We start from the raw sequence: 57,671 nt of genomic DNA on the forward strand, positions 1-57,671 counted from the left end.
AAGACCCCATGGAGCTTTACTGCAGCTTGATATTGGATTTGGGTACGATCTGTACAGGATAGGTGGGAGCCTTTGAAGCATGAGCGCCAGCTTGTGTGGAGGCGACGTTGGGATACCACCCTGATCGTATCTAGGTTCTAACCTGGTACCGTGATCCGGTACGGGGACAGTGTCAGGCGGGCAGTTTGACTGGGGCGGTCGCCTCCTAAAGAGTAACGGAGGCGCCCCAAGGTTCCCTCAGAATGGTTGGAAATCATTCGAAGAGTGCAAAGGCATAAGGGAGCTTGACTGCGAGACCTACAAGTCGAGCAGGGACGAAAGTCGGGCTTAGTGATCCGGTGGTACCGCATGGAAGGGCCATCGCTCAACGGATAAAAGCTACCCTGGGGATAACAGGCTTATCTCCCCCAAGAGTCCACATCGACGGGGAGGTTTGGCACCTCGATGTCGGCTCATCGCATCCTGGGGCTGAAGTAGGTCCCAAGGGTTGGGCTGTTCGCCCATTAAAGCGGTACGCGAGCTGGGTTCAGAACGTCGTGAGACAGTTCGGTCCCTATCTGTCGTGGGCGTAGGAAATTTGAGAGGAGCTGTCCTTAGTACGAGAGGACCGGGATGGACGTACCGCTGGTGCACCAGTTGTTCCGCCAGGAGCATGGCTGGGTAGCTACGTACGGACGGGATAAGCGCTGAAAGCATCTAAGCGTGAAGCCCCCCTCAAGATGAGATTTCCCAACTAGTAAGACCCCTTGAAGACGACGAGGTAGATAGGTTGGAGGTGGAAGTGCAGCAATGCATGGAGCTGACCAATACTAATCGGTCGAGGGCTTATCCAAAAAATATTTCAATGTGCTGCAAATTTCGTTTCGTATCTAGTTTTCAGGTGATCAAGCATCTGAGCCGTTTGGTGGCGATGGCGGAAGGGTTCCACGCGTTCCCATACCGAACACGACCGTTAAGCCTTCCAGCGCCGATGGTACTTGGACCGAAGGGTCCCGGGAGAGTAGGACGTCGCCAAGCGAACAACCATAAAGACCGTTATCGAGTCATCGATAACGGTCTTTTTTGTTTATACCCATAGGAAGAGAATCATGTAGCATCAGCAAGAAGGGCGCCCCAAGGTGCCCTTCTTTTCTTTACCTTAATAGCTTCCTTATCTAACATGTTTTCTTAGCTTAATATCTTTCCAATATCAGTTGTGTTTTCAAGCCGTCCATAGGAAGCAGCCAACCGTTAGACTCGAGGGTGTCCATAAGCTCTGATCGGAGCTGGGAAGCTACCGAGACATCGGGTGTTTTAAAAGAGATTTCGATCAAATTCTCGGTTCCTGTGCCATCTGCATTACGAATCGGCCAAACTTCGAGGCTCATTTTCTGGCCATGCCAAGATCCTTCATAGCGGTAGAACGTCAGCGGTCCATGGATTCGGGACTGTGAGAGCTCTTGTTCACCCCAATTCGGGGAGGACCATTTTTTGAGCTTTCCTGGCAGTTTGTCCAGCAGTAAAGCCAAGGCGTCTTGCTCGGATGGGAGCGTAGTGCCGGTTGTATTCGTGCTTATTTTCTTGGTGTTGGAGAAGCTAAGCGTTTGTTTGCCGTAGCCCCAATCAATCTCGGCCTCGTAATTGTCATCCGAAGCATCAAAGCCTTCCTGGTTTGCCAAGCTGAGTGCGGCGTTAATATCTCCATTCACGATGGGATACCGTTTCTTATAGGTAAGCTCGTAGTTATCTTTATCCTCTTTTTTGCGAAAACGGACGTCCCAGCCTTCGGCATTCAGCCCCAAATTGTCCGTGTCATAGTAAGCTACACCGATTGCCTGGGGTGCAGAAGCTATTCCGAATGCTTGAATGACTTCGCTCCGCAGGTTTCCACCGGATTCCAGCACGGTTTCTGGTTTGGCAAGAAGCTTCACTTCATAGGAAGGAACGGCATTGGCGGCGGCCGAAACCTCCGCTGTCTGCAGTCCGGTTAATCCACTTCCTAGAGCCGCGAAACCTACCATGAAAGACAACGTCAGCTGTTTCCACTTTCTCAATACAATCACTCCCATAAGCTGGATTTAGGTACACAGCTTACTTTAAACGCTGAATAATTGTGAGCTGTTAACGGGGGAGGGCGACTGTATCAAATATGTATAGAATTAATGAATAGCGGCATACATTTTTTGTTAATCCATCCAGATGGCTTACAGAGTCCCTAATATTACAGGACCTGCTCCAATTGTTTGCCCACTTCGCGCAAGACCTCTTGAAAACGCTGAATTTGTACGGAAGGAAGACGGTCTCGATTACGGACGCTGTATATATGGCGAGATGCCTGATGGCCGGGAATCGGCAGAACGTGCAGTAAGCCTTCTTGCTGTTCCCGTTGTACCGCCATCCGCGACATAAAGGAAATATGGTCCCCTAACAATACAAGTTGCTTGATCGCTTCCAGCGAGTCCAGCTCTACCGGACTCCTCATATGCAAACCATGCTGCGCAAGCCACAGGTCCGTCAGCTGTCTCGTGCTGGATTCGGTTCCATGCAAGGCAAAGGGAGTTCGAATGATCTGCTCGGGCTGCAGCGAATCCGTTTTGGCCAGCGGATGGTCGGGCGAACATATTAGCGTCAGATCATCCCTGCACAAGGACTCGGCGTGGAGACTGGGACCCGTAAAGGGCTCAGAAGAAATAATGCCCAGATCAATCTGGTGCCGGGCCAGCATGTCGCGGATAACCGGTGAAGGCTTGACGGATAAGGAGATCCGTATACCGGGAAACTCACGGGCAAAGGTATTCAATATCGCGGGCAGCAGATAGGTGGCAGGGACATAACTGGCTCCAATGTGCAGCGTTCCCCGATATAAGCTGTCGTATTCGCGGACGACTCGTTCCGACTCCTTGGCAAGCGCGTTTATTTTTACCGCATAATGCAGCAGAGCTTGTCCAGCCTCGGTGAGAAATGTTTTTCCGCTTCGGGACTCGAATAGCCGGACTTGTAGTTCCTCTTCTAGTGACTTCATATGAAAAGTAACCGTGGGCTGCTTAATGCCAAGTATTTCTGCCACGCTGGTCATATGATGATGGCGGTCGATCAGCTCCACAATTTGCAGCTTCATCAGATTCATTCGTATATCTCTCCCTTGATTATTCCTTATTTATGCTCTCTATATAGATTTAATCTATGAGTATCAACAGAATTCAAACAAAAAGTTAATTCCAAGTTTACATTAGTCTAATACAACGCTTAAACGTAGCCCTTACACTGGAAATAGCTTAAGAAGACAGGTTGGGATCGAAAGTGGATATTGAAATCAGGGGCATTCAAAAATCATTTCAGGGCACACTCGCGTTACTTCCTACCGATTTAAAACTGCGTCACGGTCAATTCACCACATTGCTCGGGCCGTCAGGCTGCGGCAAAACGACACTGCTCAGGATGATCGCCGGGCTGGAACAGCCGGACGGAGGAGAAATCTATGCGGAAGACCGGTGTATCTACTCCATGAACAAAAGGATTGACGTGCCGGCGCACAAACGCAACTTCGGGATGGTATTTCAGGATTTTGCCCTCTGGCCGCATATGACGGTATACGAGAATGTTGCCTTCGGATTAAAAGCGGCCAAGCTTAAGGCGGATCTCAGACAAAAAGTAACCGAAGCGCTGGCCATGGTCCGCTTAGAGGGGATGGAGGAACGTTATCCGCATCAGCTGTCCGGTGGACAACAGCAGCGGGTTGCATTTGCCAGAGCAGTAGCCATTCGTCCGGCACTGGTATTGTTCGATGAGCCTCTAAGTGCGCTGGATGCGGTGCTTAGGGAGGAAATGCGGATCGAAATGATGTCGCTTGTGAAGGATATGGGGCTGACTGCCCTTTATGTCACACACGATCAGGTGGAAGCCATGTCGATGTCGGATGAAATTGTGGTCATGCGGAAGGGAGAAGTCCTGCAACGTGGAACCCCGGAGATGATATATGAAACACCTAGCCATCCCTTTGTGGCTTCGTTTATCGGCAAGTCCAATTGGCTGACGGTGGATCATTCCATGGTGAGACCGGAGCATGTGACCTGGAGCAGGACAAGCACGGAGGATGTATGCTATCAGGCAACCGTGCTAAGCGTGAGCTATGTAGGCGAGCGATACGAAATTCGCTTGCAGGTGGAGGGCTTGGACAAGTGGACCGCTTACCTGGACAAGAGGGTGTCTGTCGGAGAACGCGTAAATCTGTACGTGTCTCCACATAAGGTCTGTCGGATGGGTGAAGGAACAAGTCCTGATAAGAATACAGACATGCATCAAAATACAGCAAAACGCACGCCTGCTGCAGCAGGCTAAGATGAAGGGGAGTTGGGGAGAAATGAGTCAATTGAAGTTACGGAGAAAAAGCGCGATGCTGTTGCTGGCATCTGTCATGAGCCTAAGTCTGTTTGGATGCGGCAGTGCCCCAAATGGGGATTCCGTTACTATGCCGGCACAGGATACAGGCAAATCATCTGCATCGGAGAGTACGCAAGTCGGAGGCAAGCTCGTTCTATACAGCGCAGGTCCTCAAAAGCTTGCCGACAATATTGTGAGCGGTTTTGAAGCCAAGACCGGCGTGAAGGTAGAGATGTTCCAAGGCACAACGGGCAAAATTTTGGCACGGATGGAAGCGGAAAAATCGAATCCGGTTGCGGATGTTGTCATTCTTGCATCTCTCCCCTCCGCACAGGCGCTGAAGGCGGATGGTCTGACATTGCCTTATCCTGAAGCCGCGAATGCGGACAAGCTGAATAAGGATTGGTCCGACGCCGAAGGAAACTATTTCAGCACTAGCGCATCGGCGCTGGGGATTGTATACAACACCAATCTGGTCACTGCGCCGCCTCAAAGCTGGGCTGATTTGGGCTTGCCAGAGTGGAAGGATGCGGTCAATATTCCGGATCCGACGCTGTCGGGATCGGCGCTGGATTTTATCACGGGTTATTTGAGTGTGAAGGGCGACGCAGGCTGGAAACTGTTCGAGGACTATAAAGCCAATGGGACGGCTATGGCAGGAGCGAATCAGGAAGCGCTGGACCCGGTGATCACCGGTGCCAAAAGCTTGGTTGCCGCAGGCGTGGATTATATGGCATATTCGGCCAAAGCCAAAGGCGAGCCGCTTGATATTGTATACCCGGAGGAAGGAACCGTCGTGAGCCCGAGACCGGCTGCGATTTTGAAAACCAGTCCGAACGTGGATAATGCCAAGGCTTTCATCGACTACTTGCTGTCGGACGAAGCACAGAAACTGGTGGCGGACGCCTATCTGATTCCGGGCCGTGAGGATGTGGAGGCTGAAGGCCGGACCAATCTGAAGGATATTCCGGTGTTTAAAGTGGATTGGGCTTGGATGAACGAACATGGGGATGAGACGGCGGCACGTTTTTCCGAAGTATTTAAGTAAGTGCATAAGAGCGAACCACAGGAAGGCAATGTGAGGTGAACCGGGAGTGAGACCTGTCATCATGGACAGTCAGCGTTTTTTACGAAAAATGGGCGTTATTCTCGCCCTTTTTCTTCTTCTTATAGGCATCGGTGTGCCATTGCTGCTTATTTTCTGGCAAAGTGTATACCCGGATCAACACTTCGAGTGGCTGGCGCCGATACGAACGATAGCCGGTCATGAGCTGTCCGGTATTTTGCTGCAATCCATCTGGCTGGGGGTATGCGTGGTGGCAGGATCGACACTGCTCGCGCTGCCGCTCGCCTGGATGATGGCCAAAACACGGCTAGGACAGCATCGGTGGGTGGACGTGATATTGATGATTCCGTTCATGACCCCGCCGTATATCGGTTCGATGGGCTGGATTCTGTTTATGCAAAAGGGCGGATATTTGCAGCAGTGGCTGCCGGGAACCGCGAGATGGAGTGATTCCTTCTTCAGCTTCGGAGGTATGGTGCTGATCATGAGTCTGCATTTGTTCCCGTTTCTCTATCTGCTGCTGCGGGACGCTCTGATTCGGATCGGCGGTAATCTGGAGGAGGCCGGAGCGGTTCACGGCGCAAGCGCTGGATACCGGTTTAGAAGAATCATACTGCCGCTGCTGTTATCCTCTTACGGCATGGGCGCGATGCTGGTGTTCGTCAAAACCATTGCGGAATTCGGCACCCCGGCAACGTTCGGTCGTCGCATCGGCTATTATGTAATGACCTCAGAAATCCACAAATATATTTCAAGCTGGCCCATCGATTTCGGTAAAGCGACCTCGCTGGCATCGGTCCTGCTGTCGGTTTGTCTGGTGATGTGGTACATGCAGTCTACGATCAGCCGGAGATTTACCTACCGTCTAGTCGGCGGCAAAGGTCAGCGCTCCAAGAGATATTCGCTGCGCGGAAGCAAAGGTGCCATCTGCGCTCTTTACATCGGTTTGCTGCTCGTATTGTCTGTTGGCATTCCTTATTTTTCCGTCATTGCGGCATCTCTGATGAAACTCCGGGGAGCGGGATTGTCCTTAGATAATCTGACGCTTGCTCATTACAAGGAACTGCTGTCCTGGGGATCGGTCAGCCAGAAAGCGCTCGGTAACAGTCTGGGCCTGTCGCTTGCAGCATCTACCGTTGCCGTTCTGCTAGGTACCGGTTTTGCCCTGACGATCGGCAAGTCCCAGGCACGGATGCAGCGGGTCATCGATCTGTTAAGTCTCTTGCCGAATACGGTTCCCGGCATTGTGATGGTGGTCGGTTTGATCCTGCTCTGGAATGCGCCATGGATGCCGGTTACGCTCTACAATACCTATGGGATGGTGGTGCTGACGTACGTCGTGCTGTTCCTCCCCTATACGGTGCAATATGTAAAGGCCAGTTTTACACAGATTGACGGCACTCTGTTTCAAGCGGGTCAAGTTTTTGGAGGCGGTCCGCTGCTTGTACTGCGGCGCATTCTGCTGCCGCTGATTATGCCCGGCATGCTGGCGGGATGGATCATGACCTTCACGATTGCTTCACGTGAGCTGGTCGGATCACTGCTCATTCTGCCGCCATCGATGCAGACATCGGCTACGTATATTTTTGCCCAGTTTGAGCAGGGACAGGTATCTCTCGGGATGGCGATGGCCGTTGTCTCCGTCGGTATGACGGTGCTGCTGTTACTGCTGGTCGAAGCTATGAATTCTAAAAGAAAGTGGAATGCATCATGATGAAACTGACGGTATGGGGCGGTGCAGGCGAGCATGGCCGCTCCGCGTATTTACTAAGCGGCAGGCAGGTCCATTTGCTCCTGGATTGCGGCGTCAAGAAGGAAGGATCAGGGGACTATCCCATGATCCAGCAAGAACATGTGCCGAAGCTGGATGCCGTGTTTCTGTCACATGCCCACGAGGACCACTCGGTGGCGATTCCGCTCCTGTACCGGCTTGGCTATCAAGGGGAGGTATGGACCACCAGGGAGACGGCAGCACAGTTAACGGCCTACTTTGCCTCCTGGAAAGAGTACACGGCAAGGGCAGGCGTAGAGCTTCCTTATATGGAGGAGGATCAGCTGGCGATCCGCTACCGGTATCTGGAGGAAGAGGCTGAGAAGTTGACATGGTTTGAGGCGCTTCCGGGCGTTGAGATCATGTGGGGACGAAGCGGCCATATGGTAGGGGCTGTCTGGTTCTTGGTACAGGCTGAAGGAAAACGGATCTTCTATTCTGGCGACTACACATCGGAATCGCTGCTGCTCGAGGATGACAGCCCAGCGCTGGTAGACAAGTCCTCTTCCATGCTGCTGGATCTGGCTATAGTGGATGCGGCTTACGGGACGGACGCTACTTCACAGGCCGATAAGCTAAAGCAGTTGGAATATAAGATTGAGAGCACACTGCAAACTGGCGGGAAGGTATTGATACCGGTGCCGGCCGCCGGCCGAGGGCAGGAAATGATCCTATGGGCATACAGGAATTGGGGAAATGTGCCGATCATGATCGAAGCGCCGCTGATCGAAGGAATGAAGCGACTGCTTGCTCGTTCGGAGTGGCTTCGCAGCCAGAAATCCGATCAGGGAATGAGGGATCAGCTGGAGTTATTGCTGAACCGGAACGATTGGATCGTACCCGCTAGCGAAACGGAACGTGTGTCCTTGCTCCATAAGCACGGGGCATCGCTATGGTTCGTAACGGATGGGATGATGCAGTCGAAGCTTGCGCAGTGGTACTACCGCCAGATGTCCGGCGATACCCGGAATCTGGTTCTCCTCACAGGCCATGTTTCCCAGGGGACCTTTGGACATCGCCTCCTTCAACATCCGGCCTCGTACGGTGCCTGCTCTGTCACGAAAATCAGGTATAAGGTACACCAGGGCCTGGCGGATGTGCGTCAGATGATAACCGGCGTTCCGGCACTGCATACCGTTCTCGTCCATGCAGACAAAGGAGAAACGGACCGGTTACGAGCCCGTCTGACAGAGGAAGCACCGAACCCCAACCTTCACATTTATTCCATGTCGGTTGGTGAGGAAGTCTATTTCTAGTCGTGCTTAGAGAACCTTTATTGCTTTCGCGATAAAGGTTTTTTTGTGGAATGGCTGTTATGTGTTTAGATGCAGGTGAAGTTGGTGAAGGCTGTAATGAACATATATAAAAATAAATTAGTACCAAGTACTAGTACTTGGTGATATAATAGTTATAAACTTGGAGGTGTGAACGATGAGCCAATCAAAGTCAAGAATTTCGGCAATCGGGACCTATGTTCCTGAACGGATATTAACCAATGCGGATTTAGAGAAGATGGTTGAAACGAGTGATGAGTGGATTGTGCAGCGAACAGGCATGAGGGAGCGCCGGATTGCTGCCCCGGATGAGTACGTGTCGGATCTCGCCATCAAGGCTGTAGAGGATATGGTTGATCGATACGGCGTTACCGTGCGGGATGCTGATATGATTCTTGTGGCCACAAGCACGCCGGAATATTCTTTTCCCAGTACAGCTTCACGGGTCCAATCGAAGCTGGGCATTGCAAGCACGGGTGCGCTGGATCTGAATGCTGCTTGTGCGGGATTTGTATATGCACTCCAGATGGCTGACGGATTAATATCCGGGGGAGCCTACCGTAAGATTCTGGTTATCGGCGCAGAAACCTTATCGAAGATTACGGATTACACCGACCGAACGACATGCGTATTGTTTGGGGACGGCGCCGGTGCCGTATTGTTGGAGAAAGATGAGGATTCGCCAAGTGTCATAGCATCTGTATCGGGAACTTTTGGCGAGGGCGGCATACATCTGTATAAAACAGCGCTCTCTGAGCAAATGGACGGCACGGAATTAAAGAGCGGCTGTCTTGTTCAAAATGGTCGTGAAATTTATAAGTGGGCCATTCGGAACATTCCGGACGGCGTCCGATCTCTTCTGTCCAAAGGAGGCATGACCGCGGAGGAAGTGGATTGGTTTGTCCCGCATAGCGCCAATCTTCGCATGATCGAGGCGATTAACGAGCGTGGGCCATTTACAATGGATCGCACTTTAACCAGCGTCGAGTACCGCGGGAATACGTCGGCAGCCTCCATTCCGCTTGCACTTCAGCTGGCGGTGGATGAGGGAAGGCTCAAAGCGGGAGACCACGTCTTACTCTACGGGTTTGGCGGGGGAATGACCTATGCCGGCTCCATCGTCAAATGGACGATATGATTCCCTTAATATCTATAAGACCGCTATCGACATACGATATGCGGTTTTTTTGTGCTGCGATTTTTGGATGATCGGACCTGAATCGTAATAAATTCAACTCAAATTCGAAAGTTTACCACCTCAAAATTTGGCGCCGCTTTCATTAGACTAAAGAAGAAAAATACGTTTCATGGAAGAGGGGTAGAACGATGAAAAGGTTTAAGTCATGGAGCTTGCTGCTCCTGAGTGTCATCATGGTGTTTACGCTGGCCGCATGTGGAGGCGGGGGCGGTAACGGAAGCAGTACGGCTGAATCTCCGGGGGGAGGAAGCAGCGAAGAGACAGGCAATACGAAAGAAGGAACCGAGTCCACAGAGAAAATCGAGCTCTCCTTCTGGTCGCTGGGAACAACCAACTATGAGGATCTGGCAAAGGAATATACGAAGGAGCATCCGAACATCACGTTCAAATTCCAGAATACGTCGGACCAAACCGCACATCACAACAACCTGACGACAGCATTGTCCGCTGGCTCGGGCGCGCCTGACATTTTCCAATTAGAAATCGCGTTTATGGAGCGTTTTATCAACAACCAGGATAAATTCTACAATCTGTACGATCTTGGCGCTAAAGACTTAGAAGGCAACTACCTGGAGTGGAAATGGAAGCAGGCTACTTCGGTTGACGGCACCTTCCAACTCGGTCTGCCAACAGACATCGGTCCTACGGTCGTATATTACCGTACGGATCTGGCAGAGCAAGCCGGACTGCCGACGGATCCGGACGGGTTTAGCGCAGCGATTGATTCATGGGACAAATTCGCCAGCGTAGCCAAGGACTTCACAAGTAAAACAGGAAAGCCGTTCGCCGACTTAACGGACCTGGTATATAACGGGGTGCGCGACCAATCCCCGGATCAAATCTACTTCAACAAAGAGGATGGCTCCTTTATCGGAGATACGAACCCGCAAGTGAGAAAAGCTTACGACTTTACGGTAAAAGGAATTCAGGAAGGCTGGATCGGCAACTGGATTCTGTGGTCTCCTGAATGGCAAAAAGCGATCAATGATGGAGACTTTGGCGTCATGCTCGGCCCGGCTTGGATTGCCGGTACGATCCGCAATGCGAAGGATACCGCAGGCAAATGGCAGATTGCCCAGCTTCCTGAAGGAGCAGGCAACTGGGGCGGTTCGTTCCTGACCCTGCCGAAGGAAGGCAAGCATTCGAAGGAAGCCTACGAATTCATCTCGTGGGTGCTTAACAAAGAGAATCAGCTGAAATCGTTCAAGGACAGCGGCTTGTTCCCATCCATCCCGGCGGTTTATAGCGAGCCTTCATTCACGGAGGAGAAGGATGAATTCTTCGGCGGTCAAGTTATTTCCGAAGCGTATGCCAAGTCGGCGGAACGCATCAAGCCGGTTTACTACGGACCTCTTCACGACCAGACCGACACGATTATCAAGAACGCACTCAAAAACGTGCTGGAGAAAAAAGCCGACCCGCAAAAAGAATGGGAAAGCGCAATGAAACAAATCAAGACGCTGGTTGATCGCAGCTAGGAAAAGGAGCATTCCTCGCCAGCTCATTCAGCCCGTCATCCGTCCGAATCTGAGTAGGGAGGAAGCTCTCTTCCTCGGATTCGGATTTATCCTTATCTACCTGGAGGTGCATTCATGGCAGACACAGTTACAGCAGAGTCACCGCAACCGGTGCCCCCGAGGCGGCGCTTGTTGACGGAGACCGTGCGCAGCCGGTTTACGGCTTATACGTTCATATCGCCATTCTTCATCTTGTTCGCAATTTTTGGACTGTATCCGATTCTTTTTACTATCTATTTGTCCTTCTTCAAATGGGATGCACTCGGACCGATGAAGTACGTCGGCTTCAAGAACTACGAGCTGATTACAAGCGACCCGACCTTCTGGATCGCTTTCAGCAACACACTCATTATGGCTTTGATGGGAACCGTGCCGCAGCTGATTGTGGCATTATTTGTTGCGGTTATGCTCAACTCGGCCTTGAACAGATTCAAGAATACGTTCCGTATTCTGTATTTTATGCCGAACATCACCTCCATCGTTGCCGTAACGCTGGTGTTCAGTACGATGTTTGGCAACAACGGGATGGTCAACTGGCTCCTGAACACCTTCGGCGCGGAAAGCGTACCGTTCAACTCCGGCTGGTGGGGAGTCAAAATCGCAATTTCGTCCATGGTCATGTGGCGGTGGATGGGCTATAACGCCATTATTTTTCTGTCGGGTCTGCAGAGCATTCCGACTGATATTTATGAGGCAGCCAAAATCGACGGTGCCACCCGAGGCCAGCAGCTGCTCTATATCACGCTGCCGCTTCTTCGGCCATTCATTCTGTTCGTTACCTTGGTATCGACGATCGGGGCGCTCCAATTGTTTACGGAGCCTTATGTATTCCTAGGTCAGTCCGGCACGGGCTCTACGCGGCAGGAAGGGGTCACGATGGTCACGTATCTGTATAATGAAGCATTTAAGAACGGATTTTTCGGTACGGCTGCGGCAACGGCGGTACTCTTGTTTATCGCCACCATTCTATTCTCGGTATTAAACATGATGGTGGGCCGCGAAGGTAAAGATACGGGAGGTAAAAAAGCATGAGCACAGTCGCCATAAGCCGGAAAAAACCGGATGAACCCGGTTTTATCGCCAAATTCTTCTTCTACCTCTTTATGATCCTTGGCGCACTGGTCTCGATCTTCCCGTTCTACTGGATGTTTGTCGTGGCTACGAATGACAAGGATGCGGCATTTCATATTCCGCCGCTCCTTACGCCCGGAACGGAATTCCTGGATAACTTCTCGCGCGTGCTGGAGCGGACGGATTTTTTCCGGGCGTTGATGAACTCGGTCGTTGTGTCTTCAGCCGTTACGTTGTCCGTTGTGTTCCTCTGTACGCTGGCGGGTTATGCTTTTGCCAAGTATGAATTTCCTTTGAAGAAGACGCTGTTTGTTTTTGTCATTGCCACGATGCTTGTACCTGCCCAGTTGGGCGTGCTTCCACAGTACGTCATCATGGCCAAGCTGCACTGGATCGACAGCTACAAAGCGCTGATCGTACCCGCCATGGTCAATGCCTTCGGCATCTTCTGGATGCGGCAGTACATCGCTTCCGCCGTTCATACCGAGCTGATCGAAGCGGGGCGGATTGATGGCGGCGGACACTTCCGGATTTTCTGGAACATCGCCATTCCTGTCGTAACACCGGCGATGGCTACACTGGGGATTCTGAATTTCATGAATGTATGGAATGATTTCTTCTGGCCGCTCGTCGTATTGAAAAACAGAGAAAATTACACTATTCAAATTGCACTGCAGCAATTGTTCACCAATAAGGACGGCCTTGATTTTGGAATGATCATGTCGGCCACCTTCACGGCGACGCTTCCGCTTCTCATTGTGTTTCTATTGTTCAGCCGCTACGTCATCGCGGGACTGACATCAGGCGCCATAAAAAGTTAACAAGCAAGGTGAAGTCGACAAGGAATGCGGCCTGTCATGAAGAATAATAGACATAGTAGAGTGGAGGGAGGAAGGATCCATGAAACTCCGCCGAAAGATATTGCTGGCTATTATTCTTCTGGTCTTCATTCCGGTCATCGCGCTGGGCGGGGTATCCTATTACAGCTTTTCGGAAGCGATGGAGAAGAAGTCGAATGATTTCTACTGGATTTCGCTTCTGGAAACGGATCGCAAACTGAAGTTTGCCTTGAACGAAATCACGACGATTTCGAACTCGGCGATTACCCAGCAATCGGTTCAGCAGATGCTGAAACAGCCGGAATACGCGGTTACCTATGAACGGCGGCAGGAGATCAACAATCTGATCAATCATCCGATGATTGCGTCGTTTGCTTTTTATTCGAATGACCGGTTGATGTATAACACGAATGGCGGAATGGAGCTTCAGGAACTGAGGCAGCAGGCATGGTATGAAGCGGTAGAGAAGGCGGAGGGGCGTCCTGTATGGGTCGGACCCGGCGAGAACGGCTCTGCGGCTGACGGCGCTCCCGTTTTGATTCAATCCAGGGTCATCAAGGACTATTACTCGCTGGAGGATATCGGAACCGTGGTCATCTACGTGAAGCCGGATCTCCTCGATCAGGTGTTCTGGGAGGCGGCAACGCTGAAGCAGGGAGACATTTTGCTGGTCAATCAGCAGGGGCACATCGTGTTTAGCAAGTCAGGCGGGCATATCGGGGAGCGGACGGAGTTCCCGTTTCTCTCGGATAGTTATAAGACGAATGGAAAAGGCTACTATATCGATCAATATGCAGGCGAAAAATCGCTGATCACATATTCACCTTCTCATAATAAAGATTGGTTTCTGGTCGCCATCACGCCAAGTAAACTGATTTCGGCCGAATCGGTCCCGATTCGCAACCTAGCCTTGATCCTGGGGTTGATCTCGCTCGTGTCGGCGTTCCTGTTCGACCGTTTTTTTGTGCGTAGAATGGTGCGCAGCATCATCAGCGCGGTGAACGGGATGAAGCGCGTTAAGCAGGGCATCTTCGTCCCGATCCCGTCGCATAACGTGGCGGAAGACGAGACGGATCTGTTAATCGACGGCTTTAACCGGATGAGCACCCAGATCCAGGAGCTGATTGGACAGGTCGAGACGGAACAAGCACGAAAAAAGGAGGCGGAGCTGCAGGCGCTGGTCGCTCAGATCAATCCGCATTTTATCTACAATTCATTGGAATCGATCAATTCGATGGCCGTGCTTCAGGGTAACAAGGATATCAGCAAGATGGTGGTTTCCCTTGGAAAGCTGCTGCGTATCAGCATCAGCGAGCATCATGAACTCATACCGCTCAGCATGGAGCTGGAGCATGTCCAGCATTACATGCGGATACAGAAATTCAGGTTTGAGGAAAAATTCGATTACGGCATTGAGCTTCCGAATGAACTGAGGCACTACGTTACGCAAAAGCTGATTATTCAGCCGATTGTTGAGAACGCTTTATATCACGGGATCGAGCCGATGGAGGAAAGCGGACTGATCTCCATTCGGGTGTCCGAGGATGGCGAAGATATCGTGATTGACGTGGAGGACAACGGTCCGGGCTTCGATCCGGAAACGCTGATGAAGCTGTGGAATTCGGATCCGGGACAGCTCAAGAAGTATCGCGAGAACGGAGTCGGATTGAAGAATGTCCATGAAAGGCTGCGGATCCGGTTTGGCAGCCGTTACGGCCTGATGATCTGTTCCTCCCCAGGTTACGGCTCCTTGATCCGAATCCGAATACCGAAAATACTGACATGACAGGGGGGATGCAGGGTGAGATGGTTTTGGAATTGGGGCTGGATCGTCGGATATGCCGCTCTGTTGGCGCTGTCTGTCGTGTGGGTGACGGTACAGAATCAGGGACCGGCCCAGGAGGAACAGCCGGAGAAAATTACGCTGACGTTCCGGCATTTCTGGAACAAGGAGCATGACAGGCCGGTGCTGGCCGTATTCGAGAGCATCGTCCGCACGTATGAGAAAGCGCATCCAAATGTTAAGGTGAACTTCGAGAGCATCGATCAGACGATTCACCGGGAACAAAAGCTGAAGAGCGAGATGGTGACCGGCACGCCGCCGGATATGTTTGTTTTGTTCGGAGGAGCCGAGATCGTGCCTTATGCCAGATCGAACCGGTTGATGGATTTAACGGATTTTTTGCAGGATACCGGATTGAAGGAGCAATTCAAGGATCTGCACCATTGGACCTTCGAGGACCGGATCTATGGCCTGCCTTTCGAGGGACACGCAGAGCCGATCTATTATAACCGGGCTTTATTCCGGCAGCTGAAGCTGGAGCCTCCGAAGATGCTGGGACAGATGGACGAAGCTATTCGTGTTCTGCGGGAGAACGATATCATCCCTTTTGCGGTCGGCAACGAAGACAGGTGGCCGGCGGGAATTTTTGCCCACTATTTCATGGATCGTTACGCCGGGCCGGAACTGATTGACCGGCTGGTCGAAGGCGATGATCAGGTCAGCTTTGTGCAAGAGTCCTACTTGGAGGCGTTTGAGCACTTGGAGCTGTGGATCAAAGAAGGGGCGTTCAGCCCGAACGCGAACGATCTTTCCACGGAAGAAGCGATTGCCCAGTTCACGGAAGGAAAAGCTGCGATGTATATGAACGGCAGCTGGGATATTACGCTGCTGCAGAATGAGGATTACCCGGATTTTCAGAACGAGATCGGCGTCATTCCCTTTCCGTCGCTTTTTCCTGGCGAAGAACGGTCCTTGGCAGGGGGATATACGATCGGCATCGGGCTGTCATCGGACTTGGATGAAACGAAAAAGCAATCGGCTCTGGAGCTGCTGGGCATGTTCTATACTCCAGAGGTGCAGACTCGGCTGGTGTATGAAGGACTGCGCGTCCCTTCGATGAAGATTGACTATGATTCGAAGAAAACCGGGCCGGTGTTTGCCCAAGTCACGGAATTGATGGAGGAGTCCACGAGCACCTTTCTGCCTTACGACAACACGTTATCACCCGAGGTAAACAGTTCGTTCCTTAAGGTGATCGAGGATATGATTGGAGGACGGATCGATGCTGCCGGCGCATTGGAGCAAATTCAGAAGTCCTCGGTGCGGTATTGGAAGCTTAGGCGGAATACGACAGCAGAGTAAACAGAAGACAGGGGGAACGTCATGGGCGGATCGGAAGGCAAATTCAGAGTTATGCTGGTCGATGATGAGCCGATCATTCTGCGCAGTCTAAGGGCAGCCATCCCCTGGGATGAGCTGGATCTCGAAGTCGTTGGGGAGGCCAAGACAGGGGACAGCGCTCTCAAGCTGGCGCGTGAAGTATCGCCGCATATGATCATCAGTGATATACGGATGCCGGGAATGGATGGCATTACGCTCATGAAGGAGCTGAAGGCGGATCAGGCACGGCGGATCATTATTTTCATTAGCGGGTATGGCGAATTCGAATACGCAAGGGAAGCGCTGCGCGAAGGGGCTTTCGATTACTTGCTCAAGCCGATCGATCACGATGAGCTGACGGAAACGATAGCCAAGGCGGCCAGAACCCTGGAGAAGCAAATTGCGGATGATCAAATGCTGCATTCGATCAAGGTTTTATCTCTGCTGGCCCGGGAGAGGATGCTTACGGAATTTATCGAGGGGAACCGAAGCCCCCTGCAGCATATGCAGTGGCTGGAAGACAGCGAGCTGGAGCATGGATACACGATGGCCGTCATTCAGTTGGATCATTACTTGCGGCTTAACGAGTTATGGAGCATGGACGAGAAGCGCTTGTGGCTGTTTGCCGTACGGAACGTCCTGGAGGAATGGTCCTTGCAGCATGGCGGACTGACGGTATTTCCTTTCCGCAGCGGGGAATGGGTGCTGCTGTTTCCGAACCTGACGAGGGAGCGGCAGGAGGAGATCGGCCGGGATTTGGTGCAATTGATCAAGCGGAATACGAAGCTGTCCTGCTCGGTCGGCTTCAGTCCCAGCATGGCCGGGATTGACCGCTTGGGAACGGCTTACGAGACCGCCGTCCGCGCCTTATACCAGCGGTTTTATTCAGGGGAAGAGGGGGTGTTTCTCGGAACGCCCGATTCCATGATGGAAACGGCCAGCGAAGCGAAGTATCCGAAGCATCTCGAGTCGCTCATGGTGGAAAGCATCCGCACGCTTCACAAGGAGCGGCTGCTGGAGCTTTTTGACGAGACCAAGGCTTATATCGAGGAGCATGCCTTCAGCCGGGAGATGACCGAGCGGGTGCTGCTGGAGATGAGTGTCGTGCTGTATCGGCAGTTTGAGCATATGAAGGTGCTGTTTGAGTGGTCGCTGGAGGAATTGCTGCAGGAGCTTCATGCGTCCGGCACCCTTCAGCAGCTGATGGACGTCGTGAAAAGCCATTTCAGCAAGTGGATTGCCGAGAGCCGGTCCGGGCAGGCCAAGGACAATGTTCAGGCCGTTATGGGCAAAGCCAAGGAGTACATCGCGGAAAATTACCAGAAGGATCTCAGCATTGAAGAGGTATCGGAGCTGGCGGATTTGAGCATCAGCCATTTCTGTACCCTGTTTAAGGGAACAACGGGATATACGTTTCTGGAGTACTTAACGGAATGCCGGATCGAGAAGGCCAAGAGCATACTGCTGAATACGGATGTGAAGGTATATCAGGTAGCGCCAATGGTAGGGTATCAGGACCCGCGCTATTTTACGCAGGTGTTCAAAAAAATAACAGGGAAAACGCCCTCCGAGTATCGGGAAGAGGCGATATCCAAGACTTAAAGAGGCGAAGCCCCGTTCGTGGTGTTAACGGGCCAATCATGCGAGGATAGGTTTCAGCATAGCAGGGAATGAATAACAGATCCATTTTTCCGGAGTTGATCAGGGAAAAAGAGTTCTGTTATTTTTATTTTAAATATCTTAATATTAAGACTTGACGATTCCTGAGTTAAATACTAAACTGAGATTAAGCACCAGATGCACAAGATAAGTTGAAGAAGTAAGGGTGAAGCAGCTTTTTGAATAAGGCGTTTATTTATAACAGGACAGGTGCCTTGGATGGTTCACATGGTTTCGTTAATGAAGAATAAATAAAAAAATAGATGGAGGTTGAAGTCATGAAGTTTAAAGGAATTCATCACGTATCCGCGTTAACGGCTGCGGCTTCGCGGAACTTCGAATTTTATACAAAGGTTCTTGGCATGCGCTTGGTTAAGAAGACGGTGAATCAGGACGATGTCTCGGTATACCATCTGTTTTACGGCGACGAAAAAGGAAACCCTGGGACGGAGCTTACCTTCTTCGAAATTCCGATGGCCGGTCGGACCCGTGAGGGAAACAACAGCATCTCGGCAACATCCCTTCGCGTGCCCAGTGACCGCGCTTTGGAATATTGGACCCGGCGGTTGGATGAGCACGGTGTAGAACGCGAGGAGATCAAGGAACGTGCCGGCCGATTGACGCTTCTCTTCAGGGATTTCGAGGGCCAGCGCATCATTCTGGTTTCGGATGAACATAATGAGGGCGTTCCTGGGGGCATCCCGTGGGAAAAGGGACCGGTTCCGACGGAATACGCCATTATCGGATTAGGTCCGGTGCAGCTTACCGTGCCTAATCCGGTGCAAACCGTGAAGGTATTGACGGAGCTGATGGGCTTCCGCTACAAAGGTCAGTATGCCTCGCCTGTAGACGGGCAGCCGGATATCCTTGTTTTTGAGACAGGGGAAGGCGGAACGGGAGCGGAAGTGCACGTCGAGGAACGAACGGACCTTCCGCAGGAGCGGCTTGGTCGGGGCGGCGTTCATCACGTTGCATTCCGCGTAGAGGACGAGGAGGAGCTCCGGGCATGGATCGACCGGATTGGCGATGTAGGTTTTTCGAATTCGGGGTTTGTCGATCGCTTCTACTTCCGTTCCTTGTATTTCAGAGAGCCTAACGGTATTTTGTTCGAGGTGGCTACCGACGGCCCGGGCTTTGACACGGATGAGCATATCGATCATCTCGGCGAATCGCTAGCGCTGCCGCCGTTCCTTGAGCCGAAGCGGGAACAGATTGAAGCGCACCTGAAGCCTCTTCATACCAATCAATCATAATGGCGTATATATGCGCAGCAACAAGCACCGGGCAAGCCTCCATTTTGAGGCATCTGCCGGGTGCTTTTTTATCTATTCATACAGCTGTGAAATGGCTTTTGCGGCCGTGCCGACATGCTCGCGCAGCTCCTGCGGAGCAATCACCTCGATTTCCGCTCCGCAGCTTAGAAGGAATGCGGAAGCCGATTCCAAGGTGTTGAATTCCAAATCGGCCGCTATCCACCCGTCGTTCTGGCTTTCCATGTCGCATCGGATTATTTTTACGTATCGCTCCCGCTCAAAGCGTTTGATCAGAGAGACGGTCATTCGAACCTGTGCCGGATACTTCGGGAGATTCTGCATGAACCGTGTCAGCGACTCCTCCCAATACTCGGCTAGATTAAAATCGGTCGGGCGCTCAAAGGTATCCTCGGACATGACGGCATCCACGATTCTCGATACACGGTAGGTTCGCCGTTCGCCTTCGGATTCCGCGACCACATACCAGGTGCTGCGTTTGGCAACCAGCCCGAGCGGATAAATGTTTCTTTCGACCCGCTCCTCCCCCTTCATATATTGGATTCGGGTGATGCGATCCAGCCACAGCGCCTCCTGAAGCACTGTAAGATACGGATGCGATTCGCGATAGGAGTGCCAGCCTGCGCCATCAATATGGATTTTTTCCCGAATGATTTCGGCGTCCTGCCTAACGGAGCTGGGGGAAGAGGCCAATAATTTCTGATAGGCCGCATCAAATTGCTTGCGGATTCCTAGATCTCCGATCAGCGGGCTGTGACTGGAGACCAGCAGGGAGATGAGCTCATCAGGCGTCATCCCGGTCAGGTTCGTTCGATAGCTCTCTTCCAGCACCCAACCGCCAAGGGAGCCTCTTTCCGCATAGACGGGAATACCAGCCGAGCTTAGACTTTCCATATCGCGTATGATCGTTCGTTCCGATACCTCGAGCTGCTCCGCTAAATAGCGGGTGTTTTTCTTACCCCCGTTCTGTAGCATCAGCATAATGGACAATAGACGATCCGCCCTCAAGTCATGTCACCTCTTTACTATCTGTAGAAGATAACTGTATTGTAGCACGGATATAAGACAAGGGATGTCATATATGACTGATAGGATAAGGATGTTGAGATTATTCAGTATACAGGTTGGAGGTTACGCTATGAATAAGAATGAGTATAAGCCATTACAAGGTAAAGTAGCCGTCGTTGCCGGAGCGACCCGGGGGGCTGGCCGCGCCATTGCGGTGATGCTGGGTGTTGCAGGGGCAACGGTGTATTGCACGGGACGGAGCGTACGTGGTCAGGTGTCGGATATCAAACGGTCTGAGACGATTGATGACACGGCGGATATGGTGACGGCGCGGGGCGGGATCGGCATCGCCGTGCAATGTGACCATACCGATGAGGAGCAAGTAAAGGCATTGTTTGAACGGATTCGCGAGGAGCAGCAAGGACGGCTGGACATCCTCGTTAATGATATATGGGGAGGCGAGAACCTCACGCACTGGAATATCCCGTTCTGGGAGCAGTTTCTGTCCGATGGATTGTTAATGCAGGAGCGGGCGGTTACCACGCACATGATCACAAGTTATTACGGTGTTCCGCTGATGGTGGACAGCGGCGGGGGATTGGTCATTGAAGTTACGGATGGATCTACGTATCGGTATCGCGGGAACTTGTACTACAGCCTGGCAAAAATTTCGGCGATCCACCTGGCTGCTGCCATGGCGGAAGAGCTGCGTCCCTATCAGGTAACTGCGCTGTCTGTTACGCCAGGATTTCTGCGTTCCGAGCAAATGCTGGATCACTTTGGCGTGACGGAAGACAATTGGCAGGATGCCGCAGCGCAAGAGCCGCATTTCATCGAGTCGGAGACCCCGTATTTCCTTGCGCAGGGCATTGCTGCGCTCGCAGCCGATCCGAATGTAGCCGACAAGAGCGGCAAGGCGCTCTCCAGCTGGGATTTGTCGGATGAATACGGATTTAGCGACATTGATGGACGCAGGCCGCATTGGGGGAATTATGCGAAGAAGCAAGGCCTTCCTCTTTTATAAAAGAAAGGGCATGTAAAACAGGGTGACCTACCGCCATGATGGCGAATAGGTCACCCTGTTTGGTTGTGGATTTATCCGCTGCGTAATCTGAATCGTGGCAGTTGCCGGTAAATCGCACCATGAAAGTCTTCATCCTATTCAATCAAGTTAGGAACGGCCGCGTCTCATCGAACCCATGATCAGGCTGACGATAAAGACAAGCACCACGGCACCGATCAGAGCAGGCAGGATGAAGAATCCTCCCATTTCCGGTCCCCAAGATCCGAGCAGAAGTCCACCAAGCCAAGCACCGACAAAACCAGCAATGATGTTACCGATGATACCGCCGGGAATGTCTCTGCCCATAATCAAGCCCGCAATCCAACCAATGATACCACCAACGATTAATGACCAAAGAAAACTCATTGTTTATCACCTCGTATAAGTTATAGTTGTTTGTGCCTTACTATTAACCAAAGACGTGACTTTTAAACCGGATGATGACAAAATCACTTTTTTCCAGCAGACCAAATATCGTGTCATTCTTTGATAAATGCGGGGCTTTTGATTATGCTTGAATTATCGTTAGGTTGAGAATAATAAAGGAGCTGGCATGGAACTCATGGTTGAGAAATGGACTGAAGAATATACGATTCAATCCGTTGATGCGGATTTTAGAGGGGATTGCCGTTGGTCTTCGCTGCTCAGTATTTTGCAAAGAGCGGCTGACCGGCATATTGAGGCGCTCGGGATCAGTCGCGAGGAGATGATCGAGCGGGGAATGGGCTGGATGCTGATAACGCTTGAGCTTGATATGCGGCAGATGCCAAGGGATATGGACACAGTATATGTTGACACCTGGAGCCGCGGGTCCAAAGGAGCGCTGTGGCACCGGGATTATCGGATAAAGAACGGCTCTGGAGAAATGCTGGGCGAAGCCCGCTCGGTATGGGCCCTGGTAGATATCCATAAACGGAAAATTTTGCGTCCGTCCATGTTTCCATATGAGGTGCCGATCGGTGAGGAAACGGTTGGAGAACTGCCAAACAAAGCCGTATTACCGGAAGGAGTACAGCTGGATGAGGCTTATACGTACATGGTCCGGTACAGCGGAATCGATACGAATGGTCATTTGAATAATGCCCGTTATGCAGATCTGTGCTTTGACGTGCTGAGTGAGCAGGAGCTTCGGGAAGGGCAAGTGACCGGCTTCAAGATTACATATCATAACGAGGCCAGGCTGAAGGATACGATGCTGATCCGACGTTCGGTAGAAGAGAACAACAGGGTGTACGTACAAGGCACGTCGCCGGACGGAACCAACTTTTTTGAAGCGGCTATCGTTAGGGAATCATAAACCATCAGGCGAATTCTTTCGAAGGGAAAGAGCGGCCTGACGCTTCATGGAGGGTGAACGGATGTACAAAATCATGATTGTTGAGGATGACCCCAAGCTGGCGGGGCTGCTGCAATCGCATATCGAACGGTACGGAAATGATGGAACCATCATCGAGGATTTCGATCATGTGCTGGAGCGATTCCATGAGATAAAGCCGCATATTGTTCTGCTCGACGTGAATCTGCCAAGCTTTGACGGCTATTATTGGTGCCGCCAGATCAGGTCGGTCTCAACCTGTCCGATTATTTTCATATCCGCTCGGAACGGGACACCCGATCAGTTACGGGCGCTGGAGAACGGCGCGGATGATTATATCACCAAGCCGTTTGCTTATGATATCGTCATCGCCAAGATCCACAGCCAGCTTCGACGCGTATACGGTGATTATGCAGCAGCATCCGCCGAGCGTACGGTTGAGAAGGACGGGCTGGTCCTGTATCCCGAACGGATGGAGCTGATCCTTGAGGACCGGACATCCATACTCACCAAAAAAGAAACCATCCTCCTGGAAACGCTGCTAAGCCGGAGCCCGCGGCTGGTCACGCGCGAGACGATTCTGGAGAAGCTGTGGGATGATACATTCGTTGACGATAATACGCTCAGCGTGAATATTAACCGGGTGCGCAAACGGCTTGCGGAATTAGGGATTGAGAATGCGCTGGAAACGATCCGCGGCTCCGGATACCGACTGCACACGGTTTGGAAGAGGTAAGGGCAGGCTATGAAAAAGCTGTTTTGGCGTGAGCAACTACCCTTGATACTATTTACGGTCGCCGAGTTGTTTGTGGTGCTGCTCGTATTCTGGTATGACGGTTATGATCATCCGGTGACAGCGGCCTATGCCGTTTTCCTCGGTCTGACCATTCTGGGCGGATACTTGGCATTCCGGTACTTCACGCACCGGGATTTCTATGAGCGGCTGTCACAGCCTATCAGGTCGCTGGAGGAATCGATCAAGCATAATGAATCCGCCCCGCTGCCCACGGCTCTTAGCGAGCTTATGGAAGAGCAATACCGTCAATACCGAACGGTCATGGAAGAGTGGGAGCGCCGGCGGAAAGAGCATATGATCTTCATGAATCAATGGGTACATCAGATGAAAACGCCGCTGTCTGTCATTGAGGTGATCACGCAAGAAGATGATAACGATTCCTTCAAGAGTATATCCGAAGAGTCCGACCGGATTCGGCGCGGGCTTGAGATGGTGCTTTACATGTCCAGGCTTGAAACATTTGAACAGGATTTCAGCGTGGAGCCTGTGAAGCTCTACCAGATTGCAGTCGATGCAGTTCACGAGAACAAGCGCTACTTTATTCACAGCCATGTGTATCCGGAAGTCCGGATCAACCCGGACCTCACCGTCCAGACGGATGCCAAGTGGCTTCGTTTCATCATGCTGCAGCTGCTGTCCAACGCCGTCAAATATTCCGCCGGTACCGGCCTTAAAGTGACGATCCAAGCCCACCGGAGCGAGGATCACCGTCATGTTGTGCTGGAGATTACGGATCGCGGGATAGGCATACCCAAATCCGACATGAAGCGGGTGTTCGACCCGTTCTATACCGGGGAAAACGGACGCAAGCTGAAGGAATCCACCGGCATGGGCTTATATCTCGTCAAGGAGGTTGTTCATAAAATGAACCACCAAATCGAGCTGGAATCCGAGCAGGGGAAAGGAACGACCGTGAGGTTGATTTTTTCAGGGTGAGACTGGCAATAGAGAGTCCTGTTGGCGTCTGACTGGCGCAGGCTAAGATGTCGAGTACGTTGTTGGTTGTTTAAGATCGAGATGACGGTATGGATTAAGCCGAGTAGGGTTTAGTCAGACCATATCTAAGTTATTCATAGATTATGAAGCATACGGTAAATTACCTAAATACTTTATGAGAGCACCTTATCTGGGGTAAAAGATGGTTGTTGAAACATCATGAAGCCCTGAGATAAGGTTCTTTCTTTTGTTTTAAATAATGAGTAGGCATCGTTACACACCAGCGAAAGAGGACGAAACGATTCCGAAGAAGCGAAGCGGTCGCCTTTGTACCCGAATTTTTACCACAGCGTAATCGTTCAGAAAATTTGGGGGCAACAGCGATCGTAGGAACGTTACGTACTTGGAGCAGTCTTTAGAATCGCAACAGTTACGCACTCGGAGCGGTCTGCCGAAGCGCAAAAATGATTTATTCGATGGGACGCTTTTAGTAAAACATGAATCTTACACCGATGTAAGATTGGTGAAAGAGTGATCGATAGGAGAAGCTCCGCCGGATGCTATACACTAACCTTACAAGATATGAATAACGAAGGTGAGGTTTACAAGATGGAAATACTAAACGTGCGCAATTTGGGCAAAGTCTACAAGGCCGCGGTGTCCCACGAGGCGCTTTCCAATATCAATCTGAGCATCAACGAAGGGGAATTCGTTGGCATCATGGGACCATCAGGGAGCGGAAAAACAACGCTGCTTAACATGATATCCACCATCGACCGTCCCACATCCGGGGAGATTCTTATTGGCGGGGAAGATCCGTTCCGTTTATCCCAGGATAAACTCGCGATGTTTCGCCGCCGTGAGCTCGGTTTTGTCTTTCAGTCCTTCAACCTGCTGAATACGCTGACGGTGAAGGAGAACATCCTGCTGCCCTTGGCGCTGGACGGGGTAGATCTGGATGAGATGAATCGCCGGGTAGGGATATTGGCCGAGAAGCTGGGCATAACATCGATCCTGGATAAGCGGACTTACGAAATATCCGGGGGACAGGCGCAGCGGACGGCCGTAGCACGTGCGATGATCCATGTACCGAAGCTGGTCCTGGCCGATGAACCGACGGGGAATCTGGACTCCAAATCGGCGCGCGACGTCATGGAGATTATGGACCGGAGAAACAAAGAGGACAAAGTGACGATGCTGCTGGTCACCCACGATCCGGTTGCCGCAAGCTACTGTAATCGGGTGGTGTTTATCAAGGACGGTCAGTTGTACAACGAAATCACATACGGCGAGAGCCAATCGGCCTTTTATCAAAAAATCATCAATGTGTTATCGCTGCTGGGAGGTTCGGGACATGAATTTTCGCCAGTTCGCCATTAACAATGTCCTGCGCAGCAAGCGCACGTATATCGCCCATTTCCTGAGCAGCGCCTTCTCGGTCATGATTTTCTTTACCTACGGGCTGCTGTCGTTTCATCCGCAGCTGAAGGATGGCCTGGTGTCCTCCAGCGATACCATGTCCATGCTGGGCACGATGGGCATGACGGTATCCCAGTACATTGTGTTTGTCTTTTCGTTCTTTTTCCTGCTCTATTCCGTGGGGGCCTTTATTAAAGTCCGGAAGAAGGAATTCGGCATACTGTTGATTCTCGGGATGTCCCGCAAGCAATTGAACCGAATGCTGTTCATCGAAAATATATTGATTGGCGTTGCGGCGATCGCAGCCGGGATCGGGACGGGCGTTCTGTTCTCGAAACTGATTCTGTTAATCAGCGCGAAGCTGCTGGCCGTGGATAATGGACTTCCGTTTTATTTTCCGCTCAAAGCGCTTCTTATCACAGCAGCGGCTTATGCCGTCCTGTTCCTGCTGATTGCACTGTGTTCTTCGTTCATGCTGAGGAAGGGCACGCTGCTTGCGCTCGTGAAAGCGGAGGAAAGTCCCAAACCGCAGCCCAAAGCCTCGCCTTGGCTGGCCGTGCTGGCTGTCCTGTTGATTGGTGCCGGATACGGTATGGTTTTGGCCTTTGCGATTCTCCAAATCTTTAATTTTATTCTGCTGTTTGGAGGCGTTGTTCTCGTTGTCATCGGCACGTATTTTCTCTTCACCCAGTTCAGCGTATATTTTATGCGGTATTTGCAGAAGAAGGAGCGATTTTTCTTCCGTCGAACCAATCTGCTGACAATCTCGGAGCTCCTGTACAGAATCAAGGACAATGCGGTGATGTTTTTCCTCGTTTCGGTTATCTCGGCATCTGCCTTTACCGGCATCGGGACCACGCTTGCAATCGGGGATCCCGGCCTATCAGCTATGGAAAATCCTTATACCTATACGTACACTATGTATGAGGAGAACGCTGATAAAGGGAATCGTCATCTTGATATGATCAGGGAGGAGCTCAAGAAAGGCGGATTTCAGTACAAGGAGGCGGAGGTTACTCCGATTTTCTCAGATAACGGGGTGCAGCTGGTTAAGCTTAGCCAATATAACCGTCTCATTCAGTCACTGGGTTACCCGGCAGAAACATTGGGCGATCTGGAAGGAATCTTGACTCCGGGAACGGTCTCGGAGAAGAACAGCTACCGAATCAACGGTCCTTTAAATCATCAGTTCGAGGTATTAAACGGCAAGAAATCGGAAATCGTCAAGGTGCTCAAAGCCGAAACGTTTATCGCCGTACCGGCAACCTATGGCGAGACGCTGGTCGTATCCGACCGCTTGTACGACGATGCGTTCAAGGCACAGCAGGATCAGGATGAGGAGTACGGTTATGCGGCATACCATACGTTTTACGTACAGGATTGGAAGAATACTGGGGATGTATCCAGAGCGATTCTGGATCGTCTCAACGAGAATGAGGACTACAGTTATTATGTAAAATCATTGTATATGGATTGGAAAAGTGCTCAGCAGCAGAACGGCATTCTGCTTATGGTAAGCGGCTTGGTCGGCATCGTGTTCTTCACCTTCGCGGCAAGCTTTGTTTATTTCCGGCTGTACGCGGATCTTGCCCGGGACGAACAGCAGTATCGCATGATTGCGAAGGTCGGACTCAGCAAAAAAGAGCTTGGCACTATCATTACCAAGCAGCTTGTCATTATGTTCTTTTTACCAATGCTGATCGCACTCATTCATAGCGGCGTTGCCTTCGTAGCCCTGCAGCAACTGGTAGACTTCTCGATTGTTGGGCACAGTTTGAAGATCTTTATCTTCTTCCTGAGCATCCAGGTCATATATTTCTTTATTACTCGCTGGCGTTATCTGGACCGTCTCAACAAAATCATTCAGTAAAAATTGCCATTTCTTCGTTGAAAAGTGCCAAAACGGGTATGTTATTACAAGAAGCATTTACAACGAGAAGTGGGGGGCGATTCCATAATGAATGATCACAGCATGTTAAAGACGGGTGCAGTCGAGACGGAAGAGATTACGCCGGATATTCTATCCTTGCGTACGGTTATGGTGAACGTCCAGATGATCGGTACGCCGGGGACGGGCGACTGGGTACTGATTGATACGGGACTCGGAAATTTTGAAGGGTCCATTGTAGAAGAAGCTGAGAAAAGATTCGGAAAGCCGCCGGTTTGCATTGTGCTCACCCATGGCCATTTCGACCATGTCGGGAATGTGAAGGAATTGGCGGACCGCTGGAGTGTACCTGTCTACGCTCATCGGGATGAACTCCCATTCCTTACGGGAAAAGAAGACTATCCACCAGGTGATCCAAGCGTGGGCGGCGGATTGATGGCCCGCGTTGCCCCGATGTATCCGAACAAAGCCATCGATTTGGGCTCCAGGATACAACCGCTGCCGGAGAACGGCAGCGTGCCGGGTCTTTCTGAATTTAAATGGCTGCCGACACCGGGCCATAGCCCCGGCCATATCTCCCTGTTCCGCGAACGGGATCGAGTCCTCGTTGCGGGAGACGCGGTGATTACGGTGAAGCAAGAGTCGGCGCTAGCCGTCATCGGGCAGGAGAAGGAGCTGCATGGTCCGCCGATGTATTTTACCCCGGATTGGGATCTTGCGCGGGAGTCGGTTCGCCGCCTGTCAAGCTTGAATCCCGGAGTTCTGATCACGGGACACGGAGTTTCGATGCGGGGTGAGGAGCTTACCGCTTCACTCGAACGGCTAGCTCGGAATTTTGATCGTTTGGCCGTTCCCGAGCAAGGTCGGTATGTGGATGAGGAACCTAATTGAATGAGGACGGATCAATCATCCGTTTCATGATATGAACGTTTTATAGGCTGAACGAGACACCGTAAGGGCGATGACCTTGCGGTGTTTTTTCATAGGCTGAATATTCAATATGGAAATGATTAACGGAATTGTGCGAAAATGAAGGTGATAGCAACACCAGATTTTAAAAAAAAGATGAACTGGCGTGAACCTAATCGCGCTCACAGGCATCTAACTTATGTAAGGCCAAAGGAAGTGTTGCAAAGGAGGTCTCCCAATGTGAACAAGAAATCCAATATAGAACGCGATGTCCAGCTTGCCAAGCATGGGGATCGGGAAGCCTTTAGCAGGCTGGTCCACGCTTGTGAGCGTAATTTGTATGGCTTGGCCCGCTTGTATCTGAGGCGGGAAGAGGATTGCGCGGATGCCGTACAGGAAGCGATTTATAAATCCTTCGCAGCGATGTCGACCTTAAAGCAGCCTGCTTATTTTAGAACATGGCTGTCCCGCATTCTTATTCATGAATGCCTGCAACTGCTGCGCTCCCAGCAGCGGCTGCGGACGGTTGAACTTGCCAATGGGGGTGCCGATGCACTGCCGTATGAAGCGATCGAACTCAACGAAGCCGTGACCCATCTGGAAGATGATTTACGCAGAGTTATTCAGCTTCACTATTATCGGGATATACCGATCAACCATATCGCCAAGATGGTAGGTATACCGGAAGGAACGGTGAAATCCCGGCTGTACCGGGCGCGTGCCATATTGGCGGAAAGATTGGATCCTTCCACGGAAAGGAACGTGAGCCACGACCCGATAGTATGTAAGGAGCCGAGTCTGAAGAACTTTGCTCCTATGCTCATGATGATCCGGACGGTTAGGCTTATCGGCGATTACGATATCATTCACAGATCATGGGGTGTAACGGCTTGATGGAAACGAAACAGAAAGTCAGATTGATGGACAAACCCGACCTTGGAGCATGTTCCGAGCTGATGCTCAAGGTCTTTAGCGGCGAACCCTGGTTTGATCAGTGGGACTCCGTGCAGCATGTACAGCAATACCTCGGAGAATTTATGGACAATCCGGTATTCCTGGGATTTGTTATAGAACAGGATGGTCAGATACTGGGAGCTTGTTTTGGTCATACGAAGAGTTGGTATAGCGGTAAGGAATACTATATCCAGGAGTATTATATCGATGCCGATCTGCAGGGCGGCGGACTAGGTTCGGCATTAATGCATGGCATAAAGGAGTATTTGAAATCGATTAACATTCATTGCATGGTGCTGCTTACGGAAAAGGATCTTCCGGCGGAAGATTTTTATCGGAAACACGGTTTTGAAGTGAAGAAGGATATCATTTTTATGGCCAACAGATTTTAGTCGGCGGGATTTATATTGAAAATAGGGGAGCTGTCTTGATGTCGGTGCGTGTTCTTAACTAACCAAATTGTATAGGACTCTCTGCTTGTCTTTTGGCAAAAACCCACTTTACGTGAGGTTTATTTGTCATGGCGCGAAGGCTCTGAGTCCACCTGGTTAAGAACACAACAGCCATCCCTTATATATTGACTGTACAGCCGTGCCCCGGGCACGGCTTCCCGCTGGGGGACAGAAGGTGGACGATGGTTCATGGACTTCTGTCCTTTTTTTATTACTGCAGCACGTATGGGGTTACGTGTGTTCTTTTCCAGGGGCAATAACCACCCCATATTCAGGAAAAGAGCGTGATTCACATGATGAATTATATAGAAGAAGTGAAAACCAAGGTTCGTTTGCAGGAAGGCGTTCAGGTGATTGAACAGCTGCTGGTAGCGAGTTATATGCGGCCCGGTATTTCAACCAAAGAGCTGGCACGACATACGTATCTACCCGTTCCAATCACTGCCGCAATCAAGAAGGAGCTCATCAAGGCAGGTGCTCTCATTCAAGAGCGGGGAGTTCGCTGCACCTCTGCCGGGAAGGTGTATGTTGAACATGAACTGGGATACGGAGGGATCGATCAGGATCTGTATCAGAAGCTTATGGCCGAGGAACACGATTGGCAGCCGGAGCTTTCTGATGTACTAGCGAGGCTCACGGAGATCCTGGAGCAGCGCCCCCAAGTCGATGTTCAGATCGACCAATCCCAATGCACGGTGGAGACGAGTCTTCGGAGAGCCGTTCTGTGTCTGAGGGAGCACAGCCTGATCGGCAAGAACATCCTGTGCGTTGGCGATGACGACCTTGTGAGCATCTCGCTGGGTCTGCTGCTTAAACGGCTGTTCCCGAACGCAAAGGACCAGAGAGCCGCCATTACCGTAATGGATATCGATGAGCGATTCCTGCGGTTTATCCAGCGTGCAGCTGCAAAAGAAGGCTTATCGGTTACATGCAGACACATCGATCTCAGGCAGCCGTTGCCTGAGGGCTGGAACGGGCAATATGATTGCTTTTTTACGGATCCGCCGTACACGCTTCAAGGGCTGACCCTGTTCTTATCCAGAGGGATTAGCGCGTTGAAACACGAGAAGGGATGCCCCATCTTTCTCTCCTTCGCCCACAAATCTCCCGATTTCACATGGTCCATGCAGCGTGAATTCGTACGTATGGGTTTGTCGGTAAAGCAGGTGCTGCTTCATTTCAATCAATATATCGGAGCGCAGATGATCGGCAATAGCGGTCAGATGATCGTGCTAACAACGACGGAATTTACGGAGCCGCATATTACGGATTCTTTCGAGGAGGAGCTCTACACAGGCGAGGTTAGGCGAACGGTCCGAACCTACAGATGCATTCAATGTCAGGGCGAGCTGCAGGTGGGCGTGCAGGGTGATTATTCCACGATCGAGGATTTGAAGAAGCAGGGCTGTCCCGTATGTGCCAATCTTACGTTCACATGGCTGGCTAAGAAAACGATCTGACTTATCTTTGTGGAAACAATCGGGGGGAGGTTATAATAGGAGGACAGAGGAAGGGGAGGGCTATGAAAGTATTAGTATTGGCTGAGAAGCCGTCCGTTGCCAAGGAAATTGCGAGAGTAATGGGCAGCCGCGAGAAGCAGAAGAATTATTTTGAAGGACCGAAATATATTGTGACCTGGGCGCTTGGACATTTGGTAGGACTTGCCGAACCCGAGGACTATGATAAGAAGTACCAGACTTGGGCGCTGGAGGATTTGCCGATCCTTCCGGATAACACGAGGCTTAAGGTGCTGAAGGAAACAAGCCACCAGTTCAAGACGGTTCAGCATCTGATGAAGCGCCCGGATGTCGGTGAAATGATTATTGCCACGGATGCGGCCCGTGAAGGGGAGCTGCTTGCACGCTGGATCCTCAAAATGGCGAAGTGGAACAAGCCGTTCAAGCGGCTGTGGATTTCTTCCCAGACGGATAAGGCGATCAAGGAAGGTTTTGCATCACTCAAGCCGGGGCAGCAGTTCGACCGGCTGTATGAGTCCGCACGCTGCCGGGCGGAAGCGGATTGGATGGTTGGACTGAATGTGACGCGTGCGCTGACGACCAAATTTAATGCACAGTTGTCGGCAGGCCGGGTTCAGACGCCAACGCTCGGGATGATCATGGACCGGGAGAAGGAAATCGTGAATTTCCGCTCTCAGGAATATGAGACGCTGCAGGCGGATCTTGGGAATTTTGAGGTTTCGTGGCGTCCGGCCGGCGGAGACGGTCGTCTATTCGAGAAGGATAAGGCGGCCAAGCTGAAGCAGAAGCTGGAGGGCAGCACCGGTAAAATCGTCAGCGTGAAAAAGAGCGAGAAAACCGAGCCGCATCCGCTGGCCTATGATTTGACCGAATTACAGCGGGATGCCAACCGCCGATTCGGGTTCTCTGCCAAGCAGACCTCGAACGTGCTGCAGCGCCTGTATGAGCAGCATAAGCTGGTCACCTATCCGCGTACGGACAGCCGTTACCTGACATCGGATATGGTCGGAACGTTGAAGGAGAGACTGTCGAGCATCGCGATCGGGCCCTATGCTTCCATTGCACGTCCGCTGCTGCGTAAAAATTTATCGCCGGGCAAACGGGTCGTGGATGACAGCAAGGTTACGGATCACCATGCCATCATTCCAACCGAACAGACCGTGCTGCTGAATCAGCTGTCAGTGGATGAACGCAAGCTGTACGATCTTATCGTACGCCGTTTCATCAGCTTGTTCTATCCTCCTGCCCGCTACGATAACGTATCGGTTACCGTTCAGATTGAGGGAGAACAGCTCTACGCAAAAGGAACTACGATCAAGGACAGCGGCTGGCGCGAGGTATACGGCGGCGATTATGACGATGACGCTGAAGACGAGCAGGACGATGTTCAGGGCCAGTCTTCAGGCAAGCTCCTGCCGGAGCTGCGAGAAGGAGAGTCGGTGAAGGTGGTCCGCTGCGTACTGAAACCGGGACGCACCCAGCCGCCGAAGCGTTATAACGAAGCGGCGCTGCTCTCCCAGATGGAGAAGCACGGCCTGGGAACCCCAGCGACTCGGGCTGATATCATCGAGAAGCTGGTTAGCTCGGATACGATCGAACGGCAGGGGCAAACCCTCCATCCGACAGGCAAAGGCAAGCAGCTGATCGAGCTTGTCGCTCCAGAGCTGAGAACACCGGAGCTCACGGCACGCTGGGAGGCCGAGCTCGAACGGATCGCGAAGGGGCAAGGCAAGCCGGAACCGTTCTTGCGTGGAATTCGGGACATGACCAAGAAGCTGGTCACGGATGTAAAGGGAAGCGAAGCGGAGTACAAACCGCATAATGTCTCGAACAGCCACTGTCCGGATTGTGGGACAAGACTGCTGGAGAAGAAGACTAAGCGCGGCAAGCTGCTTGTCTGCCCGAGTGACGATTGCGGATACAAGCGTTCAGGCGAGAAGCGTCTGTCCAATCGCCGATGTCCGCAGTGCCACAAGAAGATGGAGATGAAAGAAGGCAAGGCGGGGCTGTTCGTGCAGTGCCTGGGCTGCGGCATTACGGAAACGCTGAAGAAGGATGCCAAGCATGTGAACAAACGCGAGGAGCGGAAGCTCGTTCAGCAATATAGTAAGCAGGAGTCGATCGGTTCGAACCTGGGCGACCTGTTGAAGGCGGCTCTTGAGCAGAAGGGGAAGGAATAATCTGCATAAGGCTTCTCCCAATTGCTTGAAAAGCGATTTTCTTGCCATCGCTAGCATAACCTCGGGTAGAATGGCTCATTCTACGGACAGGGGGTGATTTGCATGCCGAATCATAAAGCAAGAAAAAGCGAAAACCAGCAGAACAAATCAAGCATTCTTGAGGAGAGCAAGACCCTCAAACCGAAAAAGGCTGCAGACTATGTTCCGAGCCTGAATGAAATATCCAAGAATGAATCATAAGTTTTGAGTAGTGGTTGAGCATGGCCTGGTTGTCATTATGCCGGACACGGGTTCGTTGGAATTATGACGTCGGCCGTGTCCTAATAATGGCATTCATAGATGGGCATGATCCAAGATTATTTAGCCGGCATTGTCTTCATTAGCCTGCAGTTTTATAATAGCCATAGAATGTATAGCAAATGGCTGATTGGGGAAGATCGATCAGTTGGAATGGGGGTGCGTGAACCAACGTGAGACCTGCACTGATCGTTTGGTTTATTTTTATCAATGCGGTAGCCTACCTGGTCATGTCGGAGGATAAACGGCGTGCCCGAATGGGACGGGATCGGGTTCCGGAGAGAACGCTGTTTCTGCTGGCTGCCATAGGCGGGGCCTTGGGTGTATGGATTGCCATGTACCGCAAGCGTCATAAAACGAGGCATTTATCATTTAAAATGGGCGTGCCGCTGTTGTTAGTCGTGAATGTCGCGCTCTACACGTACTTCTGGGGATAATCTGTTTAATCTGAACTACATAGGAATATCTCAGCGAGTGAGCAAGCTCGTTTCATAACGGTATGAAGTTGTTTAATAATAAGTAGTAGGTCTTTTAACTGTAGTAGGTCTCTTAACTATAGAAAGAGGTGGCCTGTATGCTTTTTACTAAAATTCTTCTAGCTTACGACGGCTCCAAAGCAGCGAATAAAGCGCTCGGACGTGCGGTTGAACTTGCCAAGGTAACACCGGGAGCCACGCTGGATGTCATTCATGCTTACGATTTTCCGCGATTCTTCGTTGGGGAAGGGCTTGCTCCAATTCCAGCTTCACTTAATAAAGATGTCTACGATCTTGCTGTGCAGACGACAGAGGAAATCCGCGAGCGGATTGAGAAGTCAGGCGTCACCGGCCAAGTGGAGATGATTCAGGGTCCTCCGGCTGAAGTCATTCTGGAGTATGCGAATCAGAACGGCAGTGACCTCATTGTCATCGGCAGCCGAGGTCTTGGCGGTATCCGCGAGTTCGTACTGGGCAGTGTCAGCCATAATGTAGTGCAGCATGCAAAGATTCCGGTGCTGGTTGTAAAATAATGTTGTTGGGACGCTTAGGCGTCCCTTTTTTATAGAGATTGGTTCTTCCGATGTTGCATCCGCAGCTGCGGCTTCATATTTATCGTACGCGATTTGGGCGTATCTTTCGAAGCGTCCGTTAAGAGGATAGGTGCTTTTTGTCAGAGGAGGTTCATATGGAAATTATTCTGCTTATGGTCTTGGTTGTTCTGGTCGGTCTTATGTTCTCCAGTCGAATGACGGCAATGGAGAAGCGAATGAGGCAGCAGCAGAACACGTTAAATCAAATGGCAAACCAATTAGGAATACCTGAACCGCCGGTTCATGAGGAAGTCAAACAGCTACTGGCGGATGGGCAGGACATTAAAGCGATTAAAATCGTAAGGGAAGAGTTAGGGTTGTCTTTGGTAGAAGCCAAGCAATATGTAGATGCCATCAAACATGGGGAGCGGTAGAACCGGTTGGTTGCGGGAAGAAATGCGGTTTCCCGATTACAAATGAGGTGCTGCATTCTCCAGGGTAAACTCCCAGCGCCCGCCCCGGAACTCCACCCTGTGCAGCCCGGTGTTCGCCGCCGGGAAGAACGGATTCTTATTGCTCCATGCCATATCCTTGATTAGATGATAAATGATGTTAATCACTCCCCCGTGAGTGACCACCAATACGTTCTCGTGATCATTTGTTTCAAGCTGATTCTGGCATAACCTCGTGAAGGTTTTCTTAATCCGCTGGAAATTTTCTTGCGGACTTTCACCGCCCGGGTATTTTTCGTCCATCCGTAAGCTGGAAAAATACAGCCCGGGGAACTTCTCTTCCGCTAAAGAGTTGGGTATTCCAGCGAGCAGACCGTTATTCATCTCCCTCCAATCCTCGGAACCATGAAACGGAAGGCTAAGCTTATCGGCCAATATGGAGGCAGTCTGATAGGCTCTCTGTAAATCGCTGCATACGATTCGGTGGATATTAAAATCATGCTTGTGTTCGTTTAAGTATTGCCCCAGCTTTTCCGCTTGCCTGATCCCTTCGTCTATGAGCCCGCGCTGGCTCCACCCTCCGCGGTACCCTTCTTCATCTTGACCATGCCTTACGAGATAGATAGCCATTGGTTCCTCCTTAGAAATAGATTCTGCTTAGTAATATTCAAATATAGATATCGGACAATAAGATTTCGACATCCGCCCTCATCTTCCTTGTAAGTAGCTACAATTAAAGAGCAGAATCCGGTCTTATTTTATTCTGCGATAATACTTTTCCCTTACCCTCTATGCAGCAGCAAAAAAAGGTTCTCGCTCCAGCGGAGCGGACGAATCGTGGATGGAGAAGCGAAGCGTTCGCCTTTAAACACGGGAAACATCCATTATAGTTCAATCCAGTTTCCCGTGTTTAACAGCGATCGGAATCACGATGCGTCAGCGCAGCGCTGCCACTGCCCCACCTATGTATTGCTTTTCGTGTCCGGCCGTTGCCCGTGCCTTCCATAAAGCCCGCAATTTCCAAGAAGTTTTTGCTGCAGCATTGCTCACTCCCTAGATACGAACATTATTTTTTATGTAAATCCGATTGTTCGTGTTTAGGTTGACATTTGGTGTCAGAAATTGATAAACTGAGGATGTTGAGGTTCAAAATAACTTATAAAGCGTGATTGATGAAATTTAATATTTCTCGTATAAAGCCGGGGATATGGCCCGGAAGTCTCTACCCGGAAACCGTAAATTTTCGGACTACGAGGGAATACAAACGGTGCGGCTACGACGGGGCTTGGTTTCATGTTTGCCTCATTGGCGGCGGATGCGCAAGATTCTTCTGCTTGACGCAGGCAGCAGCGTTCGTAATCCTTGTATGTCCGAGACCTGCACAGATTTTGTGTTTACGGGATCGGACTTTTTTTTCAGCAGCAGCCATTATATTGTCGAATTTCGAAGAAAGCGGGGGTAACTCATGACAGCACAAGTAGGAGTCATTATGGGAAGCCAATCAGATTGGGATACGATGTCCCATGCATGCCAGGTGCTAGACGAGCTTGAAATTCCTTATGAGAAAAAAGTCGTATCCGCTCACCGGACGCCGGACTTGATGTTCCGGTATGCCGAGGAAGCGGAGGGCCGAGGACTTCGCGTCATTATCGCCGGAGCCGGCGGGGCCGCTCACCTGCCAGGAATGGTCGCTTCGAAGACGGTATTGCCGGTTATCGGCGTTCCGGTTAAATCGAAAGCGCTGAAGGGGCTGGATTCATTGTTGTCGATCGTGCAGATGCCGGGCGGCATTCCGGTAGCAACCGTAGCGATCGGTAAAGCGGGAGCAACCAACGCCGGATTGCTCGCAGCCCAGATTTTGGGTACTTCGAATGCGGGGATTCGGGAAAGAGTGCAAGCGCGCAGGGACCGTATCCGTGACGAAGTGCTGGAAAGCAGCGATAACCTATGATGGAGAACGGAGCACAGCAGACGAAGGTCTCTAGCAAAAAGCTACTGCCTGGTTCCGTCATTGGTGTACTTGGCGGGGGACAACTCGGACGGATGATTGCGCTGGACGGGATCCGGATGGGATATTCGTTCGTCACCCTTGATCCGACGCCGAACTCCCCGCTTGGCCAGATGGCTGAGCAGGTTACGGCCCGGTATGACGACGTTGAGGCTGCCCGGCAGCTCGCCGTCAAAGCGGACGTCATTACGTACGAATTCGAAAATGTCGATGCGGGCGTCGCCCAGCTTCTGGAGGAACAGTCTTATGTTCCCCAAGGAAGCAAGCTGCTGTACACCACGCAGCACCGCTTGCGCGAGAAGGCCGCAATTGAAGCGGCCGGCGTACCGGTTGCGCCGTATCGTGAAATAACAAGCTTGGAAGATTTACAGTCCGCCGCCTCTGAACTTGGACTTCCGTGCGTGCTTAAGACCGCCATGGGAGGTTATGATGGTAAAGGGCAAGCGGTTCTCCGCAGCGAAGATGAGCTGGAATCAGCCTATAAAGAGCTGGCTGCCAGCGGGACGGAGCTGGTGCTGGAGAAGTTCGTGAAGTTCGCGTGCGAGATCTCCGTGATCGCGGCGCGTACGCCCAGCGGCATCGTGAAGAGCTTTCCCCCGGCAGAGAACGTGCATGACAACAATATTTTGCACTTGTCGATTGTGCCTGCTCGCGTGACAAGCGAAGTACAGCGCAAAGCATGTCAGCTCGCGGAACGCGTAGCTGAAGGCATGGGAGCTGTCGGCCTGCTGGCTGTCGAGATGTTTGTGACCGAGGATGGGGAGCTGTACGTGAATGAGCTTGCACCTCGTCCGCATAACTCGGGTCACTACACGATGGAGGCATGCTCAACCTCTCAATTCGAGCAGCATGTAAGAGCGATCTGCGATCTGCCGCTCGGGGACACAACGCTGCTGAGCCCGGTCGTCATGGTGAACCTCCTGGGACAGCATCTGGAGGAAGCGGTACGGCGCTTTGGAGAGCACGACGCGCTTGCAGAGTCTCTCGGCGTTGTGCCTAAGCTTCATCTATACGGCAAGAGCGAATCGAAGCTTAACCGCAAGATGGGACATATCAACCTCTTATGCGGGGATGTCGATGACGCGCTCGAATGGGTAGAGAAAACTAATATTTGGAGGCAGGATTAAACGATGATTGAACGTTACAGCAGACCGGAAATGCGGGCGATTTGGACCGAGGAGAACAAATTCAGAGCATGGCTGGAAGTGGAATTGTGCGCATGCGAGGCATGGGCGGATCTCGGCGTCATTCCGAAGGAAGATACCGTTAAGCTTCGCCAGAATGCAACCTTTAATATGGATCGGATTTATGAAATCGAACAGGAAACCCGCCATGATGTCATCGCCTTTACACGCGCGGTTTCGGAAAGCCTTGGCGAGGAGCGCAAATGGGTTCACTACGGTTTGACTTCGACGGATGTGGTGGATACCGCGATGGGATATCTGCTCAAGCAAGCCAACGATATTTTGGAGCAGGACATCCTGCGCTTTATCGGTATTTTGAAAGAGAAGGCACTGGCTTACAAGCATACCCCGATGATGGGTAGAACGCATGGGGTGCATGCAGAACCGACAACCTTCGGTTTGAAAATGGCGCTGTGGCATGAAGAAATGATCCGTAACCTGGAGCGCTTCCGCCATGCGGCCGACGGCGTGCAGTACGGCAAAATTTCCGGAGCCGTTGGAACGTATGCCAACATCGATCCTTCGGTTGAAGAATTCGTCTGCCGCAAGCTTGGCACGAAGCCGGCGCCGATCTCGACCCAGACGCTGCAGCGTGACCGTCATGCGGAATACATGGCAACACTTGCGCTCATCGCGACTTCGCTCGAGAAGTTCGCTACCGAAGTCCGCGCACTCCAGAAGAGTGAGGTTCGCGAGGTCGAAGAGGCATTCGCCAAAGGACAAAAAGGTTCCTCCGCGATGCCGCATAAACGGAATCCGATCGGTTCGGAGAACATCTCGGGTCTTGCGCGCGTCATTCGCGGCCACATGGTTTCGGCTTACGAGAACGTGTCGCTCTGGCATGAGCGGGATATTTCCCACTCCTCGGTAGAACGTATCATCGTGCCGGACGCTACGATGCTGCTGAACTACATGCTGAACCGCTTCGGCAACATCGTGAAGAACCTGACCGTCTTCCCGGAGAACATGAAGCGCAACATGGCTCGCACGTTCGGCGTTCCTTTCTCGGGCCGGATCATGACGAAGCTGATCGACAAGGGCTTCAGCCGCGAGCAAGCGTACGATACCGTTCAGCCTCGGGCCATGCAGGCATGGGAAGAGCAGCGTCAATTCCGCGAGATCGTGGAATCCACGCCTGAGATCACCGAGGTGCTCAGCGCTGAGGAGATCGAAGATGCATTTAATCCAAGCTGGCACCTGAAGCATGTGGATACGATTTTTGCCAAGCTGGGATTGGAATAGTTAAGAAATTTGTATTAATCGCCTGAAGGCTCTGTGAAGTTGAGAATCACTACAACGGAGAAGGCGGGCAACAGGGATCGGAAAAACAATCCGCATTCGTAGTGATGAGTAAGCTGAAAGTCTTTAACATGCTACTGAGCATTCTATTTTTCATCCGTCAGAAATATAGGGAGCGACGGTTACTCATGCGTGAGCCACACGTCGCCCCAAGGGGGAGGAACACATGACATTACCGGCATTATCGACCGCCACTCATCTGGTCAACGTACCGCTGCTGTATAAGGGCAAGGTTCGTGAATTGTACGACCTGGGCGAGCACGTACTCATTGTAGTAACCGATCGTATTTCCGCTTTTGACTATGTGCTGGAGCCGCCCGTGCCGGCCAAAGGAACCGTGCTGAACAAGCTGAGCGCCTTCTGGTTTGAACAAACGGCGCAGCTCATCAGCAATCATGTCGTGCATACAGACGTGAATCTCCTGGGCGATGCCGTCAAGGATAAGGAGCTGCTGGATGGACGAATCATGGTGTGCCGGAGGGCCGAACGCATCGATATCGAATGCGTGGTGCGCGGGTGCATTACCGGCGGAGGCTGGAGGCAGTATCAGTCCTCTGGCGAGGTTAACGGCATGAAGCTGCCGGAGGGTCTGCGCAAGAATGAGGCTTTTCCCGAGCCGATCTTCACGCCGGCGGCGAAGAACGATGTCGGTCATGACGAGGACATCCCGTTATCGCGCATGAAGGAGCTTGTCGGCGAGGAGCTGGCGCTGCAGCTGCAGGACAAAAGCCTGATGCTGTACAAGTTCGCCCGCGATTATTGCAGCAAGCACGGCATTATTTTGGCCGATTGCAAGTTTGAGTTCGGTTTAATCGATGGAGAGATCATTCTGATCGATGAGATTTTCACGCCGGATTCCTCCCGTTTCTGGGATGAGAAGAATTACGCGCTAGACATTGAGATTGACAGTATGGATAAGGAGCCCGTCCGCACGTATCTCGCTTCGTCCGATTGGGATAAGAACAGTGAGCCGGATCCCCTGCCACAGGCCGTGGTAGAGGAGACGACGCGCCGCTATACCGATATTTACAGTCGAATCACGGGTGCAAGCCTGTAAAGCTTTTATAAACCATTTCATTCATATATACCGAGGAGGAACAGGATACAATGTTGAAAGCAAAGGTTTACGTCACGATTAAGCAGAGCGTATTGGACCCTCAAGGGGTAGCGGTGCAAGGTGCACTTCATTCGATAGGGTACAAGGAAGTGGAAAGCCTGCGGATCGGTAAATATATGGAACTTGAGCTGGGTACGGACAACCGTGAGGAAGCCGAGCTGCGAGTAAAAGAAATGTGCGAGAAGCTTTTGGCCAATACGGTGGTTGAGAACTACCGTTATGAATTGGAGGGCTAAACCAATGAGATTTGCAGTGCTGGTCTTTCCTGGTTCCAATTGTGATATTGACTGTTATAAGGCGGTAGAAGAGACGATTGGTCAGCCGGTGGATTATGTGTGGCATACGGCTACGGACCTTTCTCCATATGATTGCATTTTGGTACCCGGCGGATTCTCTTATGGAGATTATCTCCGGTGTGGTGCGATTTCCCGATTCGCCCCGGTTATGAGCGAAGTGGCGAAGGCGGCGGAAGAGGGCAAGTATATTCTTGGCATCTGCAACGGATTTCAGATTTTGACGGAAGCCGGACTCCTTCCCGGAGCTCTGCGCCGCAACGATTCGATGAAATTCCGCTGTCATGACACGGTGCTCAAAGTGAACAATAATACAACGCCGTTTACGCGAGATTACGCGGAGGGGCAAGAGATTGTCATTCCGATCGCGCATGGCGAGGGCAACTATTACTGTGATGAAGAAACACTTCAAAAGCTCCGGGACAACCGGCAAATCGTATTTACGTATCAAAACAATCCGAACGGCTCGATCGAGGATATCGCAGGCATCTGCAATGAGCGGGGCAACGTAATCGGCATGATGCCGCATCCGGAGCGCGCGGTCAGCAGCCTGCTCGGCTCGGATGACGGTAAAGCAATGTTTACATCCATATTACAGGCATGGAGGGATACTCATGGCGCAGCAAACGTCCGTTAAGGAACCGACAGCAGAACAGATCGCAGAGCATCAGATTTACAAGCAAATGGGAGTTTCGGACAGCGAGTATGAGCTGATCTGTTCCTTCATGGGACGCAAGCCGAATTACACGGAAATCGGCGTATTCAGTGTCATGTGGTCCGAGCATTGCGCCTACAAAAATTCCAAGCCGCTGCTTCGTCGTTTCCCGACAAGCGGCCCGCGCGTCCTAATGGGACCGGGCGAGGGCGCCGGGATCGTTGATATCGGCGACAACCAAGCGGTTGTATTCAAAATCGAAAGCCATAACCATCCGTCCGCTGTAGAGCCTTATCAAGGCGCAGCCACGGGCGTTGGCGGCATTATCCGCGATATTTTCTCCATGGGGGCAAGACCGGTAGCGATTCTTAACTCGCTTCGTTTCGGCAAGCTGGAGAGCGATCGCGTTAAATATTTGTTTGAGCACGTGGTATCCGGCATTGCCGGTTACGGCAACTGCATCGGGATCCCGACGGTAGGCGGCGAGGTTGTATTCGACGAAAGTTATGAAGGCAATCCTCTGGTCAATGCGATGTGCGTCGGCGTTATCGACCATGATAAGATTCAGCGCGGCGTTGCAAAAGGGGTAGGCAATCCGGTCTTTTATGTCGGGCCTCCAACTGGCCGCGATGGCATCCACGGCGCAACCTTCGCTTCCGTTGAGCTGACGGAGGAATCCGAAGCGAACCGCACGGCCGTTCAGGTCGGCGATCCGTTCATGGAGAAACTCGTGATGGAGTCCTGCCTCGAGCTGATTGATTCCGGCATTGTGCTGGGCATTCAGGATATGGGCGCGGCTGGATTGACTTGCTCCAGCGCGGAAATGGCAAGTAAAGCAGGCAACGGTCTTGAGCTGTACCTGGACCAAGTGCCTCAGCGCGAAGAAGGCATGACGCCTTATGAAATGATGCTGTCGGAGTCCCAGGAACGGATGCTGTTCGTGGTTGAGCCGAAGCATGAGGAGCAAGCCCGAGAAATCTTCGAACGCTGGGGCGTTATCTGCGCCAAAGTCGGCAAAGTGACGGACGATGGCCGCCTGAAGCTGATCCACCACGGTGAGGTGGTAGGCGACATGCCGGTTAAAGCGCTCGTAGACGAATGCCCGATCTACAACAAACCATCCCAAGAACCGGCTTATTACCAAGAGCAGGCTGCGGTGGATATGCTTCGTTATGAAGAAGTGAAGGATTTGGGCGGTGCCCTCAAGAAGGTGCTCGGTTCGCCAAGCCTTGCAAGCAAAGCATGGGTATACAACCAATACGATTATATGGTTCGCACCAGCACGGCCGTTCGTCCGGGTTCGGATGCTGCTGTCGTAACGGTGCCGGGAACGCGCAAAGCCCTGGCGATGACAACGGATTGTAACGGACGTTACGTCTACCTCGACCCTGAGCTTGGCGGCAGAATCGCGGTCAGCGAAGCAGCGCGCAATATCGTGTGCTCCGGCGCCGAGCCGCTGGCGATTACGGATAACCTGAACTTCGGAAGCCCGGAGAAGCCGGAAATTTTCTGGCAGATGGAAAAAGCCGTGGACGGCATGGCGGAAGCTTGTCGTGAGCTTGAAACGCCGGTCATCGGCGGAAATGTGAGTCTCTACAACGAGAATGCCAAAGGCGCGATTTATCCGACGCCGGTTGTCGGCATGGTCGGCCTGATCCATGATACGGATCATATTACGACACAAGGCTTCAAGGCGGAAGGCGATGCCATCTACGTTCTGGGTGATACCCGTGCGGAACTGGGCGGCAGCGAGTTCCAAGCGATCATGCATGGAGTATCGGAAGGCAGACCACCGGAACTGAACCTGGATACCGAGAAGAAATTGCTCGGCGGCGTACTGAAGGCCATCCAATCCGGTCTGGTACAATCCGCGCATGACGTGTCGGAAGGGGGACTTGCAGCCGCGCTGGCGGAGAGCTGCATCAGCGGCAACGTTGGGGCGAGCGTGCAATGGTCAACCGATCTGCGTAACGACGTAGCGCTCTTTAGCGAGAGCCAATCCCGGATCGTGCTGTCGGTGTCTCCTGATCATAAGAACGCGCTGGAGAAGCTCCTGCAAGAAGCGGGCGTTCCATTTACCGCGCTTGGCGTAGTCGGCGGGAATAAGCTTAGCATTAACATTAACGGTGCTTCTGCGCTGGAAGAATCCGTGGAGGCTTTGAAATCCGTCTGGGAGGATGCCATTCCATGTCTCATGAACTGATACCCGAAGGACTGTGGACAGGGGATTACTACAATGAGGGAACAGGTCAGAGCGATATTTTTGATACATTAAAAGAAGAGTGCGGCGTATTCGGGGTGTTTGGGCATCCCGATGCCGCCTCCCTTTCCTATTACGGGCTTCACGCCCTCCAGCACCGCGGCGAAGAAAGCGCAGGAATCTGCGTAGCCGACGGCGAGAATTTCAATTATCACCGCGGGATGGGACTTGTAAAAGAAGTGTTTGATAAAGACAAGCTGGAATCGCTGCAGGGCAGCATGTCGATCGGGCATGTCCGTTACTCGACCAGCGGGGACAGCAGACTGACGAATGCGCAGCCGCTCGTCTTTAAATATCGCGAGGGCAATCTGGCGATTGCTACGAACGGCAACATCGTCAACGAGCCGAAGCTTCGGCGCGAGCTGGAGATGGAGGGCTCCATATTCCAGACGACCAGCGATACGGAAGTCATTGCGCATCTGATCGCGCGTTCGCCGAAGGATTTTGTCGAGGCTGCCAAGGATGCCTTGCAGCGCTTGGTGGGCGGGTTCGCCTTTCTGCTCATGACCAATGACAAGCTGCTCGTCGCCTCGGACCCGAACGGACTCCGTCCGCTCACGATGGGTCGTCTGGGCGATGCGTATATCTTCACTTCGGAGACCTGCGCGCTTGAAGTCATCGGGGCGGAAGCGATCCGCGATGTTGCTCCCGGAGAGCTGCTGATTCTCGATCGGAACGGGCTTCGGGAAGAACGGTATACGGAAGCGGGACGCAAAGCGTTGTGCGCGATGGAATATATTTATTTCTCCCGTCCGGACAGCGATCTGAACGGCTCCAATCTGCATTCGGCCCGTAAACGGATGGGCAGCAAGATGGCCCTGGAATCGTTCGTGGATGCCGATGTGGTTACAGGCGTACCGGATTCCAGCATCTCGGCCGCTATCGGTTATGCCGAGCAAACGGGCATTCCTTACGAGCTGGGATTGATCAAGAATAAATATACGGGCCGGACGTTCATTCAGCCGAGCCAGGAGCTGCGCGAACAGGGCGTGAAGATGAAGCTGAGCGCGGTACGGCGCGTGGTCGAAGGCAAACGGGTGGTCATGATCGATGACTCCATCGTACGTGGAACCACGTCCCGCCGGATCGTTAATTTGCTTCGCGAAGCGGGCGCGACCGAAGTGCATGTGCGGATTACGTCGCCGCCATTCAAGAACCCTTGCTTCTACGGCATCGATACGCCGGACCGCAGAGAGCTCATCGCTTCCGAGAAAAGCGTCGAGGAAATCTGCCGGGAGATCAACGCGGATTCCTTATCGTTCCTGAGCCCGGAGGGACTTATATCCGCCATTGGCGGTTATGATGAGCACAGCCCTAAAGGCGGCTTGTGCATGGCATGCTTTGATAATGATTACCCGACGCAGATTGATTTTAACGGGGAAGAGAAGATGGGCTGCAGCTGCTGATTCTGCAGTGGACAGCCATTTTTTCTCGGATACACCCATTAAATGCGTGTTCAAAAAGGTCGGTTTTCAGCACCGAGAAGGTTGGTTTGAACAACCTCTTTAAGCTGGTTATTGATTAAGCCCATAAATGATGTGTGAACAGATACTTTCGTCATAACGAAAAAGGAGTGTTGAGCGCGTGTCGGATACTTACAAACAAGCAGGCGTGGATATCGCTGCAGGCAATGAAGCGGTAGAGCGTATGAAAAAGCATGTCAAAACGACTTTCAGACCGGAAGTCATGACCGACCTCGGGGGTTTTGGCGCACTGTTCAAGCTGAATAAAGACCAATATGAAGAGCCGGTACTCGTCTCAGGCACGGATGGCGTCGGCACAAAGCTGAAGCTCGCATTCGCGATGGACCAACATGATACCATCGGCATTGATGCGGTAGCGATGTGCGTGAACGATATTGTGGTGCAAGGCGCAGAACCGCTCTTTTTTCTCGACTATTTAGCTTGTGATAAGGTCATTCCGTCCAAAATCGAATCCATTGTCAAAGGGATCGCCGACGGATGCAACCAAGCGGGATGTTCCCTGATCGGCGGGGAAACGGCAGAGATGCCGGGCATGTACAGTGAAGGCGAGTATGACATCGCGGGCTTCACCGTAGGCATTGTCGACAAAAGCAAAATGATCAACGGGTCGAATATCGCGGCAGGCGACGCGGTGATTGGTCTAGCATCCAGCGGTGTGCACAGTAACGGCTTCTCGCTTGTTCGCAAGCTGCTTCTGGAGGACGCAGGCTACTCTCTGCAGCAAGAGCTTCCGGAACTGGGCGGACGTCTTGGCGACGTACTGCTCGCTCCGACCAAGATTTATGTGAAGCCGCTGCTCGGACTGTTGAAAGAGATCGAAGTAAAGGGTATGGCGCATATCACGGGCGGCGGATTCATCGAGAATATTCCGCGTATGCTGCCGGATGGCGTCAATGTCGACATCGAATACGGCTCTTGGCCGATTCTGCCGATCTTTAAGCTAATGCAGGAAAAAGGCAGCATTTCGAACAAGGATATGTTTACGACATTTAATATGGGAATCGGCATGGTGCTTGTCGTCAAAGAACAGGATGCAGACGGAGTGCTTCAATACCTCCGCTCCGCAGGCGAAGAGGCTTATGTGATCGGCCGGGTCACCGAAGGCGAGCGCATCGTAACCTTTACGGGAGCTGAGGTGTAATGAGGCCGTTTCGGATTGCGGTTTTCGCTTCCGGCAGGGGCAGTAACTTTCAGGCTTTGGTAGATACGCAGCACAGGGGGGCCCTGGGCGGCGTGATCAGCATCCTGGTATGCGATAAGCCACAGGCTCCCGTCGTGGAGCTGGCTCAAGCGGCGAATGTGGATGTATTCGCCTTTCAGCCGAAGGATTATGCCTCGAAGGAAGATTACGAACGTGAAATTGCGGTAGAGCTTCAGCAGCGCGGTGTCGAATTGATTGTACTTGCAGGATATATGCGGTTATTGAGTCCGTCCTTTGTCGAGTTCTATAGCGGCCGGATCATCAACATTCATCCATCGCTGCTGCCTGCTTTTCCAGGAAAAGACGCGATTGGCCAAGCGCTGGACTATGGTGTGAAGATGACTGGTGTCACGGTTCACTTTGTGGATGGCGGCATGGATACCGGACCTGTTATTGCTCAAAAAGCCGTAGAGATCAAGGAAGGCGAAACGGCAGAAGTGCTGGCAGAACGCATTCATGCCGTGGAGCAGAAGTTATACTCTGAAGTCGTTTCCTGGTTCGCCCAGGGGCGAATTTCGCTGAACGGGCGGAATGTGACGATTACCGAATAGGCTTTTGTAATAAAAGCGGACAAGGTCTTTCGGTGAATCGACATGTTCGATATTTCTCGGGAAATAATTTGCAATTATGGATCTTCGACAGCATCTACGGAATCAAGACAGGCTTACTTAGTTAATTTCATTCATAATAGGGGGTATGAACGTGGGTATCAAAAGAGCTTTGGTCAGCGTTTCGGATAAAACCGGCATCGTGGAGTTTTGCCGCGAGTTGTCTTCATTGGGTGTAGAGATCATTTCGACAGGGGGAACGAAGAACCTCCTCGCCAAGGAAGGAGTTCCTGTCATCGGCATCTCCGATGTGACCGGATTCCCTGAGATTCTGGACGGACGCGTCAAAACCCTTCATCCAGCTGTGCACAGCGGTCTGCTTGCCATTCGCGACAGCGAGGAGCATCAGCGTCAGATGCAGGAGCTGGGCCTCGATTACATCGATCTGGTCGTGGTGAACCTGTACCCATTCCAGGAAACGATCGCGAAGCCGGGTGTCGAGTATGAGGATGCAATCGAAAATATCGACATTGGCGGGCCGACGATGCTGCGTTCGGCTGCGAAAAACCATGCTTTTGTGAGCGTGGTTGTCGATGCGGCGGATTATGGCAGCGTGATCGAGGAAATCCGTGACGGCGGCGACACGACGCTGGAAACCCGCAAACGTCTTGCAGCCAAGGTTTTCCGTCATACGGCGGCCTACGATACGTTGATTTCTGACTATTTGTCGAATGTAACGGGCGATCCGCTTCCTGAGCGCTTTAGCGTCACCTACGAGAAAATTCAGGACCTTCGTTACGGCGAGAATCCGCATCAAAAAGCGGCATTTTACCGTAAACCGCTGGCACCAGCGGGTACTTTGACGACCGCGGAGCAGCTGCACGGCAAAGAGCTCTCCTATAACAATATCAATGACGCGAACGCAGCCCTGCAGATCGTGAAGGAATTCGACGAGCCAACCGTGGTGGCCGTGAAGCATATGAACCCTTGCGGCGTGGGCATCGGGACAAATGTGCTGGAAGCTTACCAAAAAGCTTACAACGCTGATCCGACATCCATCTTCGGCGGCATCGTGGCGGCGAACCGGACAATTGACGCTCCGACGGCGGATCTGCTGAAGGATATTTTCCTTGAAATTATCCTGGCACCGGATTTCACACCGGAGGCGCTGGAGATTCTCACGAAAAAGAAAAATATCCGTCTACTGAAGATGGGCGAGTTCGGTTCGGCCAAGGAGCGCCAAAGCACACTTGCGGTGACAACCATCGAAGGCGGCATGATCGTACAGGAAAGCGATGTGCATTCCCTGGACGCCGCTGATCTGAAAGTTGCAACGGACCGGAAACCAACGGAAGAAGAGCTGAAGCAGCTGCTCTTCGGCTGGAAAGTGGTCAAGCACGTGAAATCTAATGCGATCGTATTGGCTGCAGACAACATGACCGTTGGCGTTGGCGCAGGCCAAATGAACCGTGTCGGCTCGGCGCGTATTGCGGTGGAACAGGCAGGAGAGAAAGCCAAGGGAGCCGTACTCGCTTCCGATGCGTTCTTCCCGATGGGAGATACCGTGGAGCTTGCAGCGAAAGCCGGCATTACCGCCATCATTCAGCCGGGCGGCTCCATTAAGGATGAGGAATCCATCAAGGCAGCCAACGAATACGGGATCGCCATGGTCTTTACTGGCGTGCGGCATTTTAAACACTAATTCATGAGCACAAAAAGGGGCTTTGCTGCAACCATGAGGCTGCAGTTGAAGATCACCTTTCAATCAGCAACATATAGAGGCGACGCCGCTCTTTCGAGCGCGCCGCCTTTAAGTTTAAGGGGACCAGAAGGTGAAGATGATCTCACGCTTCGCCCTGTAAATCATTCATGTTATGAAATGTTGACGGTAAAGTTGAAATGAATCGGGAGGGGTAAACCATGGATATTTTGGTTATCGGAGGCGGCGGAAGAGAGCATGCCATCGTATGGGCACTGGCAAAGAGCCCGAAAGCGGATAAGATTTACTGCGCACCCGGCAACGCCGGTATCGGACAGCTGGCCGAGTGCGTGCCGATCGCGGTATCGGAGTTTGAGAAGCTGGCGGCATTCGCCGTAGAGAAGCAGGTGGGACTCATTGTTGTCGGTCCGGATGATCCGCTGGCTGACGGCATCGTAGATGCATTCGACGCTACAGGCATCCCGGTATTCGGTCCGCGCAAAAATGCAGCCGAAATTGAGGGCAGCAAAACTTTTATGAAGGACTTGCTCCATAAATACGGCATTCCGACGGCAGCCTACGCGAAGTTCGACGATTACGAGAAGGCGCTAGCTTACTTGCGCCAGCAAGGCGCACCGATCGTCGTGAAAGCGGACGGGCTCGCAGCCGGCAAGGGTGTTACCGTTGCGCGGACGATCGAGGAAGCCGAGCAGGCGCTCAGCGACATTATGCAATCGAAGGTGTTTGGCGATGCGGGAAGCCGGGTGGTCATCGAGGAGTTCCTGGAAGGCCAGGAAATGTCGATCCTCGCCTTTGTGGATGGTGAAACCGTGAAGCCGATGTCGGCGGCACAGGATCATAAACCGGCTTATGATGGAGATTTGGGACCGAATACAGGTGGGATGGGAACGTATTCTCCATTGCCTCATATTCAGTCATCTGTCATTGAAGAGGCCATTGAGACGATTATCAAGCCCACAGCGAAAGCGATGGTAGCGGAAGGTCGTCCGTTCCGGGGCGTTCTGTTCGCCGGATTGATGATTACGCCGGACGGAAAACCGAAGACCATTGAGTTCAACGCCAGATTTGGCGATCCGGAAACGCAGGTCGTATTGCCGCGCTTGAAGACGGATCTGCTTGAGGTATTCCTTGCTGCCGTTAACGGAAACCTGGCTGATTTAGAACTGGAGTGGAGTGACGAGGCAGCGGTATGCGTCATCCTGGCTTCCGGCGGGTATCCTGCATCGTATCCGAAAGGGATAGCGATCAGTGGGCTGGATAACGAGCAGGACGGAACGATTGTATTTCATGCGGGCACCTCTCGCGATGCTGACGGAACGTGGAGAACGAATGGAGGACGCGTTCTCGGCGTTGTTGGATTAGGGGCAGATATCGCATCCGCACGGGCGAAAGCGTATGAGCGTGCAGAAGCGATTTTGTTTGAAGGCAAGCAGAACCGGACGGATATTGCGCTGAAGGCGCTTGTGTAGAGTCATTTTTTTGACTGATAAAATATAATTGAAACAAAAGGAGTCTTCTTGAAGAAGACTCCTTTTGTTTGTACTCATAAATGGATTCACGGGCCTAACGTCTATTCAGACCTCTTTGGTCAGTTGATTATTTTGCATAAACTTAACTCTAACATAAATGTGTCTGTCTGAAATGGGACCATAGGCGCTGTCCGTAATAGGAGCAGATAGCCGTACGCTGCACGATGATGCCTTGTATTAATTTATGCTTTGTTCAGTTTCTGTTTACCTAATGTTAACTTTGCATAGATAGGATGAATAAGAAAGGATAGAGTTGATCCATTCCCAGCACCTTTCAACAGATATTCTGAGTCTTTGGGAGTTGACTCTGTTATATAATAAAAGCAACTGTTTGTTGAAATATGAAAAGATGGAGAAAAATGCTATGGATAACATTTCGGTTTTGCTTGTAGATGATGAACAAGGCTTATGCGATATGTTGACTACCGTGTTGAAGAAGGAAGGCTTTCGGCATATTCGAAGTGTGGGCACAGGGCAGGAAGCGGTGCGAACATTAACGGAGTTTAATCCGGACGTCATCATACTGGATGTCATGCTTCCGGATGAGGACGGCTTCGAGGTGTGCCGAAAAATTCGCAAAATGACCGAAACGCCGATCCTTTTTCTTACCGCCCGGGATGCTGACTTGGACAAGCTGATGGGGTTTGGCATTGGCGGGGACGATTATATTACGAAACCATTTAATCCGTTGGAGGTTGTTGCCCGCACCAAAGCTCGTCTGAAATATAAAACACAGCGGGAACAAGAGGCTCAGCCGCGATTAACTCAATTGGATTTTGGTTATTTTAGGCTGGATCTTGCAGCCGGGGAACTGATCGTAAATGGCAAGCAAGTGGAGTGCCCGGCACGTGAATGGGAGCTGCTTGTATTTCTGTGCCGACATCCTAACCGTATTTTTAGTACGCGTCAATTATACGAATCGGTCTGGAAGGAGCCCTACCTTGGAGATGAGAAGACGGTTGTAATCCATATTTTCAGACTGCGAAAAAGGGTGGAGCCTGATTCCAGAAACCCAAGGTTTATTGTTAACGTTCGTGGACTTGGCTACAAAATGCTGGCCCCAAGAAAGGAAAAAGAATGAATCCAATGGTCACAATGGCTTTTCGCTTTATCAAGATAACCATTATTTTGATGATGATGTTTGTCCTGAGTTTTATTTTATGCACGGTGATATTTATATATCTTCAGGATTGGATGAGTCCCCGGGGCACGATATCCATGAAGACTTTTTTAGCTGTTACGGGCATCGTGTTAATGGCTATTTTTTTCATGGCTTTCGGTTGGTGCGTGGGCAAACCGCTTACTTATTTAATACGCTGGATCAACCAATTATCCGAAAGAAATTACAGCCAGCCGCAGGAACATTTCCATCAGCCGAGCGAAGGCTCATTACCTCATAACAACTATCGTTATCCGTATATCTTATATAAAGAATTATTTGATCGAATGACGCAATTATCGAATCAACTCCTGCAAAGTGAGACCGAGCGATTAAATATGGAAGTCAAGAAGCAGGAATGGATTGCGTCGATCAGCCATGATCTCAAGACGCCTTTGTCGTACATCGAAGGCTATGCTCATATGCTCTCAGCCGCCGATTATGATTGGACCGATGAGGAGAAACAGAATTTTAGCAGGCAGATCAGCGGCAAGACCATGGAAATGAAGCAGCTAATTCATGATTTAAACCAAACAGGCCGGTGGTCAGTCGAACAGTTCCCGATGAATAGAAAATCTGATGATATAGTGAATTTTCTGCGCGATATGATGATAGATATCGCAAACCACCCGTTAGCTGAGAATGCGTCATTTATGTTTACTACCGAAAAGGATGTTTGCTTGATGGATTTTGACAGAAATCTGTTAGGACGAGCCTTTCAAAATGTATTAATGAATGCGGTTATCCATAATCCGTCCGGCACCCAGGTTAAATGCAATATCTCTATTAAAGAAAACAAATGTTTCATTGTAATCGAGGATGATGGAAACGGGATCGAGGATACGGTATTAAGACAGGGTTTAGATCAATCGGGTAAAGGAATAGCTATAGCCAATGCCTTTGTTGAAGCTCATTCTGGCCGGATGAGCATTCTACCGGCGGATAGTAAGGGTACCCGGGTTGAATTTGTATTGCCGATCAGCCCCTAAATTATCCTGTCGTTCATTAGATGTTTACCTCCTGTTTATTTCCCATTGCTAAACTTTAAATGTTAGTTAAGCCAAGCAGGAGGAATAAGAGATGAAGGAATATGCTATCGATACACATCAACTGACCCGCAAATTCGGGCAGCGTGAAACAGTAAAGCAGATTAATTTGAAGGTTCCCAAGCGGGAGGTCTATGGATTTTTGGGGCCAAATGGAGCGGGTAAGACAACAACGATTCGGATGCTCCTAGGGCTCATCCGCTCGTCATCCGGGGAGATTCGTATACTTGGCAAAGATCTGAAAAAGAACCGAATGGATATTCTGAAAGATGTGGGTTCTCTCGTGGAATCTCCTTCATACTATGCTCATCTTTCAGGATACAATAATTTGAAAATCATGGCGCTAATCCATGGTATACAGGAATCCAGGATCCAGGAGGTTCTTGAATGGGTGAGGCTAAATCATGCAACTCATCAGTCGGTCAGGAGTTATTCACTTGGCATGAAACAGCGGCTCGGGATCGCGATGGCGCTTATTACAAATCCCAAATTGTTGATTCTAGATGAGCCCACAAATGGACTTGATCCATCGGGAATTCAAGAAATTCGAGAGCTGATTACACGACTTCCCCGCGATTTTGATATCACTGTACTGCTTTCAAGCCATTTGCTGAGTGAAATCGAGCAGGTTGCAACGTGGGTAGGAATTATTAATCAAGGGGAATTGATCTTCCAAGGACCGCTGCAGGAATTAACGGATCGCAGTAAGCCTTATGTCTGGGTGGAGATGGACCGGCCCCTGGAAGCAGCAGCAGCTCTGAATAGTCAAGGCTTTGATGCGGTGCCGGAAATAACAACAGGTCAGATCCGTACCTCCATGATCGACAGGCCGCAATCAGCCGAAATGATTCGTTTCCTTGTCAATCATCAGTATGATGTCTACCGGGTAACGGAGAAGAAGAAAACCCTTGAGGAAATCTTCCTGGAATTAACCGGTCAGGAGAACAGCTTATGATGCTGGAGCTGATGCGTGCAGAAGGATTAAAACTTAAGTTATTATGCCGGTGGATGCCTGTAATCCAGGGCATAATCCTGATCAGCATGACGGCCTTGGAGTGGTATCTTTATTTTCGTCAAGGTCCAGGTGGAATCTATGCCGGCTTTGCGGTCATGTACATGTTTTTGTCTTTCGTTTTTTTATTGGGGATTACGCTTCTAGCCAGCATTATGGCCGGTACCGAGCACGAAACCAAGGCATGGAAGCAGCTGCTTGCGATGCCTGTTCCCAAAGCGTCTGTGTATCTGGCTAAACTTTTATGGATCCTTGTATTACAGTTATGTGCCGCAATCATTACGATCATGGGGATGTGCCTGATTTGGGTTCTGTATTCGAATGAACCGATACCTTGGGGAATCATGATATTGCAGCCTCTGTTCGCCTGCTTATCGACATTGCCGATGATGGCTATTCAGCTCTGGCTGTCCACGGTGTTTTCGAACCAGGCTTTACCGCTGGCTCTCGGGATATTCGGCTCCATAACCAGCTTGTTTTTAGCGCGAAGCAATTCTCTTATCATTCAAATCCTTCCCTGGTCGTATCCGGCACTATCCAGCCCGCTGATCCCTGGCCATATGCAGTGGATAGGAATCTCACTTGGAGTAGGGTTCATGCTGACGGTGCTGGGAGCTCTCCTGTTTGCCAGAAGAGAATTTGAATAGGGGGTGCTGCCATTATGAGAATGCTGATACGTGCTGAAGGAATCAAGCTTCAATGGAGTGTCATCACAGTGCTCATCGTATTGGACACGCTGATTAACTCAGCGATGGGAGCGATGCAGCTTGAGAGCTTAAAGGAATTTTTCCCGCCCAGCTGGTTGACGCTCTATATCCATAGCGTTAATTTACACTCTATGTTTTTCTATCCTTTGTACAGCGCAATTATAGCCTCCTTATTATGCTTATATGAGCACCGGGACGGGGGCTGGAAGATAGTCATGAGTATGCCGATCCCCCGCAACAGGCTCTTCTATGCAAAATATATGATGCTCATTGGGATTTTGGGGCTGGTGCAGGTCGTTTTTTTACTCGGTTATGTAGCAACGGGATATCTTGTTGAAGCGCCTGGTGAGATTCCGTGGGAGACGTTACTCTATTCCATTATCGGAGGATGGATCGGTATTTTACCTCTTGCTGCCTTACAGCTTATCGTTTCAATAAGAGTTCGGAATTTTGGAGCCTCCCTGGCGATGTCTCTGGGATATGTGGTGCCGAATATCGTGCTGACAGGTTTTCATTCTGCCATTGGGGCTTGGCTTCCATTCACGATTCCCTACTATGTCATGATGCCACAGGCAGCGCTCTACGCGCCGCGAGTTGAACCTTATAGCCTGTGGTTCATCGTGTTATTTACAGGTATCGTATATTTGTTAATGGGGAAGCGTTTTGTTGAAAAAAGAGATTGGTTGTAGCCCATTTGCTAGCATATTGATAATAAATAAGTTTCTTTAGCCCTGGTGCAGCAAACACCAGGGTCTATTATATTCTAAGGCCCCCTGGTCACGGAATAATCAAGCTTATTAACGCATATGAAAGATAAGGATGGGGCTGGGCTACTTTCTAACCGGGGTGACGTCTAATTTTAAGGGCGTCAATGGTATATATATCAGTGAAAGAAAGAAGCGCAACTATTGCGCAAACGTTTGTGCAACATTGGAGCGTTTTGCAGCCATTCTTGTCCGATTTGGGGAGTAGAATGACTGAATTGCACTGCATATGCACAACTATTTTTATGAAAACTTACGAAATACAGCGAATAGTGAAGGTAACAAGAGATTATATGCTTAAAACGGGTAAAAATGATCTGTGCAAACGTTTTTACATTCGATAATAAATGTTGTATGATGTTTTCAGTGAATGAAGCGCTTTCTCAACGGGATTTTTCCTGAGTATCTCGCCAGATGCTACATAGAAAAAGAGACGCTGAAAATTTCTGAAATCGTTTGCGCAGATTTCCAACATTTTCTGATCATTTATTGAGAGGGGTAATCATGGAATGAAGATGAAGAAACTACTTACGCTAGCTGCAACCTTCACGTTGGCGTTCTCCATTACAGCGTGCGGAGGAAATTCACCTGCTCCCGCTGCTGAGGCACCTGCTGAGAATCCACCAGCCCAGGAGACGCCGGCCGAAAATACAGAAGCACCGGAACTTAAGCCGGAGGAAGGCGCTAAATTGATCGTATGGGAAAGTAGAGACGAAAGAGCCTACACCGATGCGGTTGCTAAAGAATTTACCGAGAAATACGGCGTTGAAGTAACCATCGAAGAATTGTCCCCAACCGACCAAGTTACCAAGCTTCAACAAGACGGACCATCCGGATTGGGCGCTGACGTAGTATTGTTCCCTCACGATAACCTGGGTAAGGCCGTAGCTACCAACCTGGTTCTGCCAAATGATTACTTCGAAGAAAAAACGAAGAGCAGCAACTCGGAAGCCGCTATCCAAGGCGTAAGCTATGACGGCGTTCTGTACGGATACCCGCGCGCTGCTGAAACATACCTGATGTATTACAACAAGGACCTGGTAAAAGAAGTTCCAACAACGATGGAAGAAGTTATTGAGTTCAGCAAAACCTTCACAGACAAATCCAAAAACAAATATGGAATCATGTTCGAAACAGGCAACCTGTACTTCGCATATCCATTCCTTGCTTCCAATGGCGGCTACATCTTCGGTAACGGCGGCGCAGATGTCAACGATATCGGCCTCAACAACGAAGGCGCAGTCAAGAGTATGGAAGTGTATGCAAGCCTGAAAGAAATTCTTCCGGTTAAATCCGGCGACATTACGCCTGATATCAAACGCGGATTGTTCACGGCCGGCGACCTGGCTATGGACATTAACGGACCATGGGAGCTCGGCGGATACAAAGAAGCGCTTGGCGACAAGCTTGGCGTTGCTCCAATCCCAACCATCGGCGGTCAGCCTGCTGTATCGTTCTCCGGTATCAAAGCTTGGTACGTAAGCTCGTTCACGAAATATCCGCAAGCCGCTCGTTTGTTTGCTGACTTTGCGACAAGCAAGGAAGCTCAATTGAAACTGAGCGCACTGGTTGGATCGGTTCCAACTAACAACGAAGCTCAACAAGATGATCAAATCAAGAATGACGAGTATGTATCGGCATTCACAGAGCAGTTCAAATCTTCCCAACCGATGCCATCCGTTCCTGAAATGGCTAACGTATGGTCTCCTGTAGGCGCTGCACTGGCTGAGATCTGGGATAACAACAAAGACGTGAAAGAAACGCTTGATAAAGCTGTAAGTCAAGTGAAAGATCTCAACAGTGGTGGAGCTGGCGAGTAATTACGTTCTTATATAATGCGAGATAGATGAAGAAGTTCACCCGCCGAACAACCGGCGGGTGATTCCTCGATTATATGGAGAGGAGAATGGAGGGAGCATGCGTCAACATCGTACGACAGCAGCCGTATTATCAGCCATCTGTATGGGTCTGGGTCAGCTTTACAATCGGCAATGGATCAAAGGCGTTCTTTTACTTATCGTAGGTATATTCAGTCTGTATTACTTCATCAACAACCTGGGTGATGCCATCTGGGGAATGACAACTTTGGGGGAACAGGGAAGCCATTTAGAGAAAGTCAACGGATTGACCCAAATGGTAGCAGGTGACCATTCCATCAATCTACTGATTGAAGGGCTTATCACCATGATTATGTTTGCGCTTTTTCTTATTGGGTATTATGCCAATATCAAAAACGCATATAACGCTGGAAAACTAAGGGAACAGGGTGGAAAACCCAACAACTTCAGACAGACCCTTTACTATATTTTTGAATGGAAATTCGCGCAATCTTTCCTGACGC

The 57,671-nt window shown here is 51.1% G+C and carries 51 protein-coding genes, 2 rRNA genes and 1 riboswitch (2 of these 54 only partly in view); of the genes, 48 read left to right on the forward strand and 5 right to left on the reverse strand.

The features are described from left to right. Positions 1-833: ribosomal RNA gene (locus MKX98_RS04715) — 23S ribosomal RNA — on the forward strand; it begins 2,095 nt to the left of the window's first position. Positions 834-900: 67 nt separating this feature from the next. After that, positions 901-1,017: ribosomal RNA gene (gene rrf, locus MKX98_RS04720) — 5S ribosomal RNA — on the forward strand. 155 nt (positions 1,018-1,172) lie between these two features. Here rrf and MKX98_RS04725 read toward each other — a convergent pair. Together MKX98_RS04725 and MKX98_RS04730 are read right to left on the reverse strand one after the other, a co-directional pair. Beyond that, complete coding sequence (locus tag MKX98_RS04725; RefSeq protein ID WP_339221697.1) at positions 1,173-2,048, reverse strand: hypothetical protein; 876 nt, start codon at positions 2,046-2,048, stop codon at positions 1,173-1,175. Between the two features lie 152 nt (positions 2,049-2,200). After that, entirely contained in the window at positions 2,201-3,106 is a 906-nt protein-coding gene (locus MKX98_RS04730) for a LysR family transcriptional regulator (protein WP_339221699.1), read from the reverse strand. A 173-nt stretch (positions 3,107-3,279) separates the two neighbouring features. Here MKX98_RS04730 and MKX98_RS04735 point away from each other — a divergent pair, with 173 nt between their 5' ends. From MKX98_RS04735 to MKX98_RS04790, 12 genes are all read left to right on the forward strand, one after another. After that, positions 3,280-4,317 carry an ABC transporter ATP-binding protein gene (locus MKX98_RS04735; RefSeq protein ID WP_339221701.1) on the forward strand — a complete coding sequence of 346 codons (1,038 nt, stop codon included), beginning with the start codon at positions 3,280-3,282 and terminating at the stop codon, positions 4,315-4,317. Positions 4,318-4,339: 22 nt separating this feature from the next. After that, the gene (locus MKX98_RS04740; RefSeq protein WP_339221703.1) at positions 4,340-5,407 is read left to right on the forward strand and encodes an ABC transporter substrate-binding protein; all 1,068 of its coding nucleotides are present in this window, start codon (positions 4,340-4,342) and stop codon (positions 5,405-5,407) included. Positions 5,408-5,468: 61 nt separating this feature from the next. Beyond that, positions 5,469-7,139: an iron ABC transporter permease gene (locus tag MKX98_RS04745; RefSeq protein WP_339221705.1), complete on the forward strand. Its 1,671-nt coding sequence runs from the start codon at positions 5,469-5,471 to the stop codon at positions 7,137-7,139. Beyond that, a complete protein-coding gene (locus MKX98_RS04750; RefSeq protein WP_339221707.1) occupies positions 7,136-8,452 on the forward strand; it encodes an MBL fold metallo-hydrolase in 1,317 nt (438 codons plus the stop codon). The genes MKX98_RS04745 and MKX98_RS04750 overlap by 4 nt, the downstream gene beginning before the upstream one ends. A gap of 175 nt (positions 8,453-8,627) precedes the next feature. Then, positions 8,628-9,608, forward strand: a complete 981-nt coding sequence (locus MKX98_RS04755) for a ketoacyl-ACP synthase III (RefSeq protein ID WP_194540946.1) — start codon at positions 8,628-8,630, stop codon at positions 9,606-9,608. 188 nt (positions 9,609-9,796) lie between these two features. Next, entirely contained in the window at positions 9,797-11,146 is a 1,350-nt protein-coding gene (locus tag MKX98_RS04760; RefSeq protein ID WP_071221586.1) for an extracellular solute-binding protein, read from the forward strand. Positions 11,147-11,260: 114 nt separating this feature from the next. Continuing rightward, on the forward strand, positions 11,261-12,217 hold the full coding sequence (locus MKX98_RS04765) for a sugar ABC transporter permease (protein WP_071221585.1): 957 nt from the start codon (positions 11,261-11,263) through the stop codon (positions 12,215-12,217). Beyond that, a complete protein-coding gene (locus MKX98_RS04770; RefSeq protein ID WP_113061573.1) occupies positions 12,214-13,077 on the forward strand; it encodes a carbohydrate ABC transporter permease in 864 nt (287 codons plus the stop codon). Before MKX98_RS04765 ends, MKX98_RS04770 begins: the two co-directional genes overlap by 4 nt. 79 nt (positions 13,078-13,156) lie before the next feature. After that, a complete protein-coding gene (locus tag MKX98_RS04775; RefSeq protein ID WP_194540948.1) occupies positions 13,157-14,881 on the forward strand; it encodes a sensor histidine kinase in 1,725 nt (574 codons plus the stop codon). A 15-nt stretch (positions 14,882-14,896) separates the two neighbouring features. Beyond that, positions 14,897-16,240, forward strand: a complete 1,344-nt coding sequence (locus MKX98_RS04780; RefSeq protein WP_194540949.1) for an extracellular solute-binding protein — start codon at positions 14,897-14,899, stop codon at positions 16,238-16,240. 21 nt (positions 16,241-16,261) lie between these two features. Then, positions 16,262-17,860, forward strand: coding sequence for a response regulator (locus tag MKX98_RS04785; protein WP_194540950.1), 1,599 nt, complete (start codon positions 16,262-16,264; stop codon positions 17,858-17,860). A gap of 335 nt (positions 17,861-18,195) precedes the next feature. Next, positions 18,196-19,170 (forward strand): ring-cleaving dioxygenase, encoded by a 975-nt coding sequence (locus MKX98_RS04790; protein WP_194540951.1) that lies wholly within the window; start codon positions 18,196-18,198, stop codon positions 19,168-19,170. A gap of 72 nt (positions 19,171-19,242) precedes the next feature. Here MKX98_RS04790 and MKX98_RS04795 read toward each other — a convergent pair whose 3' ends face one another. Then, positions 19,243-20,196, reverse strand: coding sequence for a WYL domain-containing protein (locus MKX98_RS04795; RefSeq protein WP_194540952.1), 954 nt, complete (start codon positions 20,194-20,196; stop codon positions 19,243-19,245). 130 nt (positions 20,197-20,326) lie between these two features. On the opposite strand from MKX98_RS04795, the gene MKX98_RS04800 reads away from it, so the two are divergent. Continuing rightward, positions 20,327-21,220 (forward strand): SDR family oxidoreductase, encoded by an 894-nt coding sequence (locus tag MKX98_RS04800; RefSeq protein ID WP_194540953.1) that lies wholly within the window; start codon positions 20,327-20,329, stop codon positions 21,218-21,220. 147 nt (positions 21,221-21,367) lie between these two features. Here the strand turns inward: MKX98_RS04800 and MKX98_RS04805 are convergent, their stop codons facing one another. Continuing rightward, positions 21,368-21,625 carry a GlsB/YeaQ/YmgE family stress response membrane protein gene (locus MKX98_RS04805; RefSeq protein ID WP_006208269.1) on the reverse strand — a complete coding sequence of 86 codons (258 nt, stop codon included), beginning with the start codon at positions 21,623-21,625 and terminating at the stop codon, positions 21,368-21,370. A 196-nt stretch (positions 21,626-21,821) separates the two neighbouring features. Here MKX98_RS04805 and MKX98_RS04810 point away from each other — a divergent pair, with 196 nt between their 5' ends. From MKX98_RS04810 to MKX98_RS04875, 14 genes are all read left to right on the forward strand, one after another. Continuing rightward, entirely contained in the window at positions 21,822-22,556 is a 735-nt protein-coding gene (locus MKX98_RS04810) for an acyl-ACP thioesterase domain-containing protein (RefSeq protein WP_233354750.1), read from the forward strand. Between the two features lie 61 nt (positions 22,557-22,617). Further along, positions 22,618-23,310 (forward strand): response regulator transcription factor, encoded by a 693-nt coding sequence (locus tag MKX98_RS04815; RefSeq protein ID WP_071221576.1) that lies wholly within the window; start codon positions 22,618-22,620, stop codon positions 23,308-23,310. 9 nt (positions 23,311-23,319) lie between these two features. Further along, positions 23,320-24,306 (forward strand): sensor histidine kinase, encoded by a 987-nt coding sequence (locus tag MKX98_RS04820; protein WP_194540955.1) that lies wholly within the window; start codon positions 23,320-23,322, stop codon positions 24,304-24,306. 609 nt (positions 24,307-24,915) lie between these two features. After that, positions 24,916-25,686: an ABC transporter ATP-binding protein gene (locus MKX98_RS04825; protein ID WP_071221574.1), complete on the forward strand. Its 771-nt coding sequence runs from the start codon at positions 24,916-24,918 to the stop codon at positions 25,684-25,686. Then, positions 25,661-27,595, forward strand: a complete 1,935-nt coding sequence (locus tag MKX98_RS04830) for an ABC transporter permease (RefSeq protein WP_339221716.1) — start codon at positions 25,661-25,663, stop codon at positions 27,593-27,595. The genes MKX98_RS04825 and MKX98_RS04830 overlap by 26 nt, the downstream gene beginning before the upstream one ends. 87 nt (positions 27,596-27,682) lie before the next feature. Further along, entirely contained in the window at positions 27,683-28,504 is an 822-nt protein-coding gene (locus tag MKX98_RS04835) for an MBL fold metallo-hydrolase (protein ID WP_339221718.1), read from the forward strand. 258 nt (positions 28,505-28,762) lie between these two features. Next, positions 28,763-29,416, forward strand: a complete 654-nt coding sequence (locus MKX98_RS04840; protein ID WP_339221720.1) for a sigma-70 family RNA polymerase sigma factor — start codon at positions 28,763-28,765, stop codon at positions 29,414-29,416. 26 nt (positions 29,417-29,442) lie between these two features. Continuing rightward, a complete protein-coding gene (locus MKX98_RS04845; RefSeq protein ID WP_339221722.1) occupies positions 29,443-29,868 on the forward strand; it encodes a GNAT family N-acetyltransferase in 426 nt (141 codons plus the stop codon). A 353-nt stretch (positions 29,869-30,221) separates the two neighbouring features. Beyond that, entirely contained in the window at positions 30,222-31,388 is a 1,167-nt protein-coding gene (locus MKX98_RS04850; RefSeq protein ID WP_194540960.1) for a bis-aminopropyl spermidine synthase family protein, read from the forward strand. A gap of 62 nt (positions 31,389-31,450) precedes the next feature. Next, positions 31,451-33,586 (forward strand): DNA topoisomerase III, encoded by a 2,136-nt coding sequence (locus tag MKX98_RS04855; protein WP_220686531.1) that lies wholly within the window; start codon positions 31,451-31,453, stop codon positions 33,584-33,586. A 102-nt stretch (positions 33,587-33,688) separates the two neighbouring features. Continuing rightward, positions 33,689-33,826 carry a hypothetical protein gene (locus tag MKX98_RS04860; RefSeq protein ID WP_181469949.1) on the forward strand — a complete coding sequence of 46 codons (138 nt, stop codon included), beginning with the start codon at positions 33,689-33,691 and terminating at the stop codon, positions 33,824-33,826. A 230-nt stretch (positions 33,827-34,056) separates the two neighbouring features. Further along, positions 34,057-34,320 (forward strand): DUF1294 domain-containing protein, encoded by a 264-nt coding sequence (locus MKX98_RS04865; RefSeq protein ID WP_071221567.1) that lies wholly within the window; start codon positions 34,057-34,059, stop codon positions 34,318-34,320. Positions 34,321-34,457: 137 nt separating this feature from the next. Then, positions 34,458-34,892, forward strand: a complete 435-nt coding sequence (locus MKX98_RS04870) for a universal stress protein (RefSeq protein ID WP_326097959.1) — start codon at positions 34,458-34,460, stop codon at positions 34,890-34,892. Between the two features lie 155 nt (positions 34,893-35,047). Further along, entirely contained in the window at positions 35,048-35,326 is a 279-nt protein-coding gene (locus MKX98_RS04875) for a hypothetical protein (protein ID WP_339221730.1), read from the forward strand. Between the two features lie 36 nt (positions 35,327-35,362). On the opposite strand, the gene MKX98_RS04880 is transcribed toward MKX98_RS04875, so the two are convergent. After that, the gene (locus MKX98_RS04880; RefSeq protein ID WP_339221732.1) at positions 35,363-35,974 is read right to left on the reverse strand and encodes a histidine phosphatase family protein; all 612 of its coding nucleotides are present in this window, start codon (positions 35,972-35,974) and stop codon (positions 35,363-35,365) included. A gap of 539 nt (positions 35,975-36,513) precedes the next feature. Continuing rightward, a riboswitch (purine riboswitch) is annotated at positions 36,514-36,615 on the forward strand. A gap of 194 nt (positions 36,616-36,809) precedes the next feature. Between MKX98_RS04880 and purE the strand changes: the two genes are divergently transcribed. From purE to MKX98_RS04975, 19 genes are all read left to right on the forward strand, one after another. Continuing rightward, complete coding sequence (purE, locus tag MKX98_RS04885; RefSeq protein WP_220686528.1) at positions 36,810-37,295, forward strand: 5-(carboxyamino)imidazole ribonucleotide mutase; 486 nt, start codon at positions 36,810-36,812, stop codon at positions 37,293-37,295. Further along, positions 37,292-38,479, forward strand: coding sequence for a 5-(carboxyamino)imidazole ribonucleotide synthase (purK, locus tag MKX98_RS04890; protein WP_220686527.1), 1,188 nt, complete (start codon positions 37,292-37,294; stop codon positions 38,477-38,479). Before purE ends, purK begins: the two co-directional genes overlap by 4 nt. Positions 38,480-38,482: 3 nt before the next feature. Then, on the forward strand, positions 38,483-39,778 hold the full coding sequence (purB, locus tag MKX98_RS04895) for an adenylosuccinate lyase (protein WP_220686526.1): 1,296 nt from the start codon (positions 38,483-38,485) through the stop codon (positions 39,776-39,778). Positions 39,779-40,001: 223 nt separating this feature from the next. Next, positions 40,002-40,892, forward strand: coding sequence for a phosphoribosylaminoimidazolesuccinocarboxamide synthase (locus tag MKX98_RS04900; RefSeq protein WP_220686525.1), 891 nt, complete (start codon positions 40,002-40,004; stop codon positions 40,890-40,892). Positions 40,893-40,942: 50 nt separating this feature from the next. Further along, a complete protein-coding gene (gene purS, locus MKX98_RS04905; protein ID WP_012819094.1) occupies positions 40,943-41,188 on the forward strand; it encodes a phosphoribosylformylglycinamidine synthase subunit PurS in 246 nt (81 codons plus the stop codon). A 4-nt stretch (positions 41,189-41,192) separates the two neighbouring features. Next, a complete protein-coding gene (gene purQ / locus MKX98_RS04910; RefSeq protein ID WP_100540297.1) occupies positions 41,193-41,882 on the forward strand; it encodes a phosphoribosylformylglycinamidine synthase subunit PurQ in 690 nt (229 codons plus the stop codon). Then, positions 41,860-44,103: a phosphoribosylformylglycinamidine synthase subunit PurL gene (purL, locus tag MKX98_RS04915; RefSeq protein ID WP_220686524.1), complete on the forward strand. Its 2,244-nt coding sequence runs from the start codon at positions 41,860-41,862 to the stop codon at positions 44,101-44,103. The genes purQ and purL overlap by 23 nt, the downstream gene beginning before the upstream one ends. Continuing rightward, the gene (purF, locus tag MKX98_RS04920) at positions 44,088-45,566 is read left to right on the forward strand and encodes an amidophosphoribosyltransferase (protein ID WP_145039121.1); all 1,479 of its coding nucleotides are present in this window, start codon (positions 44,088-44,090) and stop codon (positions 45,564-45,566) included. Before purL ends, purF begins: the two co-directional genes overlap by 16 nt. Positions 45,567-45,744: 178 nt before the next feature. Continuing rightward, positions 45,745-46,785 (forward strand): phosphoribosylformylglycinamidine cyclo-ligase, encoded by a 1,041-nt coding sequence (gene purM / locus MKX98_RS04925; RefSeq protein WP_194540968.1) that lies wholly within the window; start codon positions 45,745-45,747, stop codon positions 46,783-46,785. Beyond that, a complete protein-coding gene (gene purN, locus MKX98_RS04930) occupies positions 46,785-47,396 on the forward strand; it encodes a phosphoribosylglycinamide formyltransferase (protein WP_071221557.1) in 612 nt (203 codons plus the stop codon). The genes purM and purN overlap by 1 nt, the downstream gene beginning before the upstream one ends. Before the next feature lie 151 nt (positions 47,397-47,547). Then, positions 47,548-49,095, forward strand: coding sequence for a bifunctional phosphoribosylaminoimidazolecarboxamide formyltransferase/IMP cyclohydrolase (purH, locus tag MKX98_RS04935; RefSeq protein ID WP_339221742.1), 1,548 nt, complete (start codon positions 47,548-47,550; stop codon positions 49,093-49,095). Between the two features lie 218 nt (positions 49,096-49,313). After that, positions 49,314-50,582, forward strand: a complete 1,269-nt coding sequence (purD, locus tag MKX98_RS04940; RefSeq protein WP_220686522.1) for a phosphoribosylamine--glycine ligase — start codon at positions 49,314-49,316, stop codon at positions 50,580-50,582. A gap of 424 nt (positions 50,583-51,006) precedes the next feature. Beyond that, complete coding sequence (locus tag MKX98_RS04945) at positions 51,007-51,723, forward strand: response regulator transcription factor (RefSeq protein WP_339221744.1); 717 nt, start codon at positions 51,007-51,009, stop codon at positions 51,721-51,723. Beyond that, positions 51,720-52,790 (forward strand): HAMP domain-containing sensor histidine kinase, encoded by a 1,071-nt coding sequence (locus tag MKX98_RS04950; protein ID WP_339221745.1) that lies wholly within the window; start codon positions 51,720-51,722, stop codon positions 52,788-52,790. The genes MKX98_RS04945 and MKX98_RS04950 overlap by 4 nt, the downstream gene beginning before the upstream one ends. Before the next feature lie 91 nt (positions 52,791-52,881). Continuing rightward, positions 52,882-53,802: an ABC transporter ATP-binding protein gene (locus MKX98_RS04955; protein WP_339221747.1), complete on the forward strand. Its 921-nt coding sequence runs from the start codon at positions 52,882-52,884 to the stop codon at positions 53,800-53,802. Next, positions 53,799-54,506: an ABC transporter permease gene (locus MKX98_RS04960; RefSeq protein ID WP_194540974.1), complete on the forward strand. Its 708-nt coding sequence runs from the start codon at positions 53,799-53,801 to the stop codon at positions 54,504-54,506. Before MKX98_RS04955 ends, MKX98_RS04960 begins: the two co-directional genes overlap by 4 nt. Positions 54,507-54,520: 14 nt before the next feature. Then, entirely contained in the window at positions 54,521-55,255 is a 735-nt protein-coding gene (locus tag MKX98_RS04965) for an ABC transporter permease (protein ID WP_194540975.1), read from the forward strand. 584 nt (positions 55,256-55,839) lie between these two features. Then, positions 55,840-57,150 (forward strand): maltose ABC transporter substrate-binding protein, encoded by a 1,311-nt coding sequence (locus MKX98_RS04970; RefSeq protein ID WP_194540976.1) that lies wholly within the window; start codon positions 55,840-55,842, stop codon positions 57,148-57,150. Positions 57,151-57,247: 97 nt separating this feature from the next. Beyond that, positions 57,248-57,671: the 5' end (the start) of a sugar ABC transporter permease gene (locus tag MKX98_RS04975; protein WP_113061542.1), read on the forward strand. The gene runs 890 nt beyond the window's last position; only the first 424 of its 1,314 coding nucleotides appear in the window; it begins with the start codon at positions 57,248-57,250; its stop codon lies beyond the right edge, outside the window.

The sequence above is a fragment of the Paenibacillus sp. FSL W7-1332 genome, from assembly GCF_037969785.1.
Classification (GTDB): domain Bacteria; phylum Bacillota; class Bacilli; order Paenibacillales; family Paenibacillaceae; genus Paenibacillus_AQ.

Excerpts from the sequence above, each read along its gene's own strand:
- MKX98_RS04950 (WP_339221745.1), top strand. The coding sequence starts at position 51,720 with ATGAATCCAATGGTCACAATGGCTTTTCGCTTTATCAAGATAACCATT.
- purF (WP_145039121.1), top strand. The coding sequence starts at position 44,088 with ATGTCTCATGAACTGATACCCGAAGGACTGTGGACAGGGGATTACTAC.
- MKX98_RS04835 (WP_339221718.1), top strand. The coding sequence starts at position 27,683 with ATGAATGATCACAGCATGTTAAAGACGGGTGCAGTCGAGACGGAAGAG.
- MKX98_RS04765 (WP_071221585.1), top strand. The coding sequence starts at position 11,261 with ATGGCAGACACAGTTACAGCAGAGTCACCGCAACCGGTGCCCCCGAGG.
- MKX98_RS04825 (WP_071221574.1), top strand. The coding sequence starts at position 24,916 with ATGGAAATACTAAACGTGCGCAATTTGGGCAAAGTCTACAAGGCCGCG.
- purN (WP_071221557.1), top strand. The coding sequence starts at position 46,785 with ATGAGGCCGTTTCGGATTGCGGTTTTCGCTTCCGGCAGGGGCAGTAAC.
- purK (WP_220686527.1), top strand. The coding sequence starts at position 37,292 with ATGATGGAGAACGGAGCACAGCAGACGAAGGTCTCTAGCAAAAAGCTA.
- MKX98_RS04740 (WP_339221703.1), top strand. The coding sequence starts at position 4,340 with ATGAGTCAATTGAAGTTACGGAGAAAAAGCGCGATGCTGTTGCTGGCA.
- MKX98_RS04960 (WP_194540974.1), top strand. The coding sequence starts at position 53,799 with ATGATGCTGGAGCTGATGCGTGCAGAAGGATTAAAACTTAAGTTATTA.
- MKX98_RS04810 (WP_233354750.1), top strand. The coding sequence starts at position 21,822 with ATGGTTGAGAAATGGACTGAAGAATATACGATTCAATCCGTTGATGCG.
- purD (WP_220686522.1), top strand. The coding sequence starts at position 49,314 with ATGGATATTTTGGTTATCGGAGGCGGCGGAAGAGAGCATGCCATCGTA.
- MKX98_RS04830 (WP_339221716.1), top strand. The coding sequence starts at position 25,661 with ATGAATTTTCGCCAGTTCGCCATTAACAATGTCCTGCGCAGCAAGCGC.
- MKX98_RS04845 (WP_339221722.1), top strand. The coding sequence starts at position 29,443 with ATGGACAAACCCGACCTTGGAGCATGTTCCGAGCTGATGCTCAAGGTC.
- MKX98_RS04955 (WP_339221747.1), top strand. The coding sequence starts at position 52,882 with ATGAAGGAATATGCTATCGATACACATCAACTGACCCGCAAATTCGGG.
- MKX98_RS04855 (WP_220686531.1), top strand. The coding sequence starts at position 31,451 with ATGAAAGTATTAGTATTGGCTGAGAAGCCGTCCGTTGCCAAGGAAATT.
- MKX98_RS04775 (WP_194540948.1), top strand. The coding sequence starts at position 13,157 with ATGAAACTCCGCCGAAAGATATTGCTGGCTATTATTCTTCTGGTCTTC.
- MKX98_RS04880 (WP_339221732.1), bottom strand. The coding sequence starts at position 35,974 with ATGGCTATCTATCTCGTAAGGCATGGTCAAGATGAAGAAGGGTACCGC.
- MKX98_RS04965 (WP_194540975.1), top strand. The coding sequence starts at position 54,521 with ATGAGAATGCTGATACGTGCTGAAGGAATCAAGCTTCAATGGAGTGTC.
- MKX98_RS04800 (WP_194540953.1), top strand. The coding sequence starts at position 20,327 with ATGAATAAGAATGAGTATAAGCCATTACAAGGTAAAGTAGCCGTCGTT.
- MKX98_RS04785 (WP_194540950.1), top strand. The coding sequence starts at position 16,262 with ATGGGCGGATCGGAAGGCAAATTCAGAGTTATGCTGGTCGATGATGAG.
- MKX98_RS04870 (WP_326097959.1), top strand. The coding sequence starts at position 34,458 with ATGCTTTTTACTAAAATTCTTCTAGCTTACGACGGCTCCAAAGCAGCG.
- MKX98_RS04875 (WP_339221730.1), top strand. The coding sequence starts at position 35,048 with ATGGAAATTATTCTGCTTATGGTCTTGGTTGTTCTGGTCGGTCTTATG.
- purQ (WP_100540297.1), top strand. The coding sequence starts at position 41,193 with ATGAGATTTGCAGTGCTGGTCTTTCCTGGTTCCAATTGTGATATTGAC.
- purB (WP_220686526.1), top strand. The coding sequence starts at position 38,483 with ATGATTGAACGTTACAGCAGACCGGAAATGCGGGCGATTTGGACCGAG.
- MKX98_RS04755 (WP_194540946.1), top strand. The coding sequence starts at position 8,628 with ATGAGCCAATCAAAGTCAAGAATTTCGGCAATCGGGACCTATGTTCCT.
- MKX98_RS04945 (WP_339221744.1), top strand. The coding sequence starts at position 51,007 with ATGGATAACATTTCGGTTTTGCTTGTAGATGATGAACAAGGCTTATGC.
- purE (WP_220686528.1), top strand. The coding sequence starts at position 36,810 with ATGACAGCACAAGTAGGAGTCATTATGGGAAGCCAATCAGATTGGGAT.
- MKX98_RS04970 (WP_194540976.1), top strand. The coding sequence starts at position 55,840 with ATGAAGATGAAGAAACTACTTACGCTAGCTGCAACCTTCACGTTGGCG.
- MKX98_RS04805 (WP_006208269.1), bottom strand. The coding sequence starts at position 21,625 with ATGAGTTTTCTTTGGTCATTAATCGTTGGTGGTATCATTGGTTGGATT.
- purL (WP_220686524.1), top strand. The coding sequence starts at position 41,860 with ATGGCGCAGCAAACGTCCGTTAAGGAACCGACAGCAGAACAGATCGCA.
- MKX98_RS04760 (WP_071221586.1), top strand. The coding sequence starts at position 9,797 with ATGAAAAGGTTTAAGTCATGGAGCTTGCTGCTCCTGAGTGTCATCATG.
- MKX98_RS04725 (WP_339221697.1), bottom strand. The coding sequence starts at position 2,048 with ATGGGAGTGATTGTATTGAGAAAGTGGAAACAGCTGACGTTGTCTTTC.
- MKX98_RS04745 (WP_339221705.1), top strand. The coding sequence starts at position 5,469 with ATGGACAGTCAGCGTTTTTTACGAAAAATGGGCGTTATTCTCGCCCTT.
- MKX98_RS04750 (WP_339221707.1), top strand. The coding sequence starts at position 7,136 with ATGATGAAACTGACGGTATGGGGCGGTGCAGGCGAGCATGGCCGCTCC.
- MKX98_RS04770 (WP_113061573.1), top strand. The coding sequence starts at position 12,214 with ATGAGCACAGTCGCCATAAGCCGGAAAAAACCGGATGAACCCGGTTTT.
- purS (WP_012819094.1), top strand. The coding sequence starts at position 40,943 with ATGTTGAAAGCAAAGGTTTACGTCACGATTAAGCAGAGCGTATTGGAC.
- MKX98_RS04860 (WP_181469949.1), top strand. The coding sequence starts at position 33,689 with ATGCCGAATCATAAAGCAAGAAAAAGCGAAAACCAGCAGAACAAATCA.
- MKX98_RS04900 (WP_220686525.1), top strand. The coding sequence starts at position 40,002 with ATGACATTACCGGCATTATCGACCGCCACTCATCTGGTCAACGTACCG.
- MKX98_RS04820 (WP_194540955.1), top strand. The coding sequence starts at position 23,320 with ATGAAAAAGCTGTTTTGGCGTGAGCAACTACCCTTGATACTATTTACG.
- MKX98_RS04815 (WP_071221576.1), top strand. The coding sequence starts at position 22,618 with ATGTACAAAATCATGATTGTTGAGGATGACCCCAAGCTGGCGGGGCTG.
- MKX98_RS04850 (WP_194540960.1), top strand. The coding sequence starts at position 30,222 with ATGATGAATTATATAGAAGAAGTGAAAACCAAGGTTCGTTTGCAGGAA.
- MKX98_RS04790 (WP_194540951.1), top strand. The coding sequence starts at position 18,196 with ATGAAGTTTAAAGGAATTCATCACGTATCCGCGTTAACGGCTGCGGCT.
- MKX98_RS04730 (WP_339221699.1), bottom strand. The coding sequence starts at position 3,106 with ATGAATCTGATGAAGCTGCAAATTGTGGAGCTGATCGACCGCCATCAT.